The sequence below is a fragment of the Streptomyces sp. NPDC005070 genome (genome assembly GCF_053600395.1).
In genome coordinates, this window is sequence record NZ_JBSFZS010000048.1 from 1 (window position 1) to 57,671 (window position 57,671).

The 57,671-nt window shown below is 70.3% G+C and carries 43 protein-coding genes and 2 pseudogenes (1 of these 45 running past the window's edge); 22 read left to right on the plus strand and 23 right to left on the minus strand.

What is annotated here, in order from left to right; translation table 11 throughout:
• The 4 genes and pseudogenes from ACWEBX_RS18275 to ACWEBX_RS18290 form a co-directional block, all read left to right on the plus strand.
• A pseudogene (locus ACWEBX_RS18275) lies at window positions 1-522 on the plus strand (slipin family protein); the annotation flags it as partial.
• A gap of 121 nt (window positions 523-643) precedes the next feature.
• Window positions 644-1,915 (plus strand): annotated as a pseudogene (thrS, locus tag ACWEBX_RS18280) (threonine--tRNA ligase); the annotation flags it as partial.
• 26 nt (window positions 1,916-1,941) lie between these two features.
• Window positions 1,942-2,148, plus strand: a complete 207-nt coding sequence (locus ACWEBX_RS18285) for a hypothetical protein (protein ID WP_451885855.1) — start codon at window positions 1,942-1,944, stop codon at window positions 2,146-2,148.
• A gap of 88 nt (window positions 2,149-2,236) precedes the next feature.
• Window positions 2,237-2,989 carry a peptidyl-tRNA hydrolase gene (locus ACWEBX_RS18290; RefSeq protein ID WP_451885856.1) on the plus strand — a complete coding sequence of 251 codons (753 nt, stop codon included), beginning with the start codon at window positions 2,237-2,239 and terminating at the stop codon, window positions 2,987-2,989.
• A gap of 10 nt (window positions 2,990-2,999) precedes the next feature.
• Here the strand turns inward: ACWEBX_RS18290 and ACWEBX_RS18295 are convergent, their stop codons facing one another.
• Window positions 3,000-3,473, minus strand: coding sequence for a hypothetical protein (locus ACWEBX_RS18295; RefSeq protein ID WP_451885857.1), 474 nt, complete (start codon window positions 3,471-3,473; stop codon window positions 3,000-3,002).
• Window positions 3,474-3,764: 291 nt separating this feature from the next.
• Between ACWEBX_RS18295 and ACWEBX_RS18300 the strand changes: the two genes are divergently transcribed.
• On the plus strand, window positions 3,765-3,995 hold the full coding sequence (locus ACWEBX_RS18300; protein ID WP_355767705.1) for a DUF397 domain-containing protein: 231 nt from the start codon (window positions 3,765-3,767) through the stop codon (window positions 3,993-3,995).
• Between the two features lie 129 nt (window positions 3,996-4,124).
• Window positions 4,125-5,045 (plus strand): helix-turn-helix domain-containing protein, encoded by a 921-nt coding sequence (locus ACWEBX_RS18305; protein WP_451885858.1) that lies wholly within the window; start codon window positions 4,125-4,127, stop codon window positions 5,043-5,045.
• Window positions 5,046-5,053: 8 nt separating this feature from the next.
• Here ACWEBX_RS18305 and ACWEBX_RS18310 read toward each other — a convergent pair whose 3' ends face one another.
• A complete protein-coding gene (locus ACWEBX_RS18310; protein ID WP_451885859.1) occupies window positions 5,054-5,872 on the minus strand; it encodes an SAM-dependent methyltransferase in 819 nt (272 codons plus the stop codon).
• Between the two features lie 419 nt (window positions 5,873-6,291).
• Between ACWEBX_RS18310 and ACWEBX_RS18315 the strand changes: the two genes are divergently transcribed.
• From ACWEBX_RS18315 to ACWEBX_RS18330, 4 genes are all read left to right on the plus strand, one after another.
• The gene (locus ACWEBX_RS18315; RefSeq protein ID WP_451885860.1) at window positions 6,292-7,689 is read left to right on the plus strand and encodes a DUF692 domain-containing protein; all 1,398 of its coding nucleotides are present in this window, start codon (window positions 6,292-6,294) and stop codon (window positions 7,687-7,689) included.
• A gap of 310 nt (window positions 7,690-7,999) precedes the next feature.
• A complete protein-coding gene (locus ACWEBX_RS18320) occupies window positions 8,000-8,767 on the plus strand; it encodes a DUF4142 domain-containing protein (protein WP_451885861.1) in 768 nt (255 codons plus the stop codon).
• Between the two features lie 195 nt (window positions 8,768-8,962).
• On the plus strand, window positions 8,963-9,754 hold the full coding sequence (locus tag ACWEBX_RS18325; RefSeq protein ID WP_451885862.1) for a TIGR04222 domain-containing membrane protein: 792 nt from the start codon (window positions 8,963-8,965) through the stop codon (window positions 9,752-9,754).
• Window positions 9,755-9,940: 186 nt separating this feature from the next.
• Window positions 9,941-11,530: an alpha/beta hydrolase gene (locus ACWEBX_RS18330; RefSeq protein WP_451885863.1), complete on the plus strand. Its 1,590-nt coding sequence runs from the start codon at window positions 9,941-9,943 to the stop codon at window positions 11,528-11,530.
• A gap of 105 nt (window positions 11,531-11,635) precedes the next feature.
• Here the strand turns inward: ACWEBX_RS18330 and hemQ are convergent, their stop codons facing one another.
• Together hemQ and hemG are read right to left on the minus strand one after the other, a co-directional pair.
• The gene (hemQ, locus tag ACWEBX_RS18335; RefSeq protein ID WP_451885864.1) at window positions 11,636-12,367 is read right to left on the minus strand and encodes a hydrogen peroxide-dependent heme synthase; all 732 of its coding nucleotides are present in this window, start codon (window positions 12,365-12,367) and stop codon (window positions 11,636-11,638) included.
• Window positions 12,368-12,371: 4 nt separating this feature from the next.
• A complete protein-coding gene (gene hemG / locus ACWEBX_RS18340; protein ID WP_451885865.1) occupies window positions 12,372-13,820 on the minus strand; it encodes a protoporphyrinogen oxidase in 1,449 nt (482 codons plus the stop codon).
• Window positions 13,821-14,104: 284 nt separating this feature from the next.
• On the opposite strand from hemG, the gene ACWEBX_RS18345 reads away from it, so the two are divergent.
• Complete coding sequence (locus ACWEBX_RS18345; RefSeq protein WP_451885891.1) at window positions 14,105-15,184, plus strand: DUF4349 domain-containing protein; 1,080 nt, start codon at window positions 14,105-14,107, stop codon at window positions 15,182-15,184.
• Between the two features lie 27 nt (window positions 15,185-15,211).
• Window positions 15,212-16,630: an FAD-dependent oxidoreductase gene (locus ACWEBX_RS18350; RefSeq protein WP_451885866.1), complete on the plus strand. Its 1,419-nt coding sequence runs from the start codon at window positions 15,212-15,214 to the stop codon at window positions 16,628-16,630.
• A 68-nt stretch (window positions 16,631-16,698) separates the two neighbouring features.
• On the opposite strand, the gene ACWEBX_RS18355 is transcribed toward ACWEBX_RS18350, so the two are convergent.
• Window positions 16,699-17,025 carry a hypothetical protein gene (locus ACWEBX_RS18355; RefSeq protein WP_451885867.1) on the minus strand — a complete coding sequence of 109 codons (327 nt, stop codon included), beginning with the start codon at window positions 17,023-17,025 and terminating at the stop codon, window positions 16,699-16,701.
• A 211-nt stretch (window positions 17,026-17,236) separates the two neighbouring features.
• Between ACWEBX_RS18355 and ACWEBX_RS18360 the strand changes: the two genes are divergently transcribed.
• Window positions 17,237-18,055, plus strand: coding sequence for a rhomboid family intramembrane serine protease (locus ACWEBX_RS18360; RefSeq protein ID WP_451885868.1), 819 nt, complete (start codon window positions 17,237-17,239; stop codon window positions 18,053-18,055).
• 25 nt (window positions 18,056-18,080) lie between these two features.
• Here ACWEBX_RS18360 and hemE read toward each other — a convergent pair whose 3' ends face one another.
• Window positions 18,081-19,148, minus strand: a complete 1,068-nt coding sequence (gene hemE, locus ACWEBX_RS18365) for a uroporphyrinogen decarboxylase (protein WP_451885869.1) — start codon at window positions 19,146-19,148, stop codon at window positions 18,081-18,083.
• Window positions 19,149-19,364: 216 nt separating this feature from the next.
• On the opposite strand from hemE, the gene ACWEBX_RS18370 reads away from it, so the two are divergent.
• From ACWEBX_RS18370 to ACWEBX_RS18390, 5 genes are all read left to right on the plus strand, one after another.
• Window positions 19,365-20,000, plus strand: a complete 636-nt coding sequence (locus ACWEBX_RS18370; protein WP_384791160.1) for a DUF3000 domain-containing protein — start codon at window positions 19,365-19,367, stop codon at window positions 19,998-20,000.
• 291 nt (window positions 20,001-20,291) lie between these two features.
• A complete protein-coding gene (locus ACWEBX_RS18375) occupies window positions 20,292-20,954 on the plus strand; it encodes a response regulator transcription factor (protein WP_019073943.1) in 663 nt (220 codons plus the stop codon).
• Between the two features lie 189 nt (window positions 20,955-21,143).
• The gene (locus tag ACWEBX_RS18380) at window positions 21,144-22,421 is read left to right on the plus strand and encodes a ribonuclease D (RefSeq protein ID WP_451885870.1); all 1,278 of its coding nucleotides are present in this window, start codon (window positions 21,144-21,146) and stop codon (window positions 22,419-22,421) included.
• 328 nt (window positions 22,422-22,749) lie between these two features.
• The gene (locus ACWEBX_RS18385) at window positions 22,750-23,976 is read left to right on the plus strand and encodes a thiolase family protein (RefSeq protein WP_451885871.1); all 1,227 of its coding nucleotides are present in this window, start codon (window positions 22,750-22,752) and stop codon (window positions 23,974-23,976) included.
• Window positions 23,973-26,099, plus strand: a complete 2,127-nt coding sequence (locus ACWEBX_RS18390) for a 3-hydroxyacyl-CoA dehydrogenase NAD-binding domain-containing protein (protein WP_451885872.1) — start codon at window positions 23,973-23,975, stop codon at window positions 26,097-26,099. The genes ACWEBX_RS18385 and ACWEBX_RS18390 overlap by 4 nt, the downstream gene beginning before the upstream one ends.
• Before the next feature lie 131 nt (window positions 26,100-26,230).
• Here ACWEBX_RS18390 and ACWEBX_RS18395 read toward each other — a convergent pair whose 3' ends face one another.
• The gene (locus ACWEBX_RS18395) at window positions 26,231-27,247 is read right to left on the minus strand and encodes a hypothetical protein (protein WP_451885873.1); all 1,017 of its coding nucleotides are present in this window, start codon (window positions 27,245-27,247) and stop codon (window positions 26,231-26,233) included.
• Between the two features lie 278 nt (window positions 27,248-27,525).
• Here ACWEBX_RS18395 and ACWEBX_RS18400 point away from each other — a divergent pair, with 278 nt between their 5' ends.
• Both ACWEBX_RS18400 and ACWEBX_RS18405 read left to right on the plus strand, forming a co-directional pair.
• Window positions 27,526-28,992 carry a LamG domain-containing protein gene (locus ACWEBX_RS18400; protein ID WP_451885874.1) on the plus strand — a complete coding sequence of 489 codons (1,467 nt, stop codon included), beginning with the start codon at window positions 27,526-27,528 and terminating at the stop codon, window positions 28,990-28,992.
• A 49-nt stretch (window positions 28,993-29,041) separates the two neighbouring features.
• Complete coding sequence (locus ACWEBX_RS18405; protein WP_451885875.1) at window positions 29,042-29,434, plus strand: NTP pyrophosphohydrolase; 393 nt, start codon at window positions 29,042-29,044, stop codon at window positions 29,432-29,434.
• Window positions 29,435-29,571: 137 nt separating this feature from the next.
• On the opposite strand, the gene ACWEBX_RS18410 is transcribed toward ACWEBX_RS18405, so the two are convergent.
• The 9 genes from ACWEBX_RS18410 to ngcE form a co-directional block, all read right to left on the minus strand.
• Complete coding sequence (locus tag ACWEBX_RS18410) at window positions 29,572-31,095, minus strand: amino acid permease (protein ID WP_451885876.1); 1,524 nt, start codon at window positions 31,093-31,095, stop codon at window positions 29,572-29,574.
• 147 nt (window positions 31,096-31,242) lie between these two features.
• A complete protein-coding gene (gene dxs, locus ACWEBX_RS18415; RefSeq protein WP_451885877.1) occupies window positions 31,243-33,174 on the minus strand; it encodes a 1-deoxy-D-xylulose-5-phosphate synthase in 1,932 nt (643 codons plus the stop codon).
• Window positions 33,175-33,402: 228 nt separating this feature from the next.
• On the minus strand, window positions 33,403-34,692 hold the full coding sequence (locus ACWEBX_RS18420; protein WP_451885878.1) for a sugar ABC transporter permease: 1,290 nt from the start codon (window positions 34,690-34,692) through the stop codon (window positions 33,403-33,405).
• Window positions 34,689-35,477, minus strand: coding sequence for an ATP-binding cassette domain-containing protein (locus tag ACWEBX_RS18425; RefSeq protein WP_037621840.1), 789 nt, complete (start codon window positions 35,475-35,477; stop codon window positions 34,689-34,691). Before ACWEBX_RS18425 ends, ACWEBX_RS18420 begins: the two co-directional genes overlap by 4 nt.
• Before the next feature lie 178 nt (window positions 35,478-35,655).
• Entirely contained in the window at window positions 35,656-36,756 is a 1,101-nt protein-coding gene (locus tag ACWEBX_RS18430; protein WP_451885892.1) for a substrate-binding domain-containing protein, read from the minus strand.
• A gap of 132 nt (window positions 36,757-36,888) precedes the next feature.
• The gene (locus ACWEBX_RS18435; RefSeq protein WP_355769267.1) at window positions 36,889-38,088 is read right to left on the minus strand and encodes an ROK family transcriptional regulator; all 1,200 of its coding nucleotides are present in this window, start codon (window positions 38,086-38,088) and stop codon (window positions 36,889-36,891) included.
• Window positions 38,089-38,330: 242 nt separating this feature from the next.
• The gene (locus ACWEBX_RS18440) at window positions 38,331-39,269 is read right to left on the minus strand and encodes a carbohydrate ABC transporter permease (protein WP_451885879.1); all 939 of its coding nucleotides are present in this window, start codon (window positions 39,267-39,269) and stop codon (window positions 38,331-38,333) included.
• A gap of 15 nt (window positions 39,270-39,284) precedes the next feature.
• Window positions 39,285-40,217 (minus strand): carbohydrate ABC transporter permease, encoded by a 933-nt coding sequence (locus ACWEBX_RS18445; protein ID WP_451885880.1) that lies wholly within the window; start codon window positions 40,215-40,217, stop codon window positions 39,285-39,287.
• Between the two features lie 34 nt (window positions 40,218-40,251).
• Window positions 40,252-41,703 (minus strand): N-acetylglucosamine/diacetylchitobiose ABC transporter substrate-binding protein, encoded by a 1,452-nt coding sequence (ngcE, locus tag ACWEBX_RS18450; RefSeq protein WP_451885881.1) that lies wholly within the window; start codon window positions 41,701-41,703, stop codon window positions 40,252-40,254.
• 487 nt (window positions 41,704-42,190) lie between these two features.
• On the opposite strand from ngcE, the gene ACWEBX_RS18455 reads away from it, so the two are divergent.
• Window positions 42,191-46,015, plus strand: a complete 3,825-nt coding sequence (locus ACWEBX_RS18455) for a GH92 family glycosyl hydrolase (RefSeq protein WP_451885882.1) — start codon at window positions 42,191-42,193, stop codon at window positions 46,013-46,015.
• A gap of 67 nt (window positions 46,016-46,082) precedes the next feature.
• Here the strand turns inward: ACWEBX_RS18455 and ACWEBX_RS18460 are convergent, their stop codons facing one another.
• The 6 genes from ACWEBX_RS18460 to ACWEBX_RS18485 all read right to left on the minus strand — a co-directional run bounded on the left by ACWEBX_RS18460 (window position 46,083) and on the right by ACWEBX_RS18485 (window position 56,134).
• Window positions 46,083-48,764 carry a tetratricopeptide repeat protein gene (locus ACWEBX_RS18460; protein ID WP_451885883.1) on the minus strand — a complete coding sequence of 894 codons (2,682 nt, stop codon included), beginning with the start codon at window positions 48,762-48,764 and terminating at the stop codon, window positions 46,083-46,085.
• Window positions 48,765-48,787: 23 nt separating this feature from the next.
• The gene (locus ACWEBX_RS18465; RefSeq protein ID WP_451885884.1) at window positions 48,788-49,090 is read right to left on the minus strand and encodes a trypco2 family protein; all 303 of its coding nucleotides are present in this window, start codon (window positions 49,088-49,090) and stop codon (window positions 48,788-48,790) included.
• 215 nt (window positions 49,091-49,305) lie between these two features.
• Complete coding sequence (locus ACWEBX_RS18470; RefSeq protein ID WP_451885885.1) at window positions 49,306-52,572, minus strand: GH92 family glycosyl hydrolase; 3,267 nt, start codon at window positions 52,570-52,572, stop codon at window positions 49,306-49,308.
• A gap of 360 nt (window positions 52,573-52,932) precedes the next feature.
• Window positions 52,933-53,898, minus strand: coding sequence for a lytic polysaccharide monooxygenase auxiliary activity family 9 protein (locus ACWEBX_RS18475; RefSeq protein ID WP_451885893.1), 966 nt, complete (start codon window positions 53,896-53,898; stop codon window positions 52,933-52,935).
• Between the two features lie 749 nt (window positions 53,899-54,647).
• Window positions 54,648-54,857, minus strand: a complete 210-nt coding sequence (locus tag ACWEBX_RS18480; RefSeq protein ID WP_451885886.1) for a hypothetical protein — start codon at window positions 54,855-54,857, stop codon at window positions 54,648-54,650.
• 914 nt (window positions 54,858-55,771) lie between these two features.
• Window positions 55,772-56,134, minus strand: a complete 363-nt coding sequence (locus ACWEBX_RS18485; RefSeq protein ID WP_451885887.1) for a helix-turn-helix transcriptional regulator — start codon at window positions 56,132-56,134, stop codon at window positions 55,772-55,774.
• A 158-nt stretch (window positions 56,135-56,292) separates the two neighbouring features.
• On the opposite strand from ACWEBX_RS18485, the gene ACWEBX_RS18490 reads away from it, so the two are divergent.
• Window positions 56,293-57,054 (plus strand): ANTAR domain-containing protein, encoded by a 762-nt coding sequence (locus tag ACWEBX_RS18490; RefSeq protein ID WP_451885888.1) that lies wholly within the window; start codon window positions 56,293-56,295, stop codon window positions 57,052-57,054.
• A gap of 381 nt (window positions 57,055-57,435) precedes the next feature.
• Here the strand turns inward: ACWEBX_RS18490 and ACWEBX_RS18495 are convergent, their stop codons facing one another.
• A protein-coding gene (locus tag ACWEBX_RS18495) for a hypothetical protein (RefSeq protein WP_451885889.1) crosses the window boundary here: on the minus strand, window positions 57,436-57,671 show its 3' portion. Its footprint extends 1 nt past the window's final position; 236 of the gene's 237 nt are visible here — the last part of the coding sequence; only part of the start codon is in view: it crosses the right edge, with 2 bases visible at window positions 57,670-57,671; the stop codon is at window positions 57,436-57,438.

Genomic DNA, 57,671 nt, shown 5'->3' on the forward strand with positions numbered 1-57,671 from the left:
GCCCGCCAGGCCGAGGCGGACCGTGAACGGCGTGCCCGGATCATCAACGCGGACGCGGAACTTCAAGCGTCCAAGAAACTGGCCCAGGCCGCCGAAGTGATGTCGGAACAGCCGGCCGCACTCCAACTGCGCCTGCTGCAGACAGTGGTGGCCGTCGCCGCCGAGAAGAACTCCACCCTCGTCCTGCCCTTCCCGGTCGAACTGCTCCGCTTCCTGGAACGAGCCCAGTCCGGACAGCCACCCGTGGTGGCGGATACCCGGCGGCCGTCGACCCCTGAGGTACCGCCCGCGCTCAGGGGGCAGCCGGCGGTCGATCCCGTCGAGCCGCCCGCCGTGCCCGACCGGGTCAACGGAGTGCGGGAGGCGCTCGGCCTGCCGGAGGCGTTCGCGGACACGGACGGACTCGGCATCCCGGACGCGTTCGGTCTGTTGGGTGACGTCGGGGCGCCGAGGGAGCCGGGAGACGACCCGGAGCCCTCCGGGCGTCCGGAGGAGTCCGGGTCCACGGAGGAGTCCGGGTAGCCGGAAAATCCCGTGCCCGCCGGGGAGGCCGCTGCTAGCGTGTGGACCATGAAGCGTGCCGCGATGAACACGACGACGCCGGAGAGTGTCCCGGCGCGCTGACCGCTGATGTGAGTCGAAGCCCCGGGGCGAGTGCCCCGGGGCTTCGCCGTGTGGTCGCTCGCCCTCCGCAAGCGAGGAGACCACCATGAACGACCATCGCCGACTCGGCCGCGAACTCGGCCTGTTCGACACCGACCCCCTCATGGGCGCCGGACTTCCGTACTGGCTGCCGGACGGCGCCGCCGTGCGGTACGCCCTGGAGGAGTACGTCCGCGACGCCGAACGGCGGGCCGGCTATCGGCACGTGTACTCACCGGTGCTGGGCAAGAGGGAGCTGTACGAGATCTCGGGGCACTGGTCGCACTACGGCGACGACATGTTCCCGCCGATGGAACTCGGCGGAGAACAGATGCTGTTGCGGCCGAGCCTGTGCCCCCACCACGCGCTGATCTACCGGTCCCGCCCGCACAGCTATCGCGAACTGCCCTTCCGTATGGCCGAGTTGGGTGGCATGTACCGCTCCGAGCTGTCGGGCGTGCTGGGCGGCCTGACCCGCGTGCGCGCCATCCAGCTCAACGACGCCCACATCTTCTGCACCCCGGACCAGGTCGCCGAGGAGGCCTCCGCGGCCCTCGGGCTGATCCGCGACGCGTACGACGCCATGGGCATCGAGGCGTCCCGGTACCGGCTGTCGCTGCCGGGACCGGGAGGGAAGTACGTCGCCGATCCGGAGCTGTGGCGCAGATCGGCCGCGCTGCTGCGCGAGGTCCTCGACGGGTCGGGCGTGGCGTACGAGGCCGTCGAGGGCGAGGCCGCGTTCTACGGGCCCAAGATCGACGTCCAGATCGCCGACCCGGCGGGCCGCGAGTCCACCCTCTCCACCGTGCAGGTCGACTTCCACCAGCCCGAGCGCTTCGATCTGCGCTACATCGGCGCCGACGGCGCGAAACACCGGCCGGTCATGGTGCACCGCAGCGTGATCGGCAGTCTGGAACGGGCCGTCGCCCACCTCATCGAGGTGCACGGCGGCGCCTTCCCCGCCTGGCTCGCCCCCACCCAGGTGGTGGTCCTGCCCGTGTCCGAGGCAGAGACCGAGCAGGCGCTTCGGCTCGTACGCCGCTGCCGCGACCAGGGTCTGCGCGCCGAGCTCGCCGCCCCGGACGAGGGCAGCCTGGGCGCCCGGGTGCGTGCCGCCCGGCTGGTCCCGTACCAGGCGGTGATCGGTCCCCGGGAGGCGGCCGCCGGCCTGATCGCCCTGCGCCTGCGCGACGGAAGCCGTCTCGATCCCCGGCCGGCCGACGAGGTCCTGCACGAGATCGGCCGGCGGACCGGGCCGCGCGGCACCGGGTGAAGGAACCCTCCTCCTAAGCTGGCGGCATGAGCGACGACTACCGCGCGACCGGCGCGGACGGGCGGGCCGGGGAGTCCCGCGACGCCCTCGGCACGGCGGGGCGGGACGGGCCGCCGTACGCGGAGTGCGTGCTGTGCCGTGAACCGACCGAGTATCCGGAGACGCACAAGGGCATCACGCTGTGCCCCGTCTGCGACTGGCAGGAGGCGCAGCGCACCGCGTGTTCGGGCTGACCGGCCCGGGCGGGCGGTCCGTGGGACGGGCGGCTCCGGAACCGGACCGTCCGTCCGGAACGGATCTTCCGCCTGGCAGACTGGGGGCGTGAGCAGCGACGACCCGACCCCCGCCGACGACAGCCCGTTCCGCGACGAGCCCACGGCGCGCGACACCGCGCGGCAGTTCGTCCTGCCGCTGGTGGTGCACATCGAGAAGGACGCGCCCCCGGCGCGCACCGACGCGCTGGAGACCTCCGCCCGGGCCGTGCTGACCATGCTGAGCGACGAGCGTTCGCTCGGGGACGGCGTCTGGGCGCAGGCGATGCGGGACTGGCAGGACGCCCGGATCCGCAAGGTCGTACGGCGGGCGCGCGGAGCCGAGTGGCGGCGGGCCGAGGCGCTGCCCGGCATCACCGTGACGGGGCGGTCCGCGGAGGTGCGGGTGTTCCCGCCGGTGCCGCTGGACGGCTGGCCCAAGGACCTCGCGCGGCTCCAGGTGTCCGGTACGGATCTCGACGATCCGGAACCGCCGGCACCGGCCGATCCGGCGGCGCCCGTGCTGTGGCTCAACCCGGAACTCGACATGTCGGCGGGCAAGACGATGGCGCAGACGGGCCATGGCGCCCAACTGGCCTGGTGGGAGCTGTCGGAGAAGGAGCGGACCGCCTGGCGCGCGTCGGGCTTCGCCCTGTCGGTGCGCACCGCCGATCCGGCCCACTGGCGTGAACTCAGCGTCTCCGAGGTGCCGTTGGTCCGTGACGCGGGGTTCACGGAGATCGCTCCCGGGCTGACGGTGGCCGTCGAGGGTCACAACCGCGTGAGCGCCCTGCCGCAACGCGCCGCGGATCCGGCGGACTGACGGCGGGGTCCTACTCGGCCAGGGTGGTGGCGAGTTCGGCGGTGACGCGGACGATCTCGGTGTCCGGCTCGGCGAGCAGGTGCTGGAGGGTGCCGTGGTGCGCGCGGACGGCCTGGCGGGCCTCGCGCTCCCAGCCCACCCAGTTCTCCCGGCGGTTGAGGAGTTTGGGGTACGCGGCGGCGGTGCGTTCCCACTGCCGGGCGTCAGCGATGTCTCTCAGAAGCTGGATTATCTGGACGCGGCAGGTGACCTGCGGGAGTTCGGCGAGCTCCCAGAGGAAGGGGACGGTGGCGGCGGTCGCCTGCTCCACGACGAATCCGAACTGGCAGATTCGTTCCCTCAGGTCCTGGAGTGCCGCCCTGGCGGTCGCCGCGTCACCCCAGGCGACGGTGTTGAGCAGGAAGGGGATAGCTTCCGCCGACCCCTTGGAGTCCTTGATCTCGTCCCACGGCACACGTTCCAGGTTCCTGAGTGGTGTGGCCATTTCCGCTCCCTCCGAAGGCGTCGGACAGTGCCAGGTGCGCGGGCGGGCCGAGGGCCGTCCCGGACGATCACGCTCCCCGTGGAGCGGCTGAGCCGACGTCAGTACCGGCCTCTGGCAACGAGGTTGACGCCACGGCTATTATCCACGCTGACAGCGTCTTCGTGCAATTGCACGAGAAATTGCATGAAGTCGGAGAGACGCATGAGCCACGTGAGGCCCGGGCCGGAACCCGTGACCGGGCGGCCGGCCCGGTCGCGCACCTGGTGGAACGTCAGCAAGGAGAGTGCGTTGGTGCCATCAGTGCCGAACGGAGTGCGAGCCAGCTCGCTGGGTGCCTCCTGGATCAAGAGCAGGCACAGCAATGCCGAAGGCAACTGCGTCGAGGTGGCCGCGCTGGGCGACGGGCGGATAGCGGTCCGCAACTCACGTGACCCCGACGGCCCGGCCCTCGTCTACACCCCGGCGGAAGTGGCCGCGTTCCTCGCCGGCGCGAAGGACGGGGAGTTCGACCACCTGCTCTGAGCCCGGCCCCCGACGCGCCGAACTCCGTTGAAACGGAGGGATGGTTGTCCACTTCTGTCTCTCCATGCGGCAGAGTCCGTCGCAGTGCGATAATTTTGGCTGTCTTCTGCCGGTCGACTGGGAGTCAGGATGTCCGTCGAGTCACCCCGCGTCTCCCGTCTCGAACCGTATCTGAGCCGGGAGGAGCCCGCCCCCACTCTGCTGAAGATGCTGGTCGGCGTGCAGCTCGCCGGCGCCCGCGAGGACGCCGGGCTCTCCCAGGAACAGGCGGCGCGCTCCCTCGGGTTCAGCGCGGCGAAGCTGTCGCGCATAGAGGCCGGCAAGGGCCGTCGGCCACCGACAGAGGACGACGTCCGCGCACTGCTCGGGCTGTACGGGACCGAGGACTACGAGATCTCGGTCCTGCTCAGACTGCTCAAGCGCGCGGGCCAGCCGGGGTGGTGGCAGCGCTACGACAAGCGGCTGATGCCCGAGTGGTTCGACCGGCTGGTCGGCCTCCAGGAGGCGGCCACCACCATCCGCACCTTCGAGATCCAGTACGTTCCGGGCCTGTTGCAGACTCCCGACTACACGCGGGCCGTGGTGGAACGCGGGCTGCCGACGGCGCCCGCCGCCGAGGTACAGCGCCGGGTGGAGCTGCGCATGCGCAGACGGGAGCTGCTGGACCGGGTGGACGCCCCCCAACTGTGGGCCGTCGTCGACGAGTCCGTACTGCTGCGCGTTCTGGGCAGCCGTGAGGTGATGCGCGCCCAGCTCGAGCACCTCATCGAGATGGCCCAGCGCCCCCATGTGGTCGTGCAGATCGTGCCGTTGGACGTCACCAACGCCTCCGCGCCGGCCATCCCCGTCACCTATCTGCGCTTCGGCGGCGTCGAACTGCCCGACATCGTCTACCTGGAGCACATCAGGAGCGCCAACTTCCTTGAGGACCGCGACGAGACGGAGGAGTACCGGGTGGTACTGGACCGGCTCGCCGACGAGGCCCTCAGCCCCCGCGCGTCCCTCGCGCTGCTGCGCGGCACGATGGAACAGCGGTACGCCCTCGGCTGACAGCCTTCCTAACGGATCCGGCCGACCCCGCCGAACTCGATCCACTCCTGCGTGAGCTGGCGCGGCACGACGTCGGTGTCCGGCCGCCAGGTGGACACCTCGACCAGTCCGGGTTCGAGGACGTCCATGCCGTCGAAGAACTCCTCCACGTCCTTCTCCTGGCGGACCCGGCCCCAGTGCCCCTGCGTCGCGGTGTCCATGAAGCCGGTGACGAAGTCACGCACCTCGGCGTCCTCGCTGACCAGTTGGCACATCACCAGGAAGCTGCCGGGCGCCAGCCGCTCGGTGACCCGGCGGATCACGGCGACGGGCCCGTCGGTCTCGCTGTCCGGGATGCAGTGGAACACCGAGTTGAACAGCACGGCCACCGGCTGTTCGAGGTCGATCAGCCGCCGGGTGTCGGAGTGGGAGAAGATCTCCTCCGTCTGCCGCAGGTCGGCGTGGATGACGGCGGTCCGCTCGTTCTGGTCGAGGAGGGCCCGGCCGTGGACCAGCACCATCGGATCGACGTCGACGTAGACGACACGGGAGGTCTCGTCGACCGCCTGGGCGACCTGGTGCACGTTGTTCTGGGTGGGCAGGCCGGATCCGTGGTCGAGGAACTGCCTGATTCCGTAGCCGTCCGCCAGCGTCCGGACCACCCGCTGGAGGAAGCGCCGGTTGTTCAGGGCGAGCGCGCGCGTGCTGGGCACGACCTTGTCCAGCTCCTCGCAGGCCGCCCGGTCGGCGGCGTAGTTGTCCTTGCCGCCGAGGTAGTGGTCGTACATGCGCGCGGCCGTGGGTACCGTGGCATCGATCGACGTGGACAGCTTCTCGCCAGGCTGCATCGTTCCCCCAGATCAGTGTCGGCCTGCCTGTCCGGCCCGACCGGCAATCCATCTTAGGGAAACGGAAGTTGGCGTTACCACCCCCCGAACGAAGGACGTGGCAGGGCTTTCCGGCCAACTCTCGCTCCTCGTCCACCGTGGTGGCGCGAATGGGCCGATCAGTGAGGTCCGGCGTCATGGGCCCGGCGTCGCCGGCCTTCGCCGGCACCGCCGCCGCGCTCCTCCCCGTCGGCGCCGGTCCGCCCTTCGGCGTCCCACGCGGGAGCGGCGGCGCGGAACCTCAAATCTTGCTCTGAACGTCCGCCCCGGTGGGTTCGGCCCCGGCTCCCGGGGCCATGACCTGGTCACGCCGGTGCACCGGCCGTCGTGGGGAGCGACGTACGGGCAGGCGCGGCCGAGGCCGTGACGGAGGAGGGGACATGAGGGAGCCGGGGCGGCTGGGTACGGGAATCGGGTGGCGGCCGGAGATCGCCGACGCCGTGGAGAGGATGCCCGGCATCGACTGGGTCGAGGCCGTGGCGGAGAACGTGTGCCCCGGTCATCTTCCCGAGTCGCTGCTGCGGCTGCGCGAGCGGGGTGTCACGGTGGTGCCGCACGGCGTCTCCCTGGGCCTCGGCGGTGCCGACCGGCCCGACGAGACGCGGCTCGCCGCGCTCGCGGAACGCGCCGAGGCGCTGGGCTCACCGCTCGTCACGGAACACATCGCCTTCGTCCGGGCGGGCGGCCCGCTCACCGCGTCACCGCTCCTGGAGGCCGGGCACCTGCTGCCCGTTCCGCGCACCCGGGACGCGCTGCGCGTCCTGTGCGAGAACGTCCGCGCGGCCCAGGCCGCGCTCCCCGTCCCCCTCGCCGTGGAGAACATCGCCGCGCTGATCTCCTGGCCCGGCGAGGAGATGACCGAGGGCCAGTTCCTCTACGACCTGGCCGACCGCACCGGCGTCCGGCTGCTCATCGACGTGGCCAACCTCCACACCAACCACGTCAACCGCGGCGAGGACCCCGCCACGGCGCTCGACGAGCTGCCCGTCGAGGCGATCGCCTACGTCCACGTCGCCGGAGGCTTCGAGCGGGACGGCGTATGGCACGACAGCCACGCCCACCCCGTCCCACGGCCCGTGCTCGACATCCTCGCCGACCTCGCGTCCCGGGTGACCCCGCCGGGTGTCCTCCTCGAACGCGACGAGAACTTCCCCGACCCCACCGAACTGGAGCGGGAACTCACCGCGATCCGGGAAACCCTGGAGCAGGCGGAGACCGCACCCCGGGAGACCGGGCGCGACAGGGTGACCCTGGTGGGGGCCGGCGCCGCTCCCCCGGCGGCCGGGCCGGACGAGGTGGCCGCGACGGACGCCCACGGAGTGGCGGACGCCCACATCGTGACGGACGCCCGCACCGAGGCGGGAGACGCCCCCCGTCAGCGGGTGGCGCTGGCGCAGGCCGCCCTGTTGTCCGCGCTGGTCGCCGGAACCCCCGCGCCCGAGGGCTTCGACCGCGTACGCCTCGGGGTGCAGGCGCGTGCCCTCGCCGCCAAGCGCGCTGACGTCGTGGCCAAGGTGGCCCCGGAGCTGCCGGAGATCCTGGCGGACGGCTACCGGCCGGCGTTCCTCGCGTACGCGCAGCGGCGTCCGATGACCGGCGGTTACCGCCGCGACGCCCTGGACTTCGCCGAACACCTGCTGCTCGCGGGGCTCCCGGAGGGCGCCACGACCGGGCGGCTGCGCGCGTGGTGGCTGGAACGGTCGGGTCCCGCCCCGCTGTCCGGACGTCCCGTGGCCCGGCTCGCCAGGGCCACCCGCAGAGCGCTGCTCCGCCGCTGAGCCGCCTCGCCGGCGCTTCCGCCGATCCGTCGGCGCGCGGCCCGGCCGTCGTGGGCCGCCCCGACCGGGCACCCGACACACCTCGTCCGCGGAGTGTGCCCGGAGTAACACCGCGCCACGCGAAGGCGACGCGCGCGTCCATTTCAGGCTGCTTCAGGCCGGTTTGGCGTACGCACGAACCACCACAACCGGCGCCTTCCACCCTCGTCCCGATCCGTCCTTCGTGTAAGGCAGTTGGCGTAGAGCCCCCCGTAGCATGCCAAGCCGCACCCGGGGCGCATTAGCGTGCGGTGCCGCAACAGGAGGCACCATGCGATCCGACAACCGCACCGGACCGGTCAGTGGAACAGGGCTCATCATCGCCGCCCTGCTGGCGACCCTGGTCGCGCTGGCCTTTCCGATCTGGTCGTACGCGGACCGTGCCGGCACCGGCCTCGACACCCTGAACTCCGGGACCGTGCCGAGCCCGTACGGTCCGCTGTCCGGCCTGGACCGGGAGTTCGTCACCAGGGTCCGGCTGGCCGGCCTGTGGGAGCTGCCCGCGGGCCAGCAGGCCCAGGAGCGCGGTACCACCCAGGCAGTACGGACGGCCGGAGAGCACCTGATCGAGGGGCACACGTTCCTCGACGCGCGCGTCCGCAGCGTCGCCGCGCGGCTCAGCCTGGAGCTCCCCAACCAGCCCAGTGCGCAGCAGCGCCAGTGGCTGTCAACGCTCAGCGCGGCGCACGGCACGCAGTACGACCGGGACTTCGCGAACATCCTGCGCGCGGCGCACGGCAAGGTGTTCGCTATGGTCGCCCAGGTCCGCGCGAACACCCGCAACTCGCTCGTACGCGATCTCGCCGACGACGCCAACACCACCGTGCTCGACCACATCAAGGTCCTCGAAGCGACCGGATACGTGGACTTCGACGCGCTTGCCGAGGACGCGGCCACCGCGAGCCCGCCACCGCTCACCAACTCCCCCGCCCCGCCCGGCCCGGTGCCGTACCCGTCGTCGCCGGTCCCGGTGACCCCGTCCTCGGGCTACCCGCTTCCCCCGGCCGCCGCGCGTCCCAACCCGTCGGCCGGCTCCTGAACGATCGCGGCCGGTTCGTCCGCGCGAGGCCTGTCTCGGATCCCCAAGAGCGGTCCGGCCCCTAAGAGTTGAGCGTGGGGCGGAGGTCGGCCACCGGGACACGCGACAAACGGAACATCACCTACCGGCAACGGCTCCGTCCCACATCGTGGGTGGAGCATGGCGCCCACCGGCCCCATCGCATAGAAAAACGCCATGTTCTGGGTTCTTCTCCTGATCCTCGCCTGGGTGGCGGCCGGTGTCTCCTGCACCCGGCTGTGTCTGGCCGCGCTCCACACCGCGTCACTCGACGCCGACGCCGCGCACGGGCACGACCTCACGCTGTACGAGGCCGCGTTCCTGTCCGGGGGGCCGGCCCGGGTGGCCGACCTGACCCTGGTGTCGATGGCCCGCCAGCGTCGCCTGCTGCTCGCGCACACCGGCTGGGCCACCGTCGTCGACCCGCGCGGGCGCGACGACATGGAGCGCTCGGTCATCGGGGCGATCGGACCCGAGGGCCAGTCCCGGATAGCCCCGTTGCGGGCGGCCACCGCCGCAGCCGACTCCGTACGCCGTCTCGCGGACCGCCTGGTCGCGGCCGGCCTCGCCGTCCCCGACGGGGCCCGCACCACGGTCGCGGGGGCCGTCCGCCAGGTCCAGGCCGCCGCCGCCGGGGTCCTCGCGCTGGGCGTCGTGGCCCTGCTGCTGCCGGGCCAGGCCCAGGGCAGCGACGTCCCGGTGGCCGTCTGGTTCCTGCTGCCGCTCATCCTGACGCTGAGCTGCCTCGCCATAGCCCGGATCGAGGTGCACCCCTGCACCCGCTGGGCCTCCCCGGCCGGGCAACGGCTGCTCGGCACCCTGGCCCGGCACTCCGACGCCTCCGGTGACGACCGTACGTACCTCACCTCCGTCGCCGTACGCGGCATCCGCGCGGTCGGCGAGCCCGAACTGCGGGCAGCCCTGGCGCACCGCGACCGCGACACCTCCTGGCGGGAGGGAGCCCGCTAGGACGGACACGGCACAGGGCCTGTCCGGGGCCCGCGTCCGACACGCCCGAAGGCCCCAAGGGGGCTGAAAGGAGTCCGCGGGGGCGCATCGGGGTCATTGACGCCGACACCGGCGGGCGGTGCTTTACTTCGCCGACCGCCGAACGAAGCATCCTTCTGTCGCTGCCGCGCGCTGAAGGGATTCTCGATGAGAGCTGCCGTCCTCCACGGAACCGCAGGGTCCTTGCTCCTGACCGGCCTCGTCGCCGCTCCCGCGGGCGGCGCGCAGGCCTGGCCGGACCCGGTCGGATCCGCCGAGGCGCGCGGCACCGCCGTCGCCGCCGGGCGCGCCGCCGCCGCCGGCGTCCGCTTCGGCAAGTGCCCCAAGGAGGAGCACCTGCCGGCGAGCCTGACGTGCGGCACGGTCACGGTGCCCCTCGACTACACCCTCCCCGACGGCAAACGGATCAGACTGACCGTCAGCCGAGTGAAGGCCACCGGCAAGGACCCGCGCAACGCGAAGCACAAGGTGCCGCGCCAGGGCTCCCTCGTCTACAACCCCGGCGGTCCCGGCGGCTCCGGCATGTACTTCCCGCTGATCGGCCTGCTGCCCGAATGGAAGCGGATCGGAGCCGCGTACGACCTCGTCGGCTACGCCCCACGCGGCGTCGGCAGGTCGGCGCCGCTGTCCTGCCGGGACCCCAGGCACCTGCCGAAGCCGCTCCTCCAGGCCCCGACGGTCCCCTCGGAGTCGTTCAAGAAGGCACGGATCGCGGAGGCCAAGGCGTACGCCCGCGGCTGCGCCCAGCGCTCGGGCCCCGCCCTGCGCCACTACACCTCGCTCAACAACGCCCGTGACCTGGACGTGCTGCGGGCCGCGCTCGGCGAGCGGAAGCTGACGTTCATGGGTGCCTCGTACGGGACGTACTTCGGTTCCCTGTACGCGACGCTGTTCCCCTCGCACGTACGCCGCATGGTCTTCGACTCGGCCGTGGACCCCGACCCCGAAAAGGTCTGGTACGGCAACAACCTCGACCAGTCGGCCGCGTTCGAGACCCGCTGGGCCGACTTGCGCGCGTGGATCGCCCGGCACGACAAGGTGTACGGGCTGGGCCGCACAGCCGAGGCGGTGCGGCGCTCCTACGAGAAGGCGCGGGCCCGGCTCGCCGCCTCACCCGCGGGCGGCACGGTGGGTCCCGCCCAGCTTCAGGGCGCGTTCCTGCAGGCCGGGTACTTCGACGACTACTGGCCGCAGCGCGCGCTGGCGCTGTCCGCCTATCTGAAGGGCGATCCGAAGCCGCTGATCGAGGTGGCTGGACCGCATCCGGAGGCGGCCGCCGAGCAGGAGAACGGCAGCGCGGTCTACACGGCCGTGGAGTGCAACGACGCGCCCTGGCCCACCGACTGGCGCACCTGGGACCGCGACAACACCCGACTCGCGCGGGTCGCCCCGTTCGAGACCTGGGACAACGTGTGGATGAACCTGCCGTGCGCGTACTGGTCCGCGCCCCGGCAGAAGCCGCTCGACGTACGGACCCTGCCCGGGGAGCTGCCGCCGACGCTGATCCTGGCCGCCGAGCGGGACGCGGCGACGCCGTACGAGGGCGCGAAGGAACTCCAGCGACGGCTGTGGGGCTCGGTGCTGGTGACGGAGAACGGCGCCGGCACCCACGGGATCGCGGGCGGCCCCAACAAGTGCGTCAACGGCTATCTGGACGCCTATCTCCTGGAGGGCCGGCTTCCCGGCGGCGACGCGGGATGCGCACCGCACCGCGAGCCGGTGGCGCGGGGCCACTGACCGGCTCCGGAAACCCGGAAGGCGGGCGTCCCCCGGAGGGGCGCCCGCCTTTGCGCGCGGACGGCCCGTGAGGTGCCGGGACCGCCGGGCGGGATGCCGGGACGGTCAGGCGAGGCCCGCGACCAGTTCGGCGACGTCCTTGCGGCGGCCGGTGTAGAACGGGACCTCCTCGCGGACGTGCATCCGGGCCTCGGAGGCGCGCAGGTGGCGCATGAGGTCGACGATGCGGTAGAGCTCGTCGGCCTCGAAGGCGAGCATCCACTCGTAGTCGCCGAGCGAGAACGAGGCGACCGTGTTCGCGCGGACGTCGGGGTAGCCGCGGGCCATCTTGCCGTGGTCGGCGAGCATCCGGCGGCGGTCCTCGTCGGGCAGCAGGTACCAGTCGTAGGAGCGTACGAAGGGGTAGACGCTGACGTAGTTCCGGGGCGTCTCGTCGGCGAGGAACGCCGGAATGTGCGAGCGGTTGAACTCGGCCGGGCGGTGCAGCGCCATGTTCGACCAGACAGGCTCCAGCGCGCGGCCCAGCTTCGTACGGCGGAAGAGGTTGTACGCCTCCTGAAGCTGGTCGCTCGTCTCGGCGTGCCACCAGATCATGACGTCGGCGTCGGCGCGCAGCCCCGAGACGTCGTAGGTGCCACGGACGGTGACGTCCTTCGCGGCGAGCTGGTCGAACAGCTCCTGGACCTCGTCGGCGTAACCGGAACGGTCCTCGGGGAGCACGTCCTTCAGCTTGAAGACCGACCACAGGGTGTAGCGGATGACCTCGTTCAGGTCCTTGGCCAGCTTGCCCTTGTTCGGGATCCTGGCCGGCTCGGTGGTGGGGGCGTCGTCACTCATGGGGCTATTCTCCCGCGCCGCCGTGCAGGCTCTGCACCGGGTTGTCGGTGAGCTCCTGCACAGCGCGCATGTCACCGCCCAACCCGTCCACCGCGGCGTACGCGCTCGCGATGCAGGCCGGGATGCCGACACCGTCGTACTGCGCGCCGCACACCGCGAGACCCGGCAGCTTGGCGACCTCCTCGCGGATGCGGGCCACCCGCGCGTGGTGGCCGACCGGATACTGCGGCAGACCGTCGTCCCAGCGGGTGACGCGGGTCTGCAGCGGCTCGGCGTCCAGGCCGGTGGCCTCGCGCAGGTCGTGCCGGGAGACATCGACCAGGTGGGCGTCCTCCCGCTCCAGGATCTCCGTCTCGCCGTACCGCCCCACGGAGGTGCGCAGCACCAGCACGTCCGGGTCCTCGTCGGCGATCCAGCCCCATTTGCGGGAGGCGAAGGTGGACGCCTTGATCGTGCGGCCGTCCACCGGCGGCACCAGGAAGCCACTGCCTTCGGGGAGGGCGACATCGGCACGGCGGTAGGCGAGGGTGATCAGGGCCATGGAGGCGTACTCGACCGTACGCAGCTCGGCGGCGGCCGCGGGCGACTCGGCGCCCAGCAGCGCGGCCGCGGCGGGGGCGGGAACGGCGACGACCACCGCGTCGGCCCGCAGGACACGCTCGCCGGCGACCACCTGCCAGCCCGTCGGTGCCGTCCGGCGCAGTTCCGTCACCCGTGCCCCGGTCAGGATCTCTCCGCCCCGGGCCCGGACCGAACGCGCCACGGCGAGCGGCAGCCGGCCCACGCCACCCTCGATGCCCATGAAGACGGGTCCGGTCTGCCCGCTCGCGGCCGCCTTGACCTGGATCTCCCGGACCGCCTCCGTCAGCGAGTCATGGGTCCGCGCGGCCTGGAAGAGCTGCGGGACGGCGGAGCGCATCGAGATGCGGTACGCGTCACCCGCGTAGACACCGCCCAGGAGCGGCTCGACCAGGCGGTCCACGACCTCGCGGCCGAGGCGGGCCGCCACGTACTCCCCGACGGCCACGTCGTCGCCGACCTCGGTGCGGGGCAGCTCGGCGTCGCGCTCGATGCGGGCAAGGCCCTCGTCCGACAGGACACCGGCCAGGGCGGCGGCCGTGCCCGGTACGCCCATCACATGGCCCTTGGGCATCGGGCGCAGCGCACCCCGGGTCCAGATCGAGGCCGTGGCGGTGGCCGGCGGCCGCAGCCCGTCGGCCAGGCCCACCTCGCGAGCGAGGTCCAGCGCTTCGGGGCGGCGCGCCAGCATGGACTCGGCACCCAGGTCGACCCGGACGCCCGCGATCTCCCCGGGAAGCAGCTTGCCGCCCACCCGGTCCGAGGCCTCGACGACGGTCACGCGTGTGCCGCGCCCGAGCAGCCGGTGTGCGGCCGCCAGTCCGGCGATGCCCGCTCCGATGACGACGACGTGCCCCGTGCCCGATGTGCTCATGGCCCCAGCCTCTCAGACACCACGGACCCTCCCGCCAGGGCCGTGCGGCCCCTTCGAGTCCGGACCGTGACCGCATCGGAACCGGAGTACGCCAACGTCCCGTGCCCCTCCGGCGTCGAAGAACTGTCAGTCGTCACCACCCTGGGGGGTAGGCCCACATGCACACAGGCAGCTCCGTACGTCCGCTCCACGACATGTCACCCGTCGAGTCCGGATCCTCCGCCTCGTCCGTCGCGTCGGTCCCGTCCGCGTCACCGGCCCGCTCGGTCCGCCCCGCCCGCGTCATGGCCGGGATGTTCCTCGTCGCCGCGCTCGCGCTGACGGGATGCGGCGCGAGCGACACGGGGACCGCCGACGACAAGTCGGCAGCGCGGAGCGACGCGAACGCCGCCCCCGCCGAACAGGCGGACTCGGGAGCCGCGGGGAGCGGGGCGTCGAACGGCCGCAAGGCGGCCGCCCCGCCCAAGGTGACCGTGAACAGCATCATCCGTACGGCCTCGCTGACCGTCGTGGTCAAGGACGTTCCCGGGGCTCTGGACGACGCCCGCGCGGCGGCCGAGAACGCCGGGGGCTACGTCGGCGACGAGACCACCACCCGTGACGGCCGGGACCACGAGCGCACCCGGGTCGTCCTGCGGGTGCCCACCGAGCGGTACGACGAGGTGCTCGCCGCTCTGGAGGGCGCCGGCAAGGTCGTCACGCGGACGGCCAAGGCGCAGGACGTCACCGACCAGGTCGTGGACGTGGAGAGCCGGATCACGTCGCAGCGCGCCAGCGTGGCCCGGGTCCGCGAACTGATGGACAAGGCCACCAGGCTCAGTGACGTGGTCTCTCTGGAAGGGGAGTTGAGCAGCCGGGAGTCCGATCTGGAGGCGCTCCTGGCGCAGCAGGCGTCACTGAAGGACCGCACGAGCCTGGCCACGATCACGCTCACGCTGTCCGAGACGCCGGTGAAGAAGGCCGAGAAGAAGGAGTCCGACCCCGGCTTCCTCGACGCGCTCTCGGGCGGCTGGCACGTGATGGTCACCGTGGTGCGCTGGCTGGCGCTGGCCGTCGGGGCGCTGCTCCCCTTCGCGGTGGTCCTCGGCCTGATCGCCCTGGTGTGGATGCGCGGGGTGAGCCCGCGGCTGCGCCGCCGCACGACCCCGGCGGTGGCCTCGGGTCCGTCTCCGATGGCTCCGGGCCCGTACCCGGCCGCGGCTGCGGTTCCTTCTCCGGCGGTGGCCGGGGGCCGGGGTCCGGCCCCGGTTCCGGCCTCGCGCCCGGCTCCGGAACCGTCCGCGGAACCGGCTGCGGACCCGGCCTCCGGCGCGGCGGGCGGCACCGCGTCCGGCGCGGGTCGGGAAGGTGGCGGGGAGGACTGAAGTGCCGGGCCCCCGTAGCGTGTTCGTATGGGTATGAGCGATACGAACGGTGCGGGCGGCGGGCGGGGCGACCGGGAACGGCTGGTCGTGATCGGCGGTGACGCGGCGGGCATGTCCGCCGCGTCACAGGCGCGCCGGCTGCGCGGTCCCGACGAGCTGGAGATCGTGGCGTTCGAGCGGGGTCACTTCACGTCGTACTCGGCGTGCGGCATCCCGTACTGGGTGGGCGGCCTCGTTCCCGACCGCGACCGGCTGATCGCGCGGACCCCCGAGAAACACCGGGAGCGCGACATCGACCTGCGGATGCGCACGGAGGTCACCGAGATCGACGTCGCGGGCGCCCGGGTGCGCTCACGGGACCTCGGCAGCGGGGCCGAGGCGTGGACGTCGTACGACCGGCTCGTCATCGCGACCGGCGCGCGGCCGGTCCGCCCCGATCTGCCGGGCGCCGACGCGCCGGGGGTGCACGGCGTGCAGACGCTGGACGACGGGCAGGCGCTGCTCGACACGCTCGCGAGGACCGAGGGCCGCCGTGCCGTGGTCGTCGGCGCGGGCTACATCGGCGTCGAGATGGCCGAGGCGCTCATCAACCGCGGGTACGAGGTGACCGTCGTCAACCGGGGCAGGGAGCCCATGGCCACCCTCGACCCGGACATGGGCCGTCTGGTGCACACCGCCATGGAGGGGCTCGGCATCACCATGGTCGGGGACACCGAGGTCACCGGGTTCCTCACCGGGGACGACGGGCGGGTGCGCGCGGTCGTCACGGAGGACGCCACCCATCCGGCGGACGTGGTGGTGCTCGGCATCGGCGTACGCCCCGAGACGTCGCTGGCCCGTGCGGCCGGGCTGCCGCTCGGCGACCACGGGGGGCTGCTCACCGATCTGTCGATGCGGGTGCGCGGGCACGAGGACATCTGGGCGGGCGGCGACTGCGTCGAGGTGCTCGACCTGGTGTCGGGGCGCGAGCGGCACATCGCGCTGGGCACCCACGCGAACAAGCACGGGCAGGTCATCGGCTCCAACGTGGCCGGCGGATACGCCACCTTCCCCGGTGTCGTCGGCACGGCGGTGAGCAAGGTCTGCGATCTGGAGATCGCCCGCACCGGACTGCGCGAGAAGGACGCGCGCCGGGCGGGCCTCCGGTTCGAGACCGTCACCATCGAGTCGACGAGCCGCGCGGGCTACTACCCGAACGCCGACCTCATGACGGTGAAGATGCTCGCGGAGCACCGGACGGGACGGCTGCTCGGCGTGCAGATCGTCGGCCGGGAGGGCGCGGCGAAGCGTGTGGACATCGCCGCGGTGGCGCTGACCGCGGGCATGACGGTGGAACAGATGACGATGCTGGACCTCGGCTACGCTCCGCCGTTCTCCCCGGTCTGGGACCCCGTCCTGGTCGCGGCCCGCAAGGCGGTGGCGAAGGTGCGCCGGGCAGGCCCCTGACGGGCGCGGGGAGGCAGTCCCCCGCCCCGCCCGGACGGTCCGCCCGGCGGCCGCCGGCCCCCGTCCCGCTACGCGGACTCGTTCCCCGCCGACCCGTTGATCCGGTCGATCGCCTGCCGGGCCTGCTCGGCGGGCCGGGGCGGCAGCGAGGAGACCGAGCCCGCGGTGACCGCGGGCGGGGTCTGGGCCGGTTTCGCGTGCGCGGCCGGCCGGGAGGACCGCAGACGATGGCTGACGGCCTCGTCCAGGGTCACGGGCCGCTGCAGCCGGGCCGCGAGCCGTCCGGCCTCCTGGCCGAGCGCGGCGACGTCCTCCCAGGGGAGGTGCAGCACCAGCGCGATCTCCGCCTCGCCGTCGGGCAGGGCGTGCATCGGAGGAGTAACTCGGTCGCTCATGGCCTGTGTCCTCACGTCTTCACGTCGTCGCGTCGTCGTACCCCCGTCGCGTCGCCGGAGCGACGCGGGGGGCTGAGGAGACATACGGCCGCGGGGGCACAAGTGTTCAGTGTGTTCGACGGGAAACCGCGCCGGGGGCCGCGCCGGCCGGGGGCCCGTCCGGCCCGGTGGAGCACGGATTCACCCCGCGCTTCGCGGGCAGTAGTCCCTCGTGGTCATTCCCGTCCATGACGTGAACCCGGTGCGGCGCACGCCCTATGTGACGTACGCGCTGATCGCCGCCAATGTGCTCGTGTTCCTCTACACCCCCGGTCTCGCCGGATCGGTGGCGGGCGACAGCGCCCTGTCGCGGCTCTGTCATCTGCACGCGTTCATGGACCATTACGCCGCCGTGCCGCAGGAACTGATCCACCATCGGATGCCCCGCCTGGTGCCCACCGGCGAGGTCGGTGGCGGGCTCCACGGGCCGGGCTGTGTGCTGGGACCGCCGGACTACGACAAGTCCCCGCCGCTGTCGGTGCTCACGTCGATGTTCCTGCACGGGAGCTGGCTGCATCTGCTGGGCAACATGCTCTTCCTGCTGATCTTCGGCAACAACATCGAGGACCGGCTCGGGCATGTGCGCTTCACGCTGTTCTACGGGGCGTGCGGCTTCGCGGCGGCGTACGGCTTCGCCCTCGTCAACGAGGACTCGGGCGACCCGCTGATCGGCGCCTCGGGGGCGATCGCCGGGGTCCTCGGCGCGTATCTGGTGCTGTATCCGAGAGCCAGGGTCTGGGTCCTGGTCCCGTTCCTGGTCTTCCTGCCGCTCCGGCTGCCCGCGTGGCTCGTGCTGGGCTTCTGGTTCGTGCTCCAGGCCGCGTACTCGTCCGGCGCCGCGGTGCCCGCCGCGGGCACCGTGGCGTACGCGGCGCACGTCGTCGGCTTCCTGGCCGGCATGCTCCTGGCCTGGCCGCTGCGTCCGGGCACCCCGCCACCGCCCGAACCGCGCCGCCTGCTGTGGGGCAGACAGGCGCGGCACGGCTGGTGAGGCGTGGAGAGGCCGACCGCGGGTTCTAGCGCGCGGTCTGCTTGTGGACGTACTCCACCAGACGGGTCAGCGCGTCCGGGTCCATGCTCGGCATGACGCCGTGCCCGAGGTTGAAGACGTGGCCCTCGAGACCGGCGGCGGCGTCGAGCACCTCGCGGGTCTTCGCCTCGACGGCCTCGGTGCTCGCGAACAGGACCGCGGGGTCGAGGTTGCCCTGGAGCGCCTTGCCGGGGCCGACGCGGCGGGCGGCCTCGTCGAGCGGGACGCGCCAGTCGACGCCGACGACGTCCGCGCCGGCCTCACCCATGAGGCCGAGCAGCTCGCCGGTGCCCACACCGAAGTGGATGCGCGGCACGCCGTACGAGGCGACGGCGTCGAAGACCTTCGCCGAGGCGGGCAGCACGGAACGGCGGTAGTCGGCCGGGGCCAGGGCGCCGACCCAGGAGTCGAAGAGCTGGACGGCGCTCGCCCCGGCCTCGATCTGCACCTTCAGGAAGGCGGAGGTGATCTCGGCGAGACGGTCCAGCAGGTCGGCCCAGAGCTGCGGGTCGCTGTACATCAGCGCCTTGGTGTGCTCGTGGTTCTTGGACGGACCGCCCTCCACGAGGTAACTCGCGAGAGTGAAAGGCGCGCCCGCGAAACCGATGAGCGGGGTCTCGCCGAGTTCGGCCGTCAGGAGCCCCATCGCCTCGGTGACGTACCAGACGTCCTCGGGGGTCAGATCACGGAGCTGGGCCAGGTCGGCACGGGTACGGATCGGGTTCTGGACGACCGGGCCGACGCCCGGCTTGATGTCCAGGTCGACACCGATGGCCTTCAGCGGGACCACGATGTCGCTGAAGTAGATCGCGGCGTCCACCTGGTGCCGGCGGACGGGCTGAAGCGTGATCTCGGCGACCAGCTCGGGCCGCATGCAGGACTCCAGCATGGGGATGCCCTCGCGCACCTTGAGGTACTCGGGCAGTGAGCGGCCGGCCTGCCGCATGAACCACACAGGCGTGTGCGGCACGGGCTCGCGCCTGCACGCCTTGAGGAAGGCGGACTCGTACGTGGCTGTCGGCTGCTGCCCGGCGGGGCTGTGGTTGGCGCTCACGACGGAAAGTCTCCCACGGTTCACGGGCGCCCCCGCCCCGGGCTCCGGTACGCCCACCGCCCCTCCGGACGGCCGTCTCGCGCGACGGCGTGCGCCCGGCGTGATCCGGACAGGGGTCCCACGCACGGGTGTCTCTCCCTGCGCGCGGGCTCCGTTCCCCTTAATCTTCCCGGCATGGCTGCGGCTCAGGGACGACTGTCGGACGGCGCTGGCGGAATGGACGACGCGAGGGAGGAGAAGGAGGGGGACAGGAATGCGGCGGAGACGGCCCCGGCGCCCTTCCGGGCGGCCGTCGACGCCCTGCGGGCCGCGCGGCCGCGGCCGGACATCGAGATCGACCCGACGCGACCACCACAACGCCTGGCTCCGTACGCGTACGCGCTGGAGGCCGCGGTCGTCGCCGACGACGAGGACCTGGCCGACGGCCGTCTCGTCCTGCTGCACGACCCGGCCGGACACGACGCCTGGCAGGGCTCCTTCCGTCTGGTGACCCTGGTCCGCGCGGAGCTGGAGCCGGAGATGGCCGCCGACCCGCTGCTCCCCGAGGTCTGCTGGTCGTGGCTGACCGGCGCGCTCCAGGCCCGCGGGCTCTCGTACGGCGAGCCGAGCGGCACCGTGACGCGCGCGAGCTCGCACTACTTCGGCGGGCTCGCGGAGCGCCCGGCCGCCTCGCAGATCGAGATCCGCGCGTCCTGGACACCCCGGGAGGGCCTCGGCGGCGTACCGGACACCGCAGCGCACCTCGCCGGCTGGTGCGACCTGCTGTGCCAGATCGCCGGACTGCCGCCGGTGACTCCGGGGGACGCCTCGGTGGTCACCCTGCCGCAGCGCCGGGGACCACAGTCCCGCTGACCCCGCCGAGGGCGCGCGCCGACGCGCGCGCCCTTTCCGTTTCCTTACCGGCCGCATGTCGATACGACCACTTTCGGCCGCGTATCGACGAGGAACGACGCGGAACGACTCGGTTCGATCTTCGGATGATCGATCGCGCGTCCGAATTGCACGGATTGTTACTCACCCCATCGTGATCATTCCCTAAAGGTCGACGGGTTTGATGCCGAAGACGTCTGTGACCTTGAAAGCACGGTTCGTCCTGGCTCGCCCCCCCCAGAGCCGGTCCCGTCCCGCACCCCAGGAGGCCTGGTGTCCGTTCTCCTCGAGCAGCCCGCAAGCCTGGTCGCCTACCGTCCGAACAAGCCGACCGCCATGGTGGTCGTGGCAGACCCCCGGGTCCGCTCCACCGTCACCCGCCATCTGTGGGCGCTCGGAGTGCGCGACGTCATCGAGGCGTCGTCCGTCGCGGAGGCCCGTCCCCGAATCGGCAACCCGCGAGACATCTGCGTCGCCGACGTCCATCTGCCGGACGGTTCCGGCCTCACCCTCCTTTCCGAAACCCGAGCCGCGGGCTGGCCCAACGGCCTCGCCCTCTCCGCAGCCGACGACATCGGTGCCGTACGCAACGCCCTCGCGGGCGGCGTCAAGGGCTACGTCGTCACCGGCACCCGTACGAACGTCGGGCTCCCCACCCGGCCCGGCGCCGCGCCCATCGGCTCGGCCGCCGCCCGTATGCACCGCCGCCCCCCGGGTGCCCCGAGCCACCCGGGCGGCTACCGCGAACTGTCCGGACGAGAGGTCGAGGTCCTGCGCCTGGTCGCGGAGGGCCAGTCGAACAAGGCCATCGGCGTCTCCATGGGCCTGTCCGCACTGACCGTCAAGAGCCACCTCGCCCGCATCGCGCGCAAGCTCGGCACGGGCGACCGCGCCGGAATGGTCGCGGTGGCCCTGCGGACCGGAATCATCCACTGACCCTCCGCCGCCCTCTCCTCTCCTTCTCCCGATGCCCCTCCCCCGACACCGAGCGGCCTCCCCGCCGCCCGCCCGCCCCCGGCGCGTGAACCCCGTCTTGCGCTCACCTGACTGGTTTACGACCATCCGACGCCCGTCGACGGAACGTTCCGTCGACGGGCGTCGTCCATCCACGGATACCCTTGACAGGTGACCGACGCCCAAGAGACCGCAGCAGACAGCTCACTGCGAACCACCGGAGGCGGCCCTCCGGACGACGTCGAATCGGCGCCGACCCCTTTGCTGGAGCCCCGAGAAGGCATCCCGCCGGTGATCGCCGACGACGCTTCGCTCGCCGAGGTGATCGCTGCCTTCGCCGCGGGCACCGGCCCGGTGGCCGTCGACGCCGAGCGCGCGTCCGGGTACCGGTACGGCCAGCGCGCCTATCTCGTGCAGCTTCGCCGTGAGGGCGCCGGCAGCGCGCTCATCGACCCCGTCGCCTGTCCCGACCTCTCCGGTCTCGGCGAGGCCGTCTCCGGGGCCGAATGGGTCCTGCACGCCGCCACCCAGGACCTGCCCTGCCTGCGCGGGATAGGCATGATCCCCACCAGCCTCTTCGACACCGAGCTGGCCGGACGCCTCGCCGGGTTCCCCCGGGTGGGCCTCGGCGCCATGGTCGAGAGCGTCCTCGGCTTCGTCCTGGAGAAGGGGCACTCCGCCGTCGACTGGTCGACGCGCCCACTGCCCGAGCCCTGGCTGCGCTACGCCGCGCTCGACGTCGAGCTGCTGGTCGACCTCCGCGACGCCCTGGAGAAGGAGCTCGACCGGCAGGGCAAGCTGGAGTGGGCCCGGCAGGAGTTCGACGCCATCGCCCAGGCCGAGCCCGCGCCGCCGCGCAAGGACCCCTGGCGCCGTACGTCCGGGATGCACAAGGTGCGCCGCCGTCGGCAGATGGCCGTCGTGCGGGAGCTGTGGGAGACCCGGGACAGCATCGCGCAGCGCCGGGACATCTCACCGGGCAAGGTGCTCGGGGACACGGCGATCGTCGAGGCCGCGCTGGCCGTGCCCGTCAACCTGCACGCCCTGGCCGCCGTGAACGGCTTCGGGCACCGCATGGGCCGGCGTCAGCTCGAACAGTGGCAGGCCGCCGTCGACCGCGCGAGGGCGCTGCCGGACGCCGAGCTGCCGCAGCCCGGACAGCCGGTGACCGGGCCTCCCCCGCCGCGGGCCTGGGCCGACAAGGACCCGGCCGCCGCCGCCCGGCTCTCCGCCGCGCGGGCCGCCGTGTCGGCGCTGGCCGAGGAGCTGAACATGCCGCAGGAGAACCTGATCACGCCGGACACCGTGCGGCGCGTGTGCTGGGAGCCGCCCGCGACACCGGACACGCAGTCCGTGGGCGCGGCGCTCACCGCCTGCGGGGCGCGGCCCTGGCAGGTCGAGCTGGTCACGCCGGCACTGGTGACGGCGCTGTCGCTGAAGACGGTCTAGGGGTCCAGGGGCGCGACCACGAAGGTCCGCCCCCGGGGCGCGACACCACACCGAGGGCCTCCTGATCCGATCCGCTTCGGCTCAGGAGGCCTTTTCCCTGGCCTCACGGCGGAGTCGGCCCGTCGAACGGGCGACGAGATCACGCCAAGATCCTGGGCCCTCGATCATGACCGGTTTCCCCGGGCGTCCGGCCTCCCGGATGTGACGTTCGCCGCTCCCGCCCGCGAGACTGGGCAGGTTGGTTACTCGTAAGTAGCATGGGTGCTGAGCGCGCGCTCAGGCGTGTGTCCGCGCAGCAGTGCCATCCCGCATCTGGAGGAGAGCCATCGTGCCTCGTACCGTCAGGGACGTCGTCTTCGTCGACGGCGTCCGCACCCCGTTCGGCAAGGCGGGCCCGAAGGGCATCTACCACGAGACCCGCGCCGACGACCTCGTCGTCAAGGCCATCCGGGAGCTGCTGCGCCGCAACCCCGGTCTTGACCCCAAGAAGATCGACGAGGTCGCCATCGCCGCGACCACGCAGATCGGTGACCAGGGTCTGACCCTGGGCCGCACGGCCGGCATCCTCGCCGGACTGCCGCAGTCGGTCCCGGGCTACTCCATCGACCGTATGTGCGCGGGCGCGCTGACCGCCGTCACCGCCACCGCGGGCTCCATCGGCTTCGGCGCGTACGACGTCGTCATCGCCGGCGGTGTCGAGCACATGGGCCGTCACCCCATGGGCGAGGGCGTGGACCCGAACCCGCGCTTCGTCAGCGAGAAGCTGGTCGACGAGTCCGCCCTGTTCATGGGCATGACCGCCGAGAACCTGCACGACCGCTACCCGACCATCACCAAGCAGCGCGCCGACGAGTACGCCGTGCGCTCGCAGGAGAAGGCCGCCAAGGCGTACGCCAACGGCAAGATCCAGCAGGACCTGGTGCCGATCTCGGTGCGCAACACCAACGCGGAGATCGGTGAGACCGGCTGGGGCCTGGTCACCGCCGACGAGCCGATGCGTCCGGGCACCACGCTGGAGAACCTGTCCGGCCTGAAGACCCCGTTCCGTGTCCACGGCCGGGTCACCGCCGGTAACGCGGCCGGTCTGAACGACGGCGCCACCGCCTCGATCATCGCGAGCGAGGACTTCGCCCGCGAGAACGACCTGCCGGTCAGGATGCGTCTGGTCTCGTACGCCTTCGCGGGCGTCGAGCCGGAGGTCATGGGCTACGGCCCGATCCCGGCCACCGAGAAGGCCCTCGCCCAGGCCGGTCTGTCGATCGAGGACATCAACCTCTTCGAGATCAACGAGGCCTTCGCCGTCCAGGTGCTCGCCTTCCTCGAGCACTACGGCATCGCCGACGACGACGCGCGCGTCAACCAGTACGGCGGCGCCATCGCCTACGGCCACCCCCTCGCCTCCTCGGGCGTCCGTCTGATGACGCAGCTCGCCCGTCAGTTCGAGGAGCAGCCGGAGGTCCGTTACGGCCTCACCACCATGTGCGTCGGCTTCGGCATGGGCGCCACGGTGATCTGGGAGAACCCGCACCACAAGGACGCCGGAGGCGACAAGTGAGCACCGCTGAACTCCTCAAGGGAGCGGCCGAGCTGTTCCCCGACGAGGTCGTGACCTCGGCGAACGTACGCCACCTCGACCTGCCGTTCGGTGCCGGGCGCTTCGCGCTCATCACCCTCGACAACGGCTTCGACCACACCAAGCCGACCACCTTCGGCCCCGCGTCGCTGGCGAACCTGAACACCGCCATCGACCAGGTCGAGCAGGAGGCCGCGGCCGGCGAGATCGTCGGTATCGGTGTCACCGGCAAGCCGTTCATCTTCGCGGTCGGCGCCGACCTCAAGGGTGTCGAGCTGCTGAAGCGCCACGAGGACGCGCTCGCCATCGGCAAGGGCGGCCACGAGGTCTTCAAGCGTCTGTCGGGCCTCGCGGTCCCGACCTTCGCGTACTACAACGGCGCGGCGATGGGCGGTGGCGTCGAGGTCGGTCTGCACTGCTCGTACCGGACCGTCTCCGCGGCCCTGCCGGCCTTCTCGCTGCCCGAGGTCTTCCTCGGTCTGGTCCCCGGCTGGGGCGGCTGCACGATCCTGCCGAACCTGATCGGTGCGGACAAGGCCGTCTCGGTGATCATCGAGAACTCGCTCAACCAGAACAAGCAGCTCAAGGGCGGCCAGGTCTACGACCTCGGCATCGCCGACGCGCTGTTCGAGGGCGCGGACTTCCTGGAGCAGTCGCTGCTGTGGACGGCCGCCGTCCTCAAGGGCGAGATCGCCGTCGAGCGCCCGGAGATCGACCGCGGCGAGGCCTGGGACCAGGCCGTCGCGCGGGGCCGCTTCATCGCCGACAGCAAGGTGCACGGGGCCGCCCCGGCCGCCTACCGCGCGCTGGACATCATCGCCGGTGCCAAGGACGGGGACCTGCAGAAGGGCTACGACGCCGAGGACGTGGCGCTCGCCGACCTGATCATGGGCGGCGAACTGCGCTCCGGCATCTACGCCTTCAACCTGGTGCAGAAGCGCGGCAAGCGTCCGGCGGGTGCGCCGGACAAGTCGCTCGCGCGTCCGGTCACCAAGGTCGGCGTGGTCGGCGCGGGCCTGATGGCCTCGCAGCTCGCCCTCCTCTTCCTGCGCCGCCTCGAGGTCCCGGTCGTCCTCACGGACATCGACCAGGAGCGCGTCGACAAGGGTGTGGGCTACGTCCACGCCGAGATCGACAAGCTGCTCCTCAAGGGCCGCGTCAACAAGGACAAGGCCAACCGCCTGAAGGCCCTGGTCTCCGGTGTGCTGGACAAGGCCGAGGGCTTCTCCGACGCCGACTTCGTCATCGAGGCCGTCTTCGAGGAGATCGGCGTCAAGCAGCAGGTGTTCGCCGAGGTCGAGGCGGTCGCCCCGGCGCACGCGATCTTCGCGACCAACACCTCGTCCCTCTCCGTGTCGGAGATGGCGTCGAAGCTGAAGAACCCCGAGCGGGTCGTCGGCTTCCACTTCTTCAACCCGGTCGCGATCCTCCCGCTCCTGGAGATCGTGCGCGGCGAGCAGACGGACGACGCCTCGCTGGCCACGGCGTTCGCCGTCGCCAAGAAGCTGAAGAAGACCGCGGTCCTCACCAAGGACGCCCCGGCGTTCGTCGTGAACCGCATCCTGACCCGCTTCATGGGCGAGATCCAGAACGTCATCGACGAGGGCACCCCGGTCGAGGTCGCCGAGAAGGCCATCGAGCCGCTCGGCCTGCCGATGTCCCCGCTGGTCCTCCTCGAACTGGTCGGTCCCGCGATCGGTCTGCACGTCTCGGAGACCCTCAACCGGGCCTTCCCGGACCGCTTCACGGTCTCCCCGAACCTCGCGGCCGTCGTCAAGGCGGGCAAGCGCGGCTTCTACGTCTACGACTCCGGCAAGCCGGAGCTGGACCCCGAGGTCGCCGCTCTCCTCAAGCAGGGCGACACCGTCCTGACCGAGGAGCAGGTCCGCGACCGCGTCCTGGACGCGGTGGCCCAGGAGATCGGTCTGATGCTCGACGAGGGCGTCGTCGCCGAGGCCCAGGACATCGACCTCTGCCTGATCACCGGCGCGGGCTGGCCCTTCCACCTGGGCGGCATCACGCCGTACCTGGACCGCGAGGGCGTCTCGGAACGCGTGACCGGCAAGCGGTTCCTGGAGCCGGGCGCGGCTTCGGTTCCGGCGTAACGGCCTTACGTCATAGACAAGGAGGGCCTCCGCTTCGGGCGGAGGCCCTCCTTGTCGTTCTGCGAGACCAAGAAGCAGGACCCGACGGCTCCGGCCGGGACCCCTTCAGATCCCGGCCGGAGCCGTCGGCGTCAGACCACCCGCCAGGCCTCCAGGGCGATTCCTGGCTCGTCCTTGCGCCGGGTGACGCGGAGTTCGCCGGTCCCCGGGGAGAGCGTCGCGGCGACCACCCGGCCCTCCTCGTCCTCCGCCAGCGCCAGCAGGGCGTCGGCGGGGAGTTCGGACCCCGACTCGGTCCACCACGCGCCCGCCGACTCGTCCTCGGTCGGATAGGCGGCGAAGGCCACCCGGCCGCTCGCCGCCCGCTGGGCGAGCAACGTGCAGTCGTGGCCGTCGAGTTCGCAGCGGATGACGCGGACGGGGCCCGGTCCGGCCGAGGCCAGCAGGGCCACCGGCCTGGTGCCGGGACGCCAGGCGCACACATCGCCCGAGGTGTCGGTGAAGAAGAGCGTGGTCGAGTCGGCGGAGGTGGCGAGCGCCTGCAGCGTGTCCGGGCGGACCGGTGCCTCCAGCGCCTCGTCCAGGGCGGGTACTTCGCCCGCCTTCTCCTGGCGCCAGTGCAGAACGCCGCCCGGCACAGCCGCGTACAGCTCGACGCGGCCGGACATCCCGGTCACGGCCGCCAGATCCCCTTGGACGTCATGCCCCTTGAGGTCGTGCCAGGCCCCCCAGCCGCCCTTCTCCTTCTGGGCGATCATGCTGACTCCGCCGCCCTTGTTGCGGACGAAGACATGGGCGCGCCCCTGTGCGTCGACCGCGACGACGGGGTCGCCCGTCCGGTCCCCGGTGCGGTCGGGGTGACCGATCGGGTTCCAGTCGAGGGCGGCGAGGTCCGACCGGAAATGGGTCGAATGGACCAGGCCCGACTGGTTCTTGACCGTCGGGCGCCACGAGACCAGATGGGTATAGCGGTCCGGACCCTGGCCCAGGGCCAGTACCGAGTGCAGGCGCTGGTCGCCCCCCACGATGCGGGGCGGGTCCCAGGGGCCGCCGGGTCCGCGCTCCGCCCGGCAGCGGACAGTGGTCTCCGACAGCAGGTAGGCACCGAGCCTGCCGTCGCGACCGCGTATGAGCCAGTCGACGTTCACCGCTTCACCTTAATCGGGGGCGGCGCGCCCGGTGATCCGGGGCATGCCGCCCGCCGGGTCCCGCCCCTCCCCGTCAGCGGTTCACGGACGCTCGGCGCTGCGCGGCAGTCCGGCGCAGGACCCATGTCGCACCGGAACAAGTCCTGTGCGTCAAGATCACGCCGTCAGGCATCCTGTGGTTGATCACCGGGCTCGGATCCAGTCATCCGGACCCACTCGGCCGTGCCCACGGGTGCCCCCGGACGCATGCGGGCACCATCAGAACGGAGAAGACCCACATGGTAAGCAGACGTGAGCTGTTGGGCGGCATGGCACTCGCGGGGGCGGGCGCGATGACCGGCGTGGTCGGCAGCGCGGGGACCGCCGCGGCCGACGCCCCGCTGGACACCCCGTTCACTCCGGTCGCCACACCCCACCTTCTGGAAGCCGAGCGGATGGTCCACTACCAGCGGCTGCTGGCTGCCGGGCATCTGCCCCACGGCCTCTCCGGGCACTGGTCGCTGGACGGCTCCGCCGCCGACCGATCCGGTCACGACCGACCCCTCACCCTCGGCACCGGCGCGTCCTGGACCAGCCGGCGGGCCGGCGGCGAACTCACGCTCGACGGAACCCCGGCGGGATACGGAGCCACTTCCTCCGTCCTCGACACCACAGCTCCCTTCGCCGTCTCCGCCTGGGTCTGTCTGGCGGCCGACGCCGCGGCTGACAACATGTACACGGCAGTCAGCCAGGACGGCACAAGCTGCAGCCGCTTCCTGCTTCAGTACGACGACACCGCCCGGGCCTGGGCGTTCAAGGTGCGAACCGAGGATCAGGGCATCAAGATCTCCGCCCTGGCGACCACAGCCCCCACACCGGGCGCCTGGACCCACCTGACCGGGGTGTGGGACGGCAACCGCGTCCACCTGTACGTGAACGGCGTGCTGGAGGGAAGCGCGGACGCAACCGTGTCCTGGGCATCGCCCCAGGGCCTCAACGTCGGCAGGGCCCGCTGGGACGGCTCTTACGTCAACCGTTTCAAGGGGGCGATCGACGACGTCCGCGCGTACAGCCGTGCCCTGAGCGCCGACGAGGTCTCCCTCATCAGCGGCCGCACCGCTCGGCTCAACAACGTCTATCTGGTCGGCTCCCCCTCCACGGTCACCTGGGGTACGCCCGACGACCTGCCGAGCTGGATCGCACAGGCCCGCTGCTCCTCCTTCCTCACCTGGGTGCTGAAGCACACCTACAGTTGGGCCACCGACGACTACTTCTCCCAGTACTTCCACGACCGGATCCCGGAGGCTGCCGACTATCGGAATGCCTTCTCCGACGGCACCGCCGGTCCGCGGTTTCAGCGGATCCGGAAGGTCACCGATCTCCAGCCCGGGGATCTGATCGCGGTGGACTATCAGAGTCAAGTCGACGGCAGTACCGGCCATATCGTGATGGTCCGGGCAGTCAAGGGCGTTTTCACCGGAGTCGCGGACTTCGCGGGCGAGACCCAGTACGCCGTCGAGGTCGTCGACTGCACGTCCGACCCGCACGGCGTGTACGCACTGACCAACTACCCCAAATACCCCGACACTCGTATGGTCGGCGCCGAGCAGGCAGACCAGTTGGAAGGCGTCGGCATCGGGCACATGATGTTCTACGGATCGAATACCACAGGCGAGTTCTCTCGCTACCGGTGGAGCGTCAACACGGCCAAGGAGAACGCGCGCCCTGTGAGCTCCTGGCCGATAGCCGCGGCCCGCGTCGTCTGACCGGACGAGGCCGCCGAACGAACCGACGACTCTCCGGCAGAGTGAGGACATGACGACTCCGGAGGAACAGGCGACGCTGGTCGTCGTGGACGGCGCCAATGTGGTGGGCTCCGTGCCGGACGGCTGGTGGCGGGACCGCCGCGGCGCCGCCGAGCGGCTCAGGGACGGCCTGGTGGAGGTGGCCCGGCGGGGTCTGCCAGGCCACCCCGGTCCGTTGGAGATCGTGCTGGTGGTGGAGGGCGCGGCGCGCGGGGTGGACTCGGTCCCCGGGGTGCGGGTCGACGAGGCGCCGGGCAGTGGCGACGACCGCATGGTGGAGCTGGTGGCCGAGGCGCGGGACCGCCCGCGTCTCGTGGTCACGGCCGACCGCGAACTGCGCCGACGGGTCACCAGCCTGGGCGCCGAGGTCGCGGGCCCGCGCACCGTACGCCCCCACCCCTGACACGGGCCCCGGGGACGCCGGGCGGCCGGGAGCGGGCGCGCGTCGGCGGGCTCGGGCCCGACGGGTACCGACGTGCGGCGGCCCCGTGCCGGGTGGCCGGGTGCCGGGCACGGGGCCGGTGAGCGGGTGACGGGCGGTCAGCCGGCCGTGCCGCCGGGCGGGTTCCGGGTGCCCTGCGGGCCGGTCTCCTCGCGACGCCCCAGGAGGCTGTGCCTCCGTCCGTACAGGAAGTACACGACGATGCCGATCACCATCCAGATCGCGAACCGCAGCCAGGTCTCCGCCGGCAGGTTCAGCATCAGCCACAGCGTCGCGAGCACCGACAGGATCGGCACCCAGGGCACCAGCGGGGTGCGGAAGGAGCGGGGCAGGTCGGGGCGGGTGCGGCGGAGGACGACGACGCCCACCGCGACCACGATGAAGGCGAAGAGCGTGCCGATGTTGACCAGTTCGGCGAGCTCGCTGAGGGTGGTGAAGCCCGCGAGGATCGCGATGATGACACCGAGCAGGATGGTGGGCCGGTGCGGGGTCCGGAACTTCGGGTGGACGCGGGAGAAGAACCGCGGCAGCAGCCCGTCGCGGCTCATCGCGAAGAAGACGCGGGTCTGGCCGAGCAGCAGGATCATGCAGACCGTGGTGAGTCCGACGGCGGCGCCGAAGCTGATGACGCCCGCGAACCAGGGATGTCCGGTCGCCTTGAACGCGTCGGCGAGCGGTGCGTCGATGGACAGTTCGGTGTACTTCTGCATGCCGGTGACCACGATCGACACCAGGACGTAGAGCGCGGTGCAGATGAAGAGCGAACCGAGGATGCCGCGCGGCATGTCCCGCTGCGGGTTCTTGGTCTCCTCGGCGGCCGTCGCGACCACGTCGAAGCCGATGAAGGCGAAGAACACGACGGAGGCCGCGGTGAAGATGCCCATCACGCCGAAGTTGGTCGGCGCCCAGCCGAACATGATCTGGATCAGCGGCGACTTGATGCCGCTGCCCGCCTCCACGTTCTGCGCCGGCGGGATGAACGGCGAGTAGTTCTTGCCCTCGATGAAGAAGGCGCCCGCGATGATCACGATCAGGACGACGGTGACCTTGATCGCCACGACCACCGTGGTGATCCGGGCGGAGAGCTTCACGCCGACGACGAGGATGGCCGTGAGCACCAGCACCAGCGCGGATGCGAGGATGTCGAAGCCGAATCCGTGCGCGCCGTCGCGGCCGCCGAGCGAGTCGGGAAGGTGCCAGCCCGCGTTGTCCATCAGCGAGCGCACGTAGCCGGACCAGCCGACCGCCACCACCGCCGTGCCGAGCGCGAACTCCAGGACCAGGTCCCAGCCGATGATCCAGGCGGGCAGCTCGCCCAGGGAGGCGTACGAGAAGGTGTACGCGGATCCCGCGACCGGGACCGTGGAGGCGAACTCCGCGTAGCACAGGGCCGCCAGTCCGCAGGCGACACCCGCGGCGACGAAGGCCAGCGAGACACCGGGTCCCGCGTTCTCCTTGGCCACCTTGCCGGTGAGGACGAAGATGCCGGTGCCGATGATGACGCCGACGCCGAACACGGTGAGGTCCAGAGCGGACAGCGACTTCTTGAGCGCGTGCTCCGGCTCCTCGGTGTCCAAGATCGATTGTTCGACCCTTTTCGTCCTGAAGAGGGTGTTGCTCACGGACGTACCTCCCACGCTTGTCGTCCTCGACATGATCGAGAGGGCAGGTAGCACGTATGCCCCGACGCGGCGCGCATCACGCGGATGGGCCGGTTCCACCACCCGTACAGGGTGCTGGAACCGGCCCATCGGCCGTGTGGGGATGCGTCAGTCGCGCGCGGGCTGTACGGCGTCCACGGCCTGCGCGGCGCTGCTCTCGAAACGGCCGTCGAGCTTGGCGACGAGACCGGTGACCTGCCGGGCGATGTCCGGCGCGGTCAGCCCGATCTCGGCCATGACCTCGGCGCGGGAGGCGTGGTCGAGGAAGCGCGGCGGAATGCCGAAGTCGCGCAGCGGGATGTCGACGCCCGCGTCGCGCAGGGCCTGCGCGACGGCCGAGCCGACACCGCCCACCCGGGAGTTGTCCTCGACGGTGACGACCACGCGGTGCTGCTCGGCGAGCGGCGCCATGGCCTCGTCCACCGGCTTGACCCAGCGCGGGTCCACGACGGTGGTGGAGATGCCCTGACGGTCCAGCAGAGCGGCGATCTCCAGGCACATCGGGGCGAGCGCGCCGACGGAGACCAGCAGCACGTCGGGCGCGTCGGTGCCGGGCTCCCGCAGGACGTCCATGCCGCCGATCCGGCCCAGGGCGGGGACGGCCGGGCCGACCGCGCCCTTGGAGAAGCGCACCACGGTGGGCGCGTCCTTCACCTCGACGGCTTCGCGGAGCTGGGCACGGACCTGGTCGGCGTCGCGCGGCGCGGCGAGCCTGAGGCCCGGGACGACCTGGAGGATGGACATGTCCCACATGCCGTTGTGCGAGGCGCCGTCGGTGCCGGTGACACCAGCGCGGTCCAGGACGAAGGTGACACCGCACTTGTGCAGGGCCACGTCCATCAGGACCTGGTCGAAGGCGCGGTTCAGGAAGGTCGCGTAGACGGCGAAGACGGGGTGCAGTCCGCCGGTGGCGAGGCCGGCCGCGGAGACGGCGGCGTGCTGCTCGGCGATGCCGACGTCGTAGACCCGCTTGGGGAACGCCTTGGCGAACCGGTCGAGGCCGACCGGCTGGAGCATCGCGGCGGTGATCGCGACGATGTCCTCGCGCTCCTTGCCGAGCGCCACCATCTCCGCGCCGAAAACGGAGGTCCAGTCGGCGCCGGAGGAGGCGATCGGCAGGCCCGTGTCCGGGTGGATCTTGCCGACGGCGTGGAAGCGGTCCGCCTCGTCCTGGAGCGCGGGCTGGTAGCCGCGGCCCTTCTCGGTGAGGCAGTGCACGATGACCGGGCCGCCGAAGCGCTTCGCGCGGGCCAGGGCCGATTCCAGGGCCTCGATGTCGTGGCCGTCGATCGGGCCGACGTACTTCAGGCCGAGGTCCTCGAACATGCCCTGCGGGGCGATGAAGTCCTTCAGGCCCTTCTTCGCGCCGTGCAGGGTCTCGTAGAGCGGCTTGCCGACGACCGGCGTGCGCTCCAGGAGGTCCTTGCCGCGGGCCAGGAAGCGCTCGTAGCCGTCGGTGGTGCGCAGGGTCGCCAGGTGGTTCGCGAGGCCGCCGATGGTCGGCGCGTACGAACGCTCGTTGTCGTTGACGACGATGATCAGCGGGCGGTCCTTGGCATCGGCGATGTTGTTCAGCGCCTCCCAGGCCATGCCGCCGGTGAGCGCGCCGTCACCGATGACGGCGACCACGTGGTCGTTCCTGCCGAGGACCTCGTTCGCCTTCGCGAGTCCGTCGGCCCAGCCGAGGACCGTCGAGGCGTGCGAGTTCTCGATGACGTCGTGCTCGGACTCCGCCTGCGCGGGGTAGCCGGACAGACCGCCCTTCATCTTCAGCCGGGAGAAGTCCTGCCGGCCGGTGAGCAGCTTGTGGACGTAGGACTGGTGGCCCGTGTCCCACAGCACTCTGTCCTTCGGTGACTCGAAGACGCGGTGCAGGGCGATGGTCAGCTCCACGACACCGAGGTTGGGGCCGAGGTGGCCACCGGTCTTGGAGACCGCGTCGACGAGGAAGGTCCGGATCTCCCCTGCCAGCTGGTCGAGCTGCTCCAGGGTCAGCCGGTCCAGATCGCGCGGTCCCGTGATGCGGGTCAGCAGCGCCACCCGTGCCTCCTTGCAGTGATCGAGCTGTTGCCGGGTTCGTCGAGTCTAATGTTCCGTCTTTTCGGGCGCGGGCCGGGCCTGGCGATCCACGCCACACGAACGGCCCAACCGGACGGAACACGCGTTCCCGTCCGGACGTGGCTGCGTCCGGCGCCTCGACGGGCACCGGACGTGACTGTGCCCGGCGCCGCCATTGGCGCCGGGCACAGGCCTGGGTGGGTGAGAACCCTACGCGCGACCCGCGGTCTTCTGGGTCTTGCGGGTGACGGCGTCGATGACGACCGTGGCGAGCAGAACGCCACCGGTGATCATGTACTGGACCGGCGAGGCGATGCCCTGCAGGGCCAGACCGTACTGGATGGAGACGATCACCAGAACACCCAGCAGGGCGTTCCAGGTGCGGCCACGGCCACCGAAGAGGCTGGTGCCACCGATGACGGCCGCCGCGATGGCGTTCATCAGGAGGTCACCGGCGCCCGCGCCCTGGTTGGCGGAGGCGATCTTCGAGGCGATGAACAGACCGCCGACGGCGGCGAAGGTGCCGGAGATCGAGAAGACCGAGATCCGGATCAGCTCGACGTTGATACCGGCACGGCGGGAGGCCTCGACGCTGCCACCGAGCGCGAAGATCTTCCGGCCGAACGAGGTACGGCGCAGCACGAAGTCCGTGACCAGCAGGACCGCGAGGAAGATCACCACGGCGAGCGGCAGGCCCTTGTACTGGTTGTACATGATCGCCACGCCGAAGCTGAGGATACCCAGCAGCACCGTGCGGGCGATGGTCTCGCTCACCGGGCGGGACGGCACACCGGCCGCCTCGCGGCGCTTGTTGCCGAGGTACGAGCTGAGGAAGAACCCGGCGGTCACGACGACCGCGAGCACGTAGGCGGCGGCGACATCGGTGAAGTAGTAGCTGGTCAGCTTGGCGACGACGCCCTCGCTGTCCAGGTTGATGGTGCCGTTGCTGCCGAGGATCTGGAGCATGAGGCCGTTCCAGAACAGCAGACCCGCCAGGGTGACGGCGAAGGCCGGCACACCGATGCGCGCGAAGACGAAGCCCTGGATCGCACCGGCGGCCGTGCCGGTGAGGATGGCCAGGACGAACGCCAGCCATTCGTTCATGCCGTGCGTGACGCTGAGCACGGCGAACGTGGCTCCGGCCAGACCGGAGAGCGAACCGACCGACAGGTCGATCTCACCGAGCAGCAGCACGAAGACGATGCCGACCGCGATCATGCCCGTGCCGACCATGGCGACGGAGATGTCGGAGATGTTGCCCGCGGTGAGGAAGTTCTCGTTCAGGCTCGCGAAGATCGCCCAGATGACGATCAGGCCGATGACGACCGGGATGGAACCCAGGTCACCGGACTTCATCTTGCGCTTGAACTCGCCGACGTAGCCGGCGAGGCCCTGCTCGCGGACGAGCAGGCGCGGGTCGACGGCGGTGACCGCCTTGGCGGCCGCCTCGGGGTTCGCCACGTCGTGGGAACCGGTCTCAGAAGTCTTGTCGATGCTCACTTCTGAGCCTCCCCGCTGCGCGCCGCACGACGGGTCACGGCGTTCTCCGTGGCGCCCGTGATGGCGGAAATGATCTCTTCCTGGGAGGTCGACTTGACCTCGAAGATGCCGTTGTTGCGTCCGAGACGCAGAACGGCGACCTTGTCGGCCACGGCCTTGACGTCAGCCATGTTGTGGCTGATGAGGATCACGGCGTGACCCCGCTCGCGCAGCCGCTCGACCAGGTCGAGGACCTGGGCGGTCTGCTCGACGCCGAGGGCCGCGGTGGGCTCGTCGAGGATGACGAGCTTGGGCTCACCGAGCATCGAACGGGCGATCGCCACGGTCTGGCGCTGACCGCCGGAGAGCGAGGCGATCGGGATGCGGACGCTGGGGATGCGGATGGACAGCGTGTCCAGCAGCTCGCGGGAGCGGCGCTCCATCTCGACCTCGTCCAGGACACCGCGCTTCTTGAGCTCGCGTCCCAGGTAGAGGTTCCCCACGACGTCGATGTTGTCGCAGAGCGCGAGGTCCTGGTAGACCGTCGCGATGCCCAGGTTCTGGGCGTCGTGCGGGCGGTTGATCTGAACGGCCTTGCCGTCCCATTCGATGGAGCCCTCATCGATGGGGTGCACGCCGGCGATCGTCTTGACCAGCGTGGACTTTCCGGCGCCGTTGTCGCCCACCAGGGCGACCACTTCACCGGCGTGGACTTCAAGCTCTACATCGGTGAGCGCCTGGACGGCACCGAATCGCTTGGAGACCCCGCGCAACGCCAGAACAGGCGTAGCGGACACGTGAACCATCTCCTTCGCCGCCTGACCCGGCGGGAGGTTGTGCAGAAGTTTGCGGTGGGGTTCCGTCCGGTGCCCCGCTTAGCTTGCGGGGCTGTTGGATGCGGGGCACCGGAGGAGCTTTGGATCAACGAGTCACGTACGGGAATTCAGCGGCGAATTCCCGTACGCGTGGACGACTCGCGGCTGATTACTGCAGGCCGGCCTTCTTGCAGGCCGCGGCGTAGGCCGGGGTGCAGATGTCGTTGACCGTGTACAGGCCGTCCTTGACGACGGTGTCCTTGATGTTGTCCTTGGTCAGCGAGGTGACCGGGACCAGCACGGACGGGATCTGCTTGTCGGTCGGGCTGTCGACCTTGTCCTTGGCGACGGAGTCGAGCGACTTGCCCTGGGCGAGCGCGACGGCCAGCTCGGCGGCCGCGTCGGCCTCCGGGGCGTACGGCTTGTAGACGCTCATGAACTGCTCACCCGCGAGGATGCGCTGCACACCGGCGAGCTCGGCGTCCTGGCCCGTGACCGGGACCTTGATGCCGGCGGCCTTCAGCGCGGTGATGATACCGCCGGCCATGCCGTCGTTCGCGGAGTAGACACCGACGATGTTCTTCTTGCCGAGGGCCGAGATCGCCGCCTCCATGTTGGCGTTGGCGTTCTCCGGCTTCCACTCCTTGGTGTCGTACTCCTTGCCGACGTTCACCTTGCCGTCGAGCACCTCGTGGGCGCCGGCCTTGAACTGAGCGGCGTTCGGGTCGGTGACCGAACCGTTCATCATGACGATCTTGCCGGACTTGGCCTTGGAGCCGAGCGCGGTGAGGAGCGCCTCACCCTGCGTCTTGCCGACCGTCTTGTTGTCGAACGAGGTGTAGGCCGAGATGGGGCCCTGCGCGAGGCGGTCGTAGGCCACGACCGGGATGCCGGCGTCCTTGGCCTTCTGGACCGAGCTCTTGATCGCGGCGGCGTCCACAGCGTCAACGATCAGCACGTCCACCTTGTTGGTGATCATCGTGTCGACCTGCTGGTTCTGGGTGCTCGCGTCCTGCTTGGCGTTCGCGTAGACGACCGTGCCCTTGTTGTTCGTGAGCTCCGCGACCTTCTTCTCGATCAGCGGCTTGTCGAACTTCTCGTAGCGGGCCGTCTGGTTCTCCGGAAGGAGCAGACCGACCTTGATCGCGTCGCCCTTCTTGGCGGAGCTGGCGGAGCTGTCGCTCCCGCCACCGGACTCCTTCGCGCTGCCACAGGCGGCGAGAGAGACAGCCATTGCACCAGCGGCAACGGCAACGGCGGCACGACGCATCTGCGTGTTCATTCCTAAACCTCCCTGACGAGGCCGCGTCGTTGCGGCCGAGGTGGACTGGAGTCAACTCGGCCACACGTGCGACGTCAAGAAGTAAATACTTAACGAGATGGCAACGGTGCCATGCGTTCTCTAAGTGAAGACAGGAGTACCGGCCGACAGAGAACCGTCCAAAAGGGTCGAATCGCCCATCTCGCTGAGTGCGAGAGCAAGCGCTCCGAGCACCTCCGCACGGCCCCCAAGTGCCCCTGGCAACACCGAGAGTTGACGTGCGGCGCTGGGGATCGCGTAGCGGCCGACAGACTCCCTTATGGGCCCGAGAACGAGCTCGCCGGCCTCGGCGAGATCGCCGCCGAGGACCACCCGACTCGGGTTCAGCAAATTGCAGAGGTTCGCGACTCCACTGCCGATGTGGCGGCCGACGTCGGCGATCACCCGACGGCAGCCCGGATCTCCGTCCCGCGCCAGCCTGACCACGCCCTCCATGGTCAGATCGGTACCGTGACTGGACTGGAGCAGCGGCAGCACATAACGCGCCGCCGCGAACGTCTCCAGGCAGCCGCGGTTGCCGCAACGGCAGACGGGGCCGGATTCATCAAGTGTAATATGCCCGATTTCTCCCGCTGTGCCACCCGGGCCGCGGTAGATCTTGCCCTCGATGACCAGGCCGGCGCCGACACCGCTGGCGACCTTGATGTAGGCGAGGTCCCGGACCCCGCGACCGCTGCCCCAGACCATCTCGCCGAGTGCGCCCAGATTGGCGTCGTTGTCCACCTGGACGGGCACGCCGAGCCGCCCCCGCAGCTCCTCGGCGGGCCTCGCGCCGGTCCAGCCGGGCAGGATCGAGGTGGACCCCAGGGTGCCCGACTCCACGTCGATGGGCCCCGGTACACCGAGGCCCACGCCCGCGATTTTGGAACGGTCCACACCCGTTGCTGCAATCAGGCGGCTGACCAGCTCCTCGGCCCGGTCGAAGCCCTGGGCGGCGGAGGCGTCCACGTCCAGCGGCTCGGACTCCTCGGCCAGCACCTGATGGGCCAGATTTCCGACAGCGACGCGCAAATGGGTATGCCCGAAGTCGACGCCGATGACGATGCCCGCGTCCCCGCTCAGGGACACGCTGCGCGCCCTGCGGCCTCCCGCCGAGGTGGGTGTGACCTCGACCGTTCCACCGTCCTTGAGTTCACGAACGATATTGGAAACGGTCGCGGCCGACAGGCCCGTCGCCCTCGCGATCTCCGCCTGCGTGAGCGAACCGGCGAGGCGCACCGCTCGCACGACGCGCTCCAGATTGGCTCGGTGCAGCGACGACTGCGACCCCGGAGTCTCCATCGACTCATCCACTCCTGCCCTCAGCCGGGCGGCCCCGATGCCGCCCATGTGATCTGGGTCACGTCAACGGGACCCCGGTCACTTACAAGTTGTGAACTCCAAGCTCCGCTGAACGGGTTACCGCAGTCAAGTCCTTGACGGAAATCGGGGTCGCCCAGTCATGTTCGAGTCCCGGCCCCACCCGGACACACATACGCCACCTCCGGGACGGAGGTGGCGTATGTGACGGACGGGACGATTCGTTACTTGAGTGTCGCCGAAGTGAGACCTGCCTGGACCTGGCGCTGGAACGACAGGTAGACGATCAGCATGGGGATCATGGCGATGGTCACGCCGGCGAACAGGACGGGCAGGTCGGTGGCGTAGCCCTGCTGCTGCTGGAGCTGGATGAGGCCCTGGGTCAGGACGTAGCGCTCCGGATCGGAACTGGTCTGCGGCTGCATCAGCACCGAGGGGAGGATGTACTGGTTCCACTGGCCCAGTACGTTGAAGATGCCGACGCTGAGCAGTCCGGGCTTGGCCATGGGCAGCATGACCTGGAAGAACGCCCGGGTGTGCGAGGCGCCGTCGAGCACCGCCGCCTCGAAGACCGCCGTGGGCAGCGTCCTGAAGAAGGCGTGCATGAAGAACACGGTGAACGGCAGCGAGTAGGCCACGTACACCAGGACCAGGCCTTGGTAGGTGTTCAGCATGTCGAGACGCTTGACCATGAAGAACAGTGGCACCAGGGCCAGGAAGACGGGGAACATGGCCCCGCCGACGAAGAAGAAGTAGACGATCCGGTTGCCCGGGAACTCGTAGCGGGCCAGGACGTACGCCGCCATCGCGCCGAGCAGCATGGTCAGCGGGACGGAGAACACCAGGACGATCAGGGTGTTGGCGAAGTAGTCACCGATGCCCTTGTTCCAGGCCCGGCCGAAGACGTCGAACTGCCAGTTCGAGGGCCAGCCGAGGGCCGAACCGCCGATCTGCGCGTCGGTCTTGAAGGAGCTCAGGACCAGCCAGAGCAGCGGCAGGATGATCAGGATCGCCCAGAGGGCGAGGAACCCGTGCGAGAAGACGTTGAGGGCCATGCCCTCGGTGCGCTTGTCGCCCGGCCGCGGCGGCGCCTTCCTGGCGCCTCGCTGCGGGGGTACTGCGGCGCCGTCGACCTTCGCCGGCTCCGTGATGGGTGCGCTCATAGTCGTGTCTCCCGCTCAGAACTCGATGCGCTCGCGGCGGGTGGCGCGCAGCGTGACCACGGACAGGATCAGGGTGAGAAGGAGCATCACGACGCCCATGGCACAGGCGTAGCCGCTCTTTCCGAAGTAGAGGAAGTTGCGCATCATGACGTTCGCCATGACCTCGCTGTGGTGGTCGGGACCGCCGCCGTAACCGGTGCCCTGTGTCGTGGTCGAGACGAGCACGAACATGTCCATCGCGATGATGCCGAGATAGACCCAGGCGGTCTGCACCGTGTCCCACAGCAGGGGCAGGGTGACCCGGAAGAAGGTGTGGGTGCGGCTCGCGCCGTCCAGCAGCGCAGCCTCGTAGATGTCCCGCGGGATGGACTGCATGGCGGCGGAGAACAGCACCAGATAGAAGCCGACGCCGTGCCAGACGACGACCGCCATCAGGCACCAGAGCACCAGGTTGGGCTCGTTCATCCACTCGATGGGGTTGTTGCCGTCGACCAGACCGAGCTTGATCAGCAGGCCGTTGAGCAGACCTCCGCTGTCACTGCGGTAGAGGGCTCCGAAGAGCACCGCGACGATCGCGAGTGACAGGACCTGCGGGAAGAAGTACACGATCTTGTAGAAGCGCGAGCCCGCGACGCCCTGGACACCGCCGGCGCCACCCCGCCCGCCCGCGTTCACCATGAAGGCGAAGAAGAGGGCGAGCAGGATGGTGATCACCGGGATGAACACCAGGAACAGGATGTTGTGCCAGATCGCCTGGAGGAATACGTCGTCCTGGAACAACGCCTTGTAGTTGTCCAGGCCGACGAAACTGAACGTCTGCGACTGACCCTTCCAGTCGGTGAAGGAGTAACCGATGGTCTGTAGGTAAGGCCAGATCACGAAGATCAGATACAGCGCCAAAGGTGCGAGGAGAAACCCCGCGACGAACCGGTTCTGCCCTTTTCGCATGGCATCCTGCCCCTGGTGTTCCGGGTTTACATGATCAGTCGCGGTGGTTCTTCTTGGACGCCGGGTCCTTGGCCGCCTTGTCGACCGCCGCCTGCGCCCGCTTCAGCCATTCCTTCGGCTGGATGCGCTTGGCCATCAGCTCGTTGGACGCGTTCTGGATGGAGACGTCCATCTCGCTGTACCAGTTGGGGTACAGGTAGTTGAAGGAGTTGTCGCCGGCCGCCTTGGAGGCCTCGACCGTGGACTGCGTACCGGGCCGGAGCTGCACGCCGTCGGACACACCGTCCTTGAGGATGGTGAGGGAGTTGGCCTTCTGGGCGAAGAGCGTCGACCACTCCTTGGAGAGCATGGAGCGCATGAACTCCTGGGCCTCGGCCAGGTTCGCGGCCTTCGCGGGGATGATGAACGGCTCGCCCGAGCCGGCCCGGATCGCCTCGAACGGCAGCTTGTCGCCCGGAAGGCTGGGCATCGGCATGAACTTCATGTCGAAGTCGGCCGGGGTCTGCTTGAGCTGCTCGTTCTCCAGCCAGGAGCCACAGGTGATGAACGCGGCCTTGTACTGGTTCCACCGCGTCTGCGACTCGGTGTGGGTCAGGCCGTTGGTGCCGGCCAGCAGGTAGCCCTTTTCCACGACCTCGTAGACGGCCTCGATGGCCGCCTTCGCGGCGTCGGACCCGACGAACGCCTTGGGGTCGAGGTTGTCGATCGCCTTCATGGCGTCCAGACCGCCCTGCTTGGCGATCAGGTCCATGATGGCGACGTTGATGTAGTACGGGTACTTGCCCTGGTGGGCGAGGCCGCCGATGCCCTGCGACTTGGCGTCCTTGCAGATGGCGAGGAAGTCGTCCCAGGTCTTGGGCACCTCCCAGCCCTTCTCCTTGAAGAGCTTGCCGGAGTACCACAACCCCCACACCGTGTAGATGTAGTTGAGGGCCACGACCTTGCCGCCCTGCAGGCCCGGGTCGAGCGTGCCGGGGATCAGCGTGTCGCGGACCTTCTTCGACGGGTCGTCGATGGAAGGGGCGTCGAGGACGGCGGCGAGGTCGAGGAGCTGACCGCTCTTGTAGAGCACGTCCAGCTTGATCTGCTGGGCGCCCGAGTCGTCGACGATGTCCGGCGGGTTGCCGCCGTTGAAGCGCGGCTGGAGCTTGCCGGTGATCTCCTGGGTACCGGTGTGGGCGCTCTTGCTGCCCCACTTCTTGTCGAACGCGGCTTCCCACGCCTTGGCGTAGTCGTCGCCGTAGCCGCCCTTGAAGACGACGACGTCGAGCTTGCCGTTGCCCTTCTTCACACCGAAGGGGTTGTCCTTGCTGGTCTTGCCGGTGCCCTTGTCGCCGGAGTTGTCGTCATCGCCCCCGCCGCTCGCACACGCGGACAGGAAGCTCATCGTCGGGACGGTGATCAGGCCGAGTGCGGCCGACCTCTTGATGAGGTCACGGCGGCCGACACCCTCGGGGCTGCTGTTCTCGGCGGAAGTGGATCCCATGCTCAAGTCCTCGCCTTCTCCAGGACTCAGGCGGTGAACCGGATCCTCCCCGGCACCGCGGTCAGTTCAAGCTGGGGTCGTGCGTGGGGGATTCACCAGGACGAACCGGTGTTACGTGTATGGACCACGCTCCACCGTCCCGCGAAATTCCCCCCAGGGTCCTGCCTGTCCAGAGCCAGTCGATCGACTGGCCGGACGCGACAGGTATAGTCCACTTCCCGCCAGCGGAGCAAGATCGAATGCAGGTTTGGCCGTCGGTCTTTTCCGAGTTGAGACCTCACGGAAATATGGGGCACCCCCGGACCACCCCGACGAAGATCCACACCGCGCCGGCGTCCCGCAATGAACTCAATGCACGGTTCGTCACACGGTATTCACCCCGGATGCCACACCCAACACCCTTGACAGCACTGTCAACTTGACGCCCAAATGGTCCTTGCGCATCGAAATTGACAACGTTGTCCAGGTGCAGGGAGGGTGCTCGCGCATGCAGCACAGAGCTCGGTACAGACAGAGTCCCACGCGGCGGTCCGGATGGCGCTCCCCGGCGGCACTGGGGGTGGCGGCTCTCTCCCTGTTAGCGGCCTCCCAGGGCGTCGCGGTCGCCCTGCCCGCCCAAGCGGCAAAGCCCGACCGGGAGTTCGGCTCCTCGTTCGAATCGGGCGATCCCGCCCCGGACTGGCTCAACACGGTGGACACCGCTCCCGACGGGACGAAGCGGTCCTCCGGCGTCGACGGCGGCTACAGCACCGGCATCCCCGGCAATGTGACCGACCACGTCACCGACGTGCGGGCCAGCGGCGAGAACACCGGCGCGGGCGAGGTCAAGGAGAACCTCGTCGACGGCGAGCCGAGCAGCAAGTGGCTGACCTTCGAGCCCACCGGCTGGGCGGAGTTCGACCTCGACGCGCCGGTCAAGGCGGTCACGTACGCGCTCACGTCCGCGAACGACCACGACGAACGGGACCCGCGGGACTGGACCCTCCAGGGCTCCACGGACGGCAAGGACTGGAAGACCCTCGACACCCGCTCCGGCGAATCCTTCGGCGAGCGGTTCCAGACGAAGTCGTACGACATCGAGAGTCCCGTCGAGTACCAGCACTTCCGGCTCGACGTCACGAAGAACAACGGCGGCGACATCCTGCAGATCGCCGACGTCCAGTTCTCGACGGGCCGGAGCGACGACCCGACGCCCAAGGACATGCTCTCGCTCGTGGACCGGGGGCCGAGCGGCTCGCCGACCGCGAAGGCGGGCGCGGGCTTCACCGGCAAGCGGGCCCTGCGCTACGCCGGCACCCACAAGGGTGATGGCCGGGCGTACTCGTACAACAAGGTGTTCGACGTGAACGTGGCCGTGGGGCGCGACACGGAACTGTCGTACCGGATCTTCCCCTCGATGGCGGACGGCGACCGGGACTACGACGCCACGAACGTGGCCGCGGACCTGGTGTTCACCGACGGCACCTCGCTGAGCGGTCTCGACGCCGTGGACCAGCACGGATTCACGCTGACGCCGCAGGGCCAGGGCGCCGCCAAGGTGCTCTACGTCAACCAGTGGAACAGCGTCACCTCGCGGATCGGTTCCGTCGCGGCCGGGAAGACCGTCGACCGGATCCTCCTCGCGTACGACTCGCCCAAGGGCCCCGCGAAGTTCCGCGGCTGGCTGGACGACGTCGCGCTCAGGACGGCCGCACCGCAGAAACCGGCGGCGCACCTGGCCGACTACGCGCTCACGACCCGCGGCACCAACTCCAGCGGCGGCTTCTCGCGCGGCAACAACTTCCCGGCGACGGCCGTACCGCACGGCTTCAACTTCTGGACGCCGGTGACCAACGCGGGCTCGCTGAGCTGGCTGTACGACTACGCGCGTGCAAACAACGCGGACAACCTGCCCACCATCCAGGCGTTCAGCGCGAGCCACGAGCCGAGCCCCTGGATGGGCGACCGGCAGACCTTCCAGGTGATGCCGTCGGCCTCCTCCGGTACCCCGGAAACCGGCCGCACCGCCCGCGAACTGGCCTTCAGGCACGAGAACGAGACCGCGCGGCCGTACTACTACGGCGTCACGTTCGAGAACGGTCTCAAGGCGGAGATGGCCCCGACGGATCACGCCGCCGCCCTGCGCTTCACCTATCCGGGCGACGACGCGAGCGTGATCTTCGACAACGTCACCGAGCAGGCGGGCCTGACGCTGGACACCTCGGCGGGAGTCGTCACCGGCTACTCGGACGTGAAGTCCGGGCTGTCGACCGGCGCCACCCGGCTCTTCGTCTACGGGACCTTCGACGCGCCCGTGACCGAGGGCTCCTCCAGCGGCGTCAAGGGCTATCTCAAGTTCAGGCCCGGCTCCGACCACACCGTCACCCTGCGCCTGGCCACCTCGCTCATCAGCATCGACCAGGCCAAGGACAACCTGAGCCAGGAGATCCCGGACGGCACGTCCTTCGACGCGGTCAAGAAGGGGGCGCGCAAGCAGTGGGACAGGCTGCTGGGCAAGGTCGAGGTGCAGGGCGCCACGCCGGACCAGCTCACGACGCTGTACTCCAGCATGTACCGGCTCTACCTGTACCCGAACTCCGGTTTCGAGAAGGTGGGTTCGAAGGACCAGTACGCCTCGCCGTTCTCCGCGATGCCGGGTCCCGACACCCCGACCCACACCGGGGCGAAGATCGTCGACGGCAAGGTGTACGTCAACAACGGCTTCTGGGACACCTACCGGACGACCTGGCCCGCCTACTCTTTCCTGACGCCCGGTCAGGCCGGTGAGATGGTCGACGGGTTCGTCCAGCAGTACAAGGACGGCGGCTGGACCTCGCGCTGGTCCTCGCCCGGCTACGCGGACCTGATGACCGGCACCTCCTCGGACGTGGCGTTCGCGGACGCGTACGTCAAGGGTGTCGACTTCGACGCCAAGTCGGCGTACGAGGCGGCCCTGAAGAACGCGACGGTCGTCCCGCCGACCTCCGGCGTGGGCCGCAAGGGCATGACCACCTCACCCTTCCTCGGCTACACGAGCACCTCCACGGGCGAGGGCCTGTCCTGGGCCATGGAGGGCTACGTCAACGACTACGGCATCGCCCGGATGGGCAAGGCGCTCTACGAGAAGACCGGCGAGAAGCGCTACAAGGAGGAGTCGGACTACTTCCTCAACCGCTCCCAGGACTACGTGAACCTCTTCGACTCCAAGGCCGGCTTCTTCCAGGGCCGCGACGCCAAGGGCGACTGGCGGGTCGACTCCACGAAGTACGATCCGCGCGTGTGGGGTTACGACTACACGGAGACCGACGGCTGGGGGTACGCGTTCACCGCACCGCAGGACTCGCGCGGTCTCGCCAACCTGTACGGAGGCCGCGGCGCGCTCGCGGAGAAGCTCGACACGTACTTCTCGACCCCGGAAACGGCCTCGCCGGACACCGTGGGCTCCTACGGCGGAGTCATCCACGAGATGACCGAGGCCCGGGACGTACGGATGGGCCAGTACGGCCACTCCAACCAGGTGGCCCACCACGTCACCTACATGTACGACGCGGCCGGGCAGCCCTGGAAGGCCCAGAAGAACATCCGCGAGGTCCTCTCCCGCCTCTACACCGGCAGTGAGATCGGCCAGGGCTACCACGGGGACGAGGACAACGGCGAGCAGTCGGCCTGGTACCTCTTCTCCGCGCTCGGCTTCTACCCGCTGGTGATGGGCAGCGGCGAATACGCCATCGGCTCACCGCTGTTCACCAAGGTGACCGTCCACCTGGAGAACGGCCACGACCTGGTCGTCAAGGCCCCGCGCAACAGCACGAGGAACGTGTACGTGCAGGGCGTCCGGTTCAACGGCAAGGCGTGGAAATCGACCGCGCTGCCCCACTCGCTGATCAGCCGGGGCGGAGTGCTGGAGTTCGACATGGGCTCCAAGCCGTCCTCGTGGGGCACCGGCAGGAACGCGGCACCGGCGTCGGTCACCGAGGACGACAAGGCGCCGTCGCCACGCGCGGACGCCCTGAAGGGGGACGGCGCCCTGTTCGACAACACCTCCGCCACGGACGCCCGTGTCACCTCGGTGGATCTGCCGACCGGCGCCGGGACCAAGGGAGTTCAGTACACGCTGACCTCCGGGGACCACACCAAGGCGCCGACCGGATGGACCCTGCAGGGTTCGTCGGACGGGACCACGTGGACGGACCTCGACCAGCGCTCCGGTGAGTCCTTCCCCTGGGACAGGCAGACCCGGGCGTTCACGGTCGCGACGCCCGGCTCGTACGCCCACTACCGTCTCGTCCTCGACGGCGAGTCCACCCTCGCGGAGGTGGAACTGCTGTCCTGAGTCACGACGATGACCGAGGGGTGGGCGGCGGAGACCTCCGCGGCCCACCCCTCGGCGGTTCCGGATCTCAGTCGTGTGTGCGTTCCACCGCCGCTTCCAGTTCCGCCACACGGCGCGGCGCGTCGATGGAGCGGACCAGCTCCAGCGCCTCGCCGTAAGCCTCGCGGGCGAGGACGGGCCGCCCGGAATGCAGGTGGACGTCTCCGAGGATGGTCAGCATGGTCGCGAGACCCGCCTGGTCTCCCCGGTCTCGATGGAACGCGATCGCCGGAGACAGGATCGCCTCGGCGTCGGCATGCCGGCCCATCTGGTCGTAGGCCAGTGCTAGATGCCACTGGCACCAGACGCTCTCGTCCTCGTTCGCGCGTCGCCGGCTCTCTGCCAGCGCCTCCTCCAGCACGTGTGCGGCGTCCTGCGGACGGTCGAGCTGCCGGTACGCGTCACCCATGTGTGCGGCGAGCCAGATCTCGGCTCCCTTCTCTCCTCGTTGCCGGTGGATGGCACGGGCCTCGGCGTACTGGCGCAGGGCGTCCCGCGGGCGGTTCAGGTCGCACTGGAGGTCTCCGAAGTGCGCCAGGATCCAGCCCTCCCTCTCCTGGTCGCCCGCGCCGCGCGCGATCTCCAGGGCCCGCTCGTACAGCGCGGTGGTCTCCTGCCGCCGGCCCAGGATGCGTCGTGCCTCCGCGAGATGGACGAGTGAACCGAGCTCGGCGGACTCGTCGTGCAGCCGGCGTGCGGCCTCCACCGCCATGGCCTTGACCGCCTCCATCTCCTCCCAGTGGCTGCGGTGGAAGAGGAGCCCGTAGAGAGAACCGGCCATCCCCAGGAGCAGCACCCACTCCTCGGCGTCGCGCGCCTGCCGTACGGCTGCCTGGACGTTGAGATGTTCGGCGGTGAACCAGTCGATCGCCTCCTGGGGCGGCAGCTCGTGCGCCCCCGGCCTGCTCATCCAGTGCTCCAGACGGCTCGCGTACCAGCCGAGGGAACGCCGGACGGCTTCCCTTCGTTCGGCCTCGGAATCGGTGCGCTCGGCATGCTCCCTGGCGTACAGCCGCAGCAGGTCGTGCAGCCGGTAGCGCCCGCCGGTGATGTCCGTGATCTCGACCAGTTGCCGGTCGGCGAGTTCGCCGAGCATGCGTTCGGCGTCCTCCAGCCCGACACCCGTGCAGCTCGCGACCAGTTCGGGCACGAAGTCGGCGCCGGGGAGCAGGCCGAGGTGCCGGAACAGGCGGCCGGTGTCCTGCCGGAGCGTCCGGTAACTGATCTCGAAGCTGCTGCGTACTCCCGCGTCCTCGCCGTCCAGTTGCCCCTCCAGTCGCGCGATGCGCTGCCGCTCGTCCGCCAGCAGTGTGGCGTGCTCGCTCAGCGGCTTCCGCCGGGCGATCACGTTACCCGCGGCGATACGGACGGCGAGGGGCAGACCGCCCAGGAGGGAGACGATTCGGTTCGCGGCGTCGGGCTCCCGGACGACCCGTTCGGTGCCGACGATCCGCCGGAAGAGCCGCAGTGCCTCCACCGTGGGCAGCGGATCGACCGGCAGCCGCTCCGCCCCCGTGATCGACGGCAGTGCGGAGCGGCTCGTGATGAGGGCGGCGCTGCCCGGTGACACGGGGAGCAACGGTACGATCCGGGCCACTTCGGCCACGTTGTCGAGCACGAGCAGGCTGGGGCCGCTCTCGAACTGCTTCTGCAGTTCGGACCGGCGCGACGGGCTGTCCGGGGGCAGTTCATCGCCCTTGAGCCCGAAGGCCTGCAGGGCCTGGATCATCGCCGCGTCGGTGGACACGTCGAGATGCCCGCCACCGAGGTCGACCTGAATGCGTGCGTACCGGAACGTGGGGGCGAGGCGGTGGGCGATCTGGGTGGCCAGCTGTGTCTTGCCGACACCGGCCATGCCATGGACCACCACCACCGGGGCGCTGTCGGCCAGGCGTTCGGTGAGCAGGACGGTCGCCTTCGCGATCGCCCGCTCCCGGTCGGTGAAGTCCGTCACCGCGCGGTTCAGGTGCGTGTGGCGGCTCGCCCGGCGCCCGGTGCGCGTCCCGGCGTACGGCAGCGCCACCCAGGTGCCCGGATCGAGATCCGGCCACCACGTGGTGCCCTCCAGCAGAGCCCGCAGGGCCGTCACCGGTGCCACGGTCAGCGTCGAGCCTCCCTCCGGCAGATGGTGCTCACTGATGACGCCGACGGCCAGCGAACCGAGTTCCGGGTCCTCGGCGAACACCACCGCTCCGGACATGCCACGCCACGGCGAGGTGTGTCCCGCGCGCGGGCCCGGTGACCGCGGTGTCGAGGTCGTCCGCAGCTCCAGCAGTCCACGCCGTACGTGGGAACCGGGCGGAATCACGCCCTCGATCTGCACGCTGTCCCGCAGGGGGACGTCGGCGTGCTCCGCGAGGTGCTCGTTCCAGCCGGGATAGCCGATCGCCCAGCAGTTCTCCACCGGCCTGGTCTTGCTCCGGTCGACCCTGGCGAACCTCACGGCGGGCATGTCGTCCAGCGCGTGATCGGCGGCCACCCGCAGCAGGGCGATGTCCCGTTCCCCGTCCGCCGCGAGCACCTGTGCCATGAGTTGGCTTCTGTCCTGGCGGCGCACGGTGACCGGGTCGTCGGGGACATCGCCGGTGAGGACATTGTGCGCGGCGGTGAGCACCAGCCGGCCACCCACGAGGTAGCCGGAGCCGACGCTCCAGGTGCCGACGGCACGTCTGCGCAGCACTTCCACCGCGCGATCGAGCGGGCTGAACACGACGGTGGTCCCGGCCGGCCGTGTCAGGGCCTGACGAAGGAGTCACGCGTCACCTTGACGGGCCTTCCGGTGGAATCCGTGGGCGCCTCGAGGGTGAGCACGATCCGCTGGATCTCCTCCCTGCGGTACGTGCCGTCGCCGCCCAGTTCCACGACCCAGAACTTGGCACGCCCGGTGCCGGACGCCTCGCGTGTGATGCCGACGTTCACCTCCAACTGCACCTGCCCCACGGTGAAGCCGAAGTCCGCTCCCGACGCGGCGCCGACCGCCTCCGCGAGTTCCTCCCGCAAGGCGGCGATGGTGTCGGCAAGCCCAAGGTTCCCCACGGTGATCTCCCCCGGTTTCCGCGTGTCCGTCGGATACGTTCTTCGCGAGGCGAGTATGCCCGGACCCGGGTGACGGGAACGCGGAATCGCCGGAACGATCCGACATGTGAACTGACTATGTATTTCCGGCGAGTTGAGGTCTCGATGCGCATCGCGTGACGGAGACGCGGCCACCCGGCGGCGGGCGGTTTCGGTGGCCGCGTCTCCGTCACGGTTCATCCGGTGGCGAGGGTGAAGACGTGCAGGTCCGCGTTGTCCGGGAGCTTGACGCTCTTGATCGTCTTCCCCTCCGGTGCCGTGAACGGCTTGGTGGCGAAGACGTAGGTGGCCACCGGGTCCCTGTCGGCTCCGGCGACGTTGCGGTAGGCGGTCTTCGCCACGGTCGCGTTGCCGTACTGGACGGTGCCGCCCCCGCCGCCGACGGTCCAGTCGGTGAAGGACAGATCGACGGAGTCGGTGCCGCCGTCGGTGTAGGTGACGGTCGCCGTGGTCTTCTGGTTGCCGTTCACGGCGCTGCCGACGAAGGACAACCGGGTTACCGGCTCGCTCAGTTCGATGGTCTGCGAGGTGCCCGAGGCGTTGTCGGGGCGGCCGGACGGAGACTTCGGCCAGGTGAAGGCGAGACCGTCCACCGTTCCCCGGCCACCCGGGGTCAGACCCGCGTCGGCCAGTGCCTGACGGGAGTAACTCCAGCCGCCGCCGTCGTAGTCGGCCTCGGCGTGATCGCCGGTGTCGTCCGAGACGCCGGTGTTGTCGTAGGCCGCGAGGAGGGATCCGGGGGCCGCGACGGTGAGCGCCACCGGCTGAGTGTACGAGGTGCCGCCGGAGGTCACGGTGACCTTGACGTCGTAGAACCCCTGCTCGGCGTCGGTGGCGGCGGTGAGGGAGATTCGCTGGGCGCCGTCGGTCACCGTGCCCTCGGCCGGCGTCGCGGTCACGCCCGCGGGCACGTCCACGTGGAAGCGGACCTCGGGTCCGGCGCCGCCGCCCAGGGCGAGGGCGCGGATGTCGAGGGCGGTGCTGCCGCCGGGCGGGAGCGTCGCCGCGGTCGGACCCACCCCGATCTGGTACGGCTGCTCGCCCGTGCGGAAGGAGGGCGGTGCGGCGGCCTCGGCGCTGCCCCAGCTCTTGTTCGGTGTCGCCGACAGCGTGTAGTCGAGGGTGCCGCCCTCACGGACGAAGGAGGCCGGCAGCCAGGGCCGTTCGCTGCCGCGGCCGTCGACCCGCAGCGACTGGACGTACGGGGTGTCCGCGGCCGCGCCCCGGGCCCGGATCTCGATGTCGGCGCCGCCCGGACGGTCGATCTCGATCCTCGGGAACAGCGGTGAGGCCAGGGTGAGTTCGGCGCGGGAGGGCACCTGCGGGTACATGCCGAGCGCCGAGAAGACGTACCAGGACGACATCTCGCCGAGGTCGTCGTTGCCGGGGATGCCCTCGGGCCGCGTCGACCACAGCCGGGTCATCGCCGCGCGGACGGTCTCCTGCGTCTTGTAGGGCGCGCCCGCGTAGTCGTACAGGTAGGGCACGTTGACCGACGGCTCGTTGTCCAGCTCGGACTTGTCACCGCCGCTGCCGCTGAACGCCCAGCTTCCGTCCGCGTTGTGGAAGAACGTGTCGAGGCGGTCGAGGGCCTTGTCACGCCCTCCCATGGCGGCGAAGAGGCCCGCCGGGTCGTGCTGCACCATCCAGGTGTACTGGGCCGCCGTACCCTCCACGAAACCGTTGCCGGTCGCCGGGGTGAAGCCGGTGACCCAGCTCCCGTCGGCCTTCCGGTTGGCGGCGTAGCCGCCGCCGGGGTCGGCCGCGATGTTGAAGTTGTTCTGCCACCACTGGCTGCGCTCGGCGAAGTCGGCGGCGGTCTTCTTCTCCCCCGCGGCCCTGGCCAGTTGGGAGATCGCGAAGTCCGCGCCGGACATCTCCAGGGTCTCGGCCGCACCGCCCCAGGCGTTGGACACGGACGGCATGTAGTGGTGTTCGAGGTACTTGTCGAGCGAGGGGCGCTGACCCACCGAGAGCACCGGTTTGCCCGCCGGTGAGAGGTCCTGCGCGGTCGGCACGGTCGCCGCCTTCACCAGGGAGCCGAGCGCCCCGCGCAGGTCGAAGTCCGTGCCGCCGAAGGCGCGGATGCCCGCGAGGGCGGGCGCCGACGGATCACCGTTCATGACGTGTGTGCCGCTCGCGCCGTGCAGCCAGCGGTCCCAGACTCCCCCGTTCTGCCGGGCGAGTTCGAGGAGCGACTGCGCGATGTCGGAGCCGGTCCCGGGGTCGAGCAGGGTCAGGAGCTGGACCTGGGAGCGGTAGACGTCCCAGCCGGAGAAGGTGCCGTACTGCGCCTCGTGGCCCCGGCCGACCCGGTGCACCTTGTCGTCGGAACCCCGGTATCTGCGGTCCGCGTCACTGATGACGTTCGGGTGCAGCAGCGCGTGGTACAGCGCGGTGTAGAAGGTGGTGCGGTCGCCGTCGGTGCCGCCGCCGACGGCGATCGCGCCGAGCCGCTCGCGCCAGGCCCGGTGGGCGGCGCGCCGGACGGAGGCGAAGGAGCGGGACGGCGGGTTCTCGTCGTCCAGGTTGGCGGTCGCGCCCTCCTGACTGACGTAGGAGATACCGACCTTGACGTTCACCGGGTCGGTGCCCGGCTCGAACTCCACGTAGCCGCCCGCCCCCTTGCCCACGAGGGGGCGGCCGCCCTGCGCGAAGCCTCCGGTGCCGCCGCTCGCCTCGGTGGCCCCCGGGCTCAGCCGGTCGTCCTGCCAGGTGCCGGTGGTCTTGAAGTCGCGGTCGAAACGCGCGGTGAAGTACAGGGTGTAGTAGGAGCGTCGGCCCTCGGGATCGAGATAGCCGCAGAAGTTCCCGGAGGTGACGGAGCCCGAGACCGTCCTGGTCGCCGGGTCGATGCGCACGGTCGAATCCGTCGATCCGACCTCGGAGTTGGCGGTGCGGATCAGCATCGAGGCGGGCTTGTCGGCGGGGAAGGTGAAGCGGCCCGAGCCGGTGCGCGCGGTCGCCGTGAGATCGGCGGTCACACCGGAGGCGAGCCCCACCTTGTAGTGGCCCGGCTCGGCCAGTTCGTCGGAGTGCGCGAACCCCGCCGCGTAGACGGCGTCCTTGGTGTCGGTCGCCGGGGACGAGGTGACCTCACCCGCGTACGGGAAGAACGGGATGTCGCCGCTGCCGCCCGCGCATCCCGTTCCGGACATGTGGGTGAGGCTGAAGCCCCGGACGCGCGTGGCGTCGTACTGATAGCCGCCGGGCGCGGCCGTGCGGGTGGCGTCCCCGCGGGTGTTCTCCGGGCTCCAGGAGAGCATGCCGAAGGGCGTGACGGCACCGGGGAAGACATTGCCGCCGTTCCTGGTGCCGATGAGCGGGTCGACGTACGTGGTGGGGTCCTGGAGTGGCCCCGACGGAGGTGCGGCGAGCGCCGGGGTGGCGCCGGCGACCGTCAGGGCGACGGCCAGCAGTAACGATGACGGGCGGAAACGCATGACGCGGCCCCTCCTCCTTCGGACGGGTCGCGCACCACAGGTCGCACAAGCCGCAGGGACAGTAACGTGCGCCACGGGTACCACGGAAGACCGCCTGCGCCGCCGGTGCCGCGCCCGCCGCGCACTCCGATGGAGTCACGCCCCCGATCGGCACCAATGAGCCGAGGTAGGCCGTCAACCTTCTTGACATCGTTGTCCGTTGAGGCGATAGAGTCGGGAGCAGACCGTTCGACAACGTTGTCGCGCACATCGGTCGCCACAAGCCGCACCATCCCGGGCAGGGCCTCCCCCGCCGCGTCCGGGCTCGCGGACCGGGTGGGTCCGAACCCACCCACCCGGTCCGCCCCGAGCGTCGCTCGTTCAGCCGACCCGACAGGGAAGGGCCGTTGACGGATCGCCACCCGAACCCGTGACGACGTAGCCGAACGTGGTACTGCCGCCCGGACTCAGCGAGCCGTTCCAGTCGGCGTTGTGCACCATCACGTCCTGCCCGCCGTAGGTCGCGTTGCCGTTCCACAGACTGGCGACCGACTGTCCGCCCGGCAGCGTCCAGTCGACCATCCAGCCGAGCATCGGGACCGTACCGGTGTTGGTCACCGTCACCTCGGACTGGTAGCCGCCCGGCCAGGTGTTGGTGGTGCGCCGCGTCGCCGAGCAGGTGCCGGGCGGGGGCTCGGTCGGGTTGCCCGGGTCGTGGATGCCGGTGACCTCGCCGTTGCCGCCGTCGAACACGACGTCGGAGCAGGAGTAGAAGGTCTCCGCGCTGTCCGAGCGCTGCCAGACCATGTAGACGATGTGGCGGCCGGTCTTGCCCGCCGGCAGCCTGCCGCTCCAGGAGTAGTTGGCCGCGACCGTGCCCGGGGTGCCGTTGAGCGGCGGATGGTCGACGGTGAGGAACGGCTGGTCCTCCATGGCGTCCCAGGTCAGCGTCCTGGTCGGGTCGAAGCCGTCCTTGGTGATGTAGACGTAGAACCAACCCGGGTGAGCCGCCCAGGCGTTGTAGGCGAAGTCGACGGTCGCGCCCGCGGTGAGGTGGGTCAACGGCCAGTCGGAGCGCGGCAGATCGAAGCCCGAGAAGTTGGCGTTGCCGCCACTGCACAGCGAGCCGTCGGGGACGAAGCCGCGGGTGCGTCCCGCGCCGTCCGAGCGCAGCACCGAGAACCAGTTGTAGAACGGCGTGGTCCCGCCGGCCTGCTGGGCCGCCTTGCAGGCCGGGTTCACCGGTTTGATCTCACCGGTGTCGGTCAGCCCGTCCTGCCAGCACAGGAACGTACGGCTGCCGGGCTTCATGGGGGTGCCGTGGGCCTCCGCCCGCGTGCCGGTCATGACGATGAGGGCGAGGGCGGGGAGCACGGCCAGCAGGGCGAGGAGAACGAGGAAGGGGGACGGACGGCCGCCGGGGAGCGGTAATCGGGACAGTGGCGGTCGGGCCACCCCCGCACGCTTCAATCTTGATAGGAGCATGACAATCCCTTCGTGGGGTGTACGGGATCGGGGCGAGGCGGGAGCGACTCCGGGGCGGGTTCCGGTCCACCGTATGGGAGCGCTCCCACCTCACTCGGAAAGTAACGCACTCGGGATCCCCTGTAAACGCCCGGCGCGTCGGGGTGTACCGGGCTCACCGCCGAGGGAAGGCGGCGGCCTGCCCTCCGGTCCGGGGCTCGGGTGACGGTCCAGACGCCGCTGCCGCCGTCCTGGCCTCCGCCGTCCCGCCCGCTCGTCGTATGGGACGTCAGCCTCGTGATGGTGGCCCCGGCCGTGTGCAGCGTTCCGTTCGACCGTGCGTGCGCGACGCCCGTCTCCTCGAAGGTGCGCAGGGCGAGCAGCAGGATCAGGGCGGCCATGACCAGACGGAACACCCAGCGCAGCGCATGACCTCGCATGGTCCTTGGCCGCCTCGTGCCCGGTCCCGTCCGCGACGTCGTGTCCCCGGTCTGCTGCTGCGTCATCGGGCTCCCCCGCCTTCCGGTCGGGGACGGACGAAAGCCGCCCCACCGGATCACACGCTGCACAGCCGACCATGGTTGCGGTCGGCCGCCCGGCCGTGACCGTGCCGGCACGGGTGCCGCAGGAGGTCAACCGTCTCTACGGTCCAGGACACGACGGGCCGCTTCTGCCTCTGCCGCAGCGGGCGACAACTCGTCGAGCGTGTCGAGTTCGTCGTCTGCCTCCAACTCGCTTTCCCAGGCCTCGGCGAGGCGCTCCTGCTCTTCGCGTGGTTCGGCGCCGACAGTCTGCCGGTCCTCCGGGTTCAGAGCCGCCAGAAATCTAGTCACCGAGTCCACGGCATGCCGTACTCCTCGTCGCTGGGCAGCGTGTTGATTCCCGCCCAGCATGGTCAGTCGGTTTCGGTCGGTCGCCTGACACGGCTTCAGCGCACTCGGATGGCCGCAGCCCGGACGGGCAGCTCCGACGGACGCCCGTCAGACCGCCACGGGCCGAACCACAAACAGCCTGTCGGTCCAACCGTCAGGGTCCGGTGATAACAGCGCGGGCGCCGCGGCGCCCGCGCCTGTGGCGGCAACGGGAATTCGGTGCTCATAGCCATCCACCCATCCGCCAGGCTGAAGAACGACAGCGCCGCCGGCCGCACGGCTTCCACCACCCCTGGTACTGTCGCCTGCTGTCCTGCTCAGACTGGTACGGTGCCGGGCTCCCGGTGAGGGTGAACCACTTCGCGGTGCTCATACCGCGTCGCCACATCGGTCTGTCCGTTTCAGGTGGTGCGTACGGTCAGATCACCGGTCACGATCCCGGTCCCCGTCCGTACGGGCACCTCCTCGCCCGGTGGACACACTTTTCGTCGTCCACGCCGCTGGCCGTGATGTCTTGGCTCCGGGGTCATGACTGATGCGGCCCAGTCGATCAGCGGTCGGCCCCCGCGGAATCACTCTGCTCGTAGTTGGCCAGCGCCAACCCGAGGGCGAAGAAGGAGGCGTGCTCCTTCGGTCCGAAGCACGTGTGCCCCTCGGTCACGACGGCAAACACCGCCCTGCGTCAGGCTGGCCGGGCCTTCCTGCGGCCAGGAGTTGGTGTGCCCGCCTTGGACCGGCACTGGCGGAGCCAGCAGCGAACTCGCCAAGCTTCTCCCGGGAAGACTGTGTTCCCCGTTCTGCCGTTCCGGCCGGAGCGGACGCGCCGAGAGGCGGTCCGCCCCGGCGGGAGGCAAGCCGCTCGCACTATCTCGCGCGCCGGGGCGTCAGAGCCCGGCATCCTCCCGCTGCGGTGTGCGTGGACCGCCGTCCACTGAATCGTGACGGCGGTCGTCGTGGGTGGCGAGCATCTTCAGCAGCTCCGCCACCGACAGCCCCTGCTCCGCCGGGTGACGCAGGAGGGTCCCCTGCGGGATGCGGTACGCGTTGGACCGGCCCTCGCGCGTGTGGGTGAGATACCCGTCGGCCTCCAGGTCGGAAATGATCTTCTGGACTGCGCGCTCCGTCAGCCGGCAGCGTGCGGCGATGTCGCGGATCCGAGTGGTGTGGTCTTGCGCGATCGCGGCCAGCACGCGGGCGTGGCTGGTGAGGAACGTCCATCCCGTATGCGGCTCAGGCACTTCTACCATCCCCTCAGCATAGGGCTCGCCATTCACGTGTACAAAAGAATGAAATAAATTTCCGGTATCCCTTGACGTGTTAGAGACCGGGAGTGCAACCTGAAGGCCGGGTACCACGCACGGGCCGGACCAAAGGTCTCCGGCAGCGCCTCACCGAGGACAGGATCATGTACGCACCACTGGTCGACCGCCCCGCGCTGCAGGGCCTGGCGATCGACGCGCCGTCCCAGGACGGTCGCGTCCTCGTCACGATCCGCGGCGAACTCGATCTCGGCACGACCCAGAATCTGGAGACAGCCCTGCGCCACGCCCTCAAGAGCAGCCTCCTGGGCGTGGATCTGGACTTGAGCGAAACGACCTTCTGCGACTGTGTGGCTCTCAACGTCCTGATCGCCGCCAGGCGACATGCCCTGGACGGGCAAAAGACCCTCACCATCCGCTTCGCCAGCGCTCCGGTGCTACGGCTGCTGACCCTCACGGGGACGCTTTCGCTGTTCGCCCCGGAAGACCCCAAGCCGACACCGCCTCATCACGACGGCCGCACGCCAGGGGAGCACGCCCTGAACCACGACGAGCAGGAACTGCGCAGCGAGGTCGTCCAACTTCGCCGGGCCATGCAGACCCGGCCCGCCATCGACCAGGCCCAGGGCATCCTGATGGCCTCATTCGGACTCAATGCCGAGGACGCCTGGACCGTGCTGGTCAGCGCCTCCCAGAACACGAATACCAAACTCCACCAGGTCGCCGACGAGGTAGTGACCACCGTCCAGGGCGGGACGCTGTCCGGCGCGGTCCGCCAACACGTGGCCGCGGCAGTGGCCGCGCTCAGGACGGCGTCGGAGCCAGAGCAGCCGTCGTGGGACGACGCGGCGCCCCGGTCCGCCGTACAGACATCTCAGGACGAAGGAGAGCCCGGAGCGACCCCCTGAAAGAATGCCGCCGCCCGGAACGCAAGCTCTGCCCGCCGCAGCCTGTCCCGGGATCCCACACGGTCCGGCCCCCCGGCATCCGAGAGGAGCGAGGCCCACCCCTCGCACCGTCGCCGTCGAGCTCGACAGGCGCCGACCGGCCACCTCCCTCTGGCGGAAACAATCACGCCGGGGATGCGAGGACGATCACCGTGGCCGGCGCCAGCGCCCCGGCGCACGATTGCCTGCGCGGTGAACACGGCCAGTGGCCATTTCGATGGCGGCCTTGGTAGCGACGGCCAAAATGGTGAGCGCTCCGGCGCCGATACGCAGAAGCGCCCTTGGCCGCCTACGCCGAAGTCGGCCGACAGGCGCGTGGGTGGTTCAGACTGCCACGGACGGTCACAAGTGGTTCAGCACGTTGCCGTTCACACAGTGGTTCAGGGCGTCACCCACCCATGCCCCGCCCACCGGCACCACCGCGAGTTCCTGGAGACACACGGAAGCGGCACTGAAGTTCCAGTTGTTCGCGGCGTTCACACCGCTGCCAAAGTTCGAGTCGTTGTCGGCATGTGCGACGGGAGCAGCCAGAGCCAGGGCGGCCGCGGGCAGTACGGCCAGCATCATGATCTTTTTCA

Coding starts and splice junctions, on each gene's coding strand:
- ACWEBX_RS18285 (WP_451885855.1), top strand. CDS start 1,942: ATGAGCGACGACTACCGCGCGACCGGCGCGGACGGGCGGGCCGGGGAG.
- ACWEBX_RS18320 (WP_451885861.1), top strand. CDS start 8,000: ATGCGATCCGACAACCGCACCGGACCGGTCAGTGGAACAGGGCTCATC.
- ACWEBX_RS18475 (WP_451885893.1), bottom strand. CDS start 53,898: ATGACCGGCACGCGGGCGGAGGCCCACGGCACCCCCATGAAGCCCGGC.
- ngcE (WP_451885881.1), bottom strand. CDS start 41,703: ATGGGATCCACTTCCGCCGAGAACAGCAGCCCCGAGGGTGTCGGCCGC.
- hemQ (WP_451885864.1), bottom strand. CDS start 12,367: ATGAGTGACGACGCCCCCACCACCGAGCCGGCCAGGATCCCGAACAAG.
- ACWEBX_RS18455 (WP_451885882.1), top strand. CDS start 42,191: ATGCAGCACAGAGCTCGGTACAGACAGAGTCCCACGCGGCGGTCCGGA.
- ACWEBX_RS18310 (WP_451885859.1), bottom strand. CDS start 5,872: ATGCAGCCTGGCGAGAAGCTGTCCACGTCGATCGATGCCACGGTACCC.
- ACWEBX_RS18430 (WP_451885892.1), bottom strand. CDS start 36,756: ATGCGTCGTGCCGCCGTTGCCGTTGCCGCTGGTGCAATGGCTGTCTCT.
- ACWEBX_RS18345 (WP_451885891.1), top strand. CDS start 14,105: ATGGCCGGGATGTTCCTCGTCGCCGCGCTCGCGCTGACGGGATGCGGC.
- ACWEBX_RS18405 (WP_451885875.1), top strand. CDS start 29,042: ATGACGACTCCGGAGGAACAGGCGACGCTGGTCGTCGTGGACGGCGCC.
- ACWEBX_RS18490 (WP_451885888.1), top strand. CDS start 56,293: ATGTACGCACCACTGGTCGACCGCCCCGCGCTGCAGGGCCTGGCGATC.
- ACWEBX_RS18370 (WP_384791160.1), top strand. CDS start 19,365: ATGGACGACGCGAGGGAGGAGAAGGAGGGGGACAGGAATGCGGCGGAG.
- ACWEBX_RS18425 (WP_037621840.1), bottom strand. CDS start 35,477: ATGGTTCACGTGTCCGCTACGCCTGTTCTGGCGTTGCGCGGGGTCTCC.
- ACWEBX_RS18440 (WP_451885879.1), bottom strand. CDS start 39,269: ATGAGCGCACCCATCACGGAGCCGGCGAAGGTCGACGGCGCCGCAGTA.
- ACWEBX_RS18315 (WP_451885860.1), top strand. CDS start 6,292: ATGAGGGAGCCGGGGCGGCTGGGTACGGGAATCGGGTGGCGGCCGGAG.
- ACWEBX_RS18485 (WP_451885887.1), bottom strand. CDS start 56,134: ATGGTAGAAGTGCCTGAGCCGCATACGGGATGGACGTTCCTCACCAGC.
- ACWEBX_RS18330 (WP_451885863.1), top strand. CDS start 9,941: ATGAGAGCTGCCGTCCTCCACGGAACCGCAGGGTCCTTGCTCCTGACC.
- ACWEBX_RS18295 (WP_451885857.1), bottom strand. CDS start 3,473: ATGGCCACACCACTCAGGAACCTGGAACGTGTGCCGTGGGACGAGATC.
- hemG (WP_451885865.1), bottom strand. CDS start 13,820: ATGAGCACATCGGGCACGGGGCACGTCGTCGTCATCGGAGCGGGCATC.
- ACWEBX_RS18435 (WP_355769267.1), bottom strand. CDS start 38,088: ATGGAGACTCCGGGGTCGCAGTCGTCGCTGCACCGAGCCAATCTGGAG.
- ACWEBX_RS18325 (WP_451885862.1), top strand. CDS start 8,963: ATGTTCTGGGTTCTTCTCCTGATCCTCGCCTGGGTGGCGGCCGGTGTC.
- ACWEBX_RS18445 (WP_451885880.1), bottom strand. CDS start 40,217: ATGCGAAAAGGGCAGAACCGGTTCGTCGCGGGGTTTCTCCTCGCACCT.
- ACWEBX_RS18400 (WP_451885874.1), top strand. CDS start 27,526: ATGGTAAGCAGACGTGAGCTGTTGGGCGGCATGGCACTCGCGGGGGCG.
- ACWEBX_RS18305 (WP_451885858.1), top strand. CDS start 4,125: ATGTCCGTCGAGTCACCCCGCGTCTCCCGTCTCGAACCGTATCTGAGC.
- ACWEBX_RS18350 (WP_451885866.1), top strand. CDS start 15,212: ATGGGTATGAGCGATACGAACGGTGCGGGCGGCGGGCGGGGCGACCGG.
- ACWEBX_RS18470 (WP_451885885.1), bottom strand. CDS start 52,572: ATGCGTTTCCGCCCGTCATCGTTACTGCTGGCCGTCGCCCTGACGGTC.
- ACWEBX_RS18355 (WP_451885867.1), bottom strand. CDS start 17,025: ATGAGCGACCGAGTTACTCCTCCGATGCACGCCCTGCCCGACGGCGAG.